Raw genomic sequence first — 57,249 nt, 5'->3', positions numbered from 1 at the left:
CGAGGTAATCAGGCGGTAACTTTCTCATCGCTCCATGCAAACAACCGCCGTTGTTCATCATATAGACTTTGCATAGAGCTCATCGTCAATCTTCCCATCATGATCATGATCATGCCCCTCCCTTCACAAATTATGACATTCCGACTGGTTATGACCATTATAACCGATGTTAGGCGAAAAATCGAAGCCTCCGTCTCATCGGCAGGAGATCCTAAACCGCTAAGCTTGCAAACGACCGGAGCATCTCCTCCACCGTTTTGAAGAAATAGGTCGGCCGGCATGCCGTCAGCTCTTCCTCCGAACCATAGCCGTAACCTGCAGCCATGCTGTGTATCCCGCAATTCCGTGCTCCTATTAAATCATGCATCCGATCTCCGATCATGACGGCTTCCGAAGCATCAATACGGCAGGTATCCAGAACATGCTGAATGATTTCGGTCTTGGCGGACCGGGTGCCGTCCAGTTCGCTTCCGCACACCATGGTAAAATAAGCGGACAGCTGGAAATGCTCAAGTATCGTTTCCGCAAAAACCGCAGGCTTGGAGGTAGCGACATACAAATGTCGCCCTTGCGATAACAGTAGATCCAATACATCGCGAATTCCGACATATACTTCATTTTCATACAGGCCGGTGTCCTTGAAATATTCACGATAGCTGAGAATTGCTTCCCAAGCCTCGGCCTCGTTGAAATGGTACTTTTCGGTGAAGGTCTCCTGGAGCGGGGGACCGATAAAACATTCCAGCTCGGAAAGATCGTTGACGATAATCCCTTGCTGACCGAGTGCGTGCCTCACAGCTTTCGTGATGCCTTCGCGCGGATCGGTCAGGGTTCCGTCCAAATCAAATAGAATATGCTTGTATTTCAATTCGATCATTCTCCTTCTTTCATGATTCCTAAGTCAGATCCTTAAGCTCCATAAGATCCTTGATCGTATAAGCAGGCCGATGACGGTCGCTTAAAGGGGCGCCCCGGCGATTATAATAACAAAAGTCAATTCCTGCATTCGCTGCTCCTTCATAATCATCCGTAAGCGAATCCCCTATGTACAGAACCTCGCTTGAGTCAACCGCTAATTCCTGCAAAGCAAGCTCAAAGATATGCGGATCCGGCTTCCAGTACTTTACTTCATCCGAAATGATGAAGGAATCAAAATAATGAAACAAGCCTCCTGCCGCAAGACGTTTGCGCTGTGCTTCACCAATGCCGTTGGAGATCACGCCAAGCGCAAAATTGCCGTGCAGGTGCTCCAGTATAAGATCGCCATGCGGCTCCAAATGGGGAGAACTGCAAAATAACCCCCAGTATGTTTCCGAGATCTCCCGGCACTGGTTAAATTCCCGCTTCAATCCAAGGAACGTGTCCGTGAAGGAGTGCTCCAACACCTGCCTAATGTCGTGATTATGCTGAATTCGGCTCATCCAGTAATTAATATTGATCGGTCCGAATGTCCCCCAGAACTCATCCCACGTCAAATCCTCATGCAGACGGTATAACTCCAGCGCCTGCTGCATGCATTTCTTTTCGCTCTGGCTGTAGTCTAGCAACGTGTTGTCCAGATCAAAAATAATGGCCTTGTATCTCATCTCCATCTCCCCCTCCGGCCGATGCTGCAACTATATGCATTCGCTAATCCGGAAAGGTTCTCCTGCTAATCAGGACCTGAAACGGCCGCTGGACCAGGCTGCATAAAGAAAGTCCCAAGGGCTTAGGTTTCACAAAACCTTTGGGACATGTACATGTCGTTAGTTAATAAAGCGCTCTGCGATTTCTATCATGTTCTCTTTTGTTAGCTTCCCTTTGCTGTTCAATGCGATATGGTAATAAAGATCTTGGGCCTCATCCACCCATGCTAGGCCTTCCCCTCTCATCAGCAAAACATCACTGAAGGTGCCTTCATGATTTATAACACATGACAAGGGGAAAAAAGGGACAGCTAGTTTCTGCATTTTGCAAAATTGTTACTAGTATAAGACCGCATTTTCCATCATGAGTCAAAACGCTTGGAAACGGAATATTTCCATCGCATACAAAAAAAGCACGTCCTTCATGGACGTGCTTCTGAGCTATCTTCCGATATTTCTGAATTTCTGCGTATAGGCTTTGGCATCCTGTGCGGTACGCACCCGGTTGCGGCTCCATTCGAGCAGGATCCGGTCAATGTAGCGGAAATGCAATTTGCCCGCAAATACCGCCTCTTTTAGCGCTAACAGGATCAACTCGTCCGGGTAGCGGTCCGCGTCGACCCAGCCGGAGATTGTCTCCAGCTCCATCGGCGATAGCGGACGTCCGAATTCCTTTTCGAAAATGGTGAACAGATTCCGCTCTTCCTTCTCCGGAGCGGGTTTCTCCGATGCAGCTGTTTTGCCGGAAGCTGGACGGGCATTCAACAGAGGTGAAGCAAACTTGGCTGCTTCAGGGCTTTTGTCCCTGCCCTCTTGGGCCAGGCACGCAGCAAGCTTCTCATACAATCCGTTCAGATTGTATCGCTCATAATGAATTCCCTGGCCCTCGTCGACATATTCATCAATGCCGATCAGTCCTACCTTCATCAGGCGCTGCAGGCTTGCAGCGATGAAGGCGGCAGGAGAGCCCGTTACCTCCGCAAGCTCCTCCAGCGAAGGAAACGTCTTAAACTCCACCTGCTGATACCCGATCAAATGGATGACCAGCATCGCTTCGCGATCGCTTAAACCAAGTGACCGGTAATGCCGGAGCAGGGCATAAGGAATGATCGCCATCCCTTGGCTCATGCCGGCAGCGGCGCCGGCCGTCCAACCGTTCATGCCGGTATCCGCGTTGCCGTGGTCCATGGACTCTCCTCTCACGGCTTACGGGTACATCCGGTACAGGGTCCGTGGGAACGGAATCGTTTCACGAACATGATCCAAGCCGCAAATCCACGCAACGGTACGCTCAAGGCCTAAGCCGAATCCGGAATGAGGCACGGTGCCGTATTTACGCAAATCCATATACCATTGATAAGTTTCCATCGATAGGTCATGCTCCTTGAAGCGCTCTTCGAGCAGCTGTGGATCGTCAATCCGCTGCGATCCTCCGATAATCTCGCCGTAACCTTCCGGCGCGATCATATCTGCGCACAGCACGACCTCCGGACGATTCGGATCCGGCTTCATGTAGAAAGCCTTGATGCCCGCCGGATAATGGGTAATAAAGACCGGCTTGTCATACTTCTCGGCAATGGCCGTTTCGTGCGGCGCGCCGAAATCCTCGCCCCAAGGAATATCAAAATCCTGCGTGTGCAGGAATTCAATCGCCTCATCGTACGTAATCCGCGGGAACGGCGCCTGGATCGCCTCCAGCTTCGAAATGTCGCGACCGATCGTTTCAAGCTCCTGACGGCAGTTTTTAACGACGGATTGCACCACATGGCTGATGAACTGCTCCTGCACCTGAAGGCTCTCCTCATGGTCCGTGAAGGCCATCTCAGGCTCAATCATCCAGAACTCGATGAGGTGACGGCGGGTTTTGGACTTCTCGGCGCGGAATGTCGGCCCGAAGGAGTATACCTTGCCGAGTGCCATGGCAGCAGCTTCCATGTACAACTGTCCGCTCTGGGTCAAATAGGCATCCTCATCAAAATATTTCGTGTGGAACAGATTGGTTGTGCCTTCCGCAGAAGTCGGAGTCAAAATCGGCGGATCCACAAGCGTAAAGCCGTTGGTATCAAAGTACTCTTGAACGGCGCGGATAATTTCTGCACGGATCACCATAATCGCACGTTGTTTCTGCGTACGAAGCCACAGATGACGATGGTCCATCAAATAATCGACACCGTGCTCTTTAGGCGTAATCGGATAGTTTTCCGTAAGATGTATAATTTCAATGCCGGTAACCGTCATCTCATAACCCGATTGGCTCCGCGGCTCTTCACGTATAACACCCGTCACATACAAAGAGCTTTCTTGTGTCAGGCTTTTCGCGTCTTCCCATACCTGTTCGGATACTTCGCTCTTCACTACAACGCCCTGGATATAGCCGGAGCCGTCGCGAAGCTGCAGGAATTGAATCTTCCCGCTGGAACGCTTGTTGTTGATCCAGGCGCCGATCGTGACGGTCTCGCCGACATGCTGGTTGACGTTACGAATCACACTTTTGGTGGCCATGCATAAATCTCTCCCTTATATCACTACTATTTAACGGTTGGAAGCTTGAACGATACGATGCGTATCCCGCGCGATAACCAATTCTTCATTGGTAGGGATCACGAGTACCTCAACCTTCGAGTTCGCCGCGGAAATACGGCGCGGCTCGCCGGATCGAATGCTGTTCAGCTCCTCATCCAATTCTACTCCGAGATAGGTAAGCTGCTCAAGCACTCTTTGACGAAGAACGATCGAATTCTCGCCGACGCCCGCCGTAAATACGATGACATCCACGCCATTCATGGCGGCAGCATAAGAACCGATGTATTTACGGACACGATACTCGTACATTTCAAAAGCTAATGTGGAGTTCGGATCGCCTTTTTCCATGCCTTCCGTGATCTCGCGCATATCGCTGCTGATTCCGGAAATCGCCAGCAAGCCGCTGTGCTTGTTCAGCATGGAGTTCACTTCATTTACGGTAAGCTCTTCCTTATTCATGACAAACGGCACGATCGCAGGATCCAAATCACCGCTGCGCGTACCCATCATGAGTCCTTCCAGCGGCGTCATGCCCATGGAAGTATCGATGGACTTGCCGCCTTTTACCGCTGTGAGGGAAGCCCCGTTCCCGATATGGCAGGTAATGATCTTCAGATCCTCCAGCGGACGGTTCAGGAATTCTGCCGCCGCCTGGCTGACATAGGCATGGGAAGTACCGTGCGCACCGTAACGACGTACTTTATACTTATTATAAAGTACTCTCGGAATAGCGTACAGGTACGATTTCTCCGGCATGGTCTGATGGAACGCCGTATCAAACACAACGACCTGCGGAACGCCAGGCATATTGGTTTCTGCGGCTTTGATCCCCATCATCGAGGCCGGATTGTGCAGCGGAGCCAGATCGAACAAGCGGCGGATTTCCGCTTTGGCGTCACTGTCTACGAGAGCGGACTCTTTAAAAGATTCCCCGCCATGCACCACGCGATGCCCTACGGCCTGAATGCTTTCGATGGAATCGATCACGCCGTGCTCCTCGTTTGTCAGCATGCCAAGCACTTTGCGGATCGCGGTAGTATGCTCCAGAATCTCGCTGACTTCGGTTACGTCCTGTTTTCCTGTCGGCTTATGCGTCAGAATCGAGGAATCCATGCCGATCCGTTCAACCAATCCTTTGGCCAGCACGGATTCATCCGTCATATCGTACAGTTGATACTTCAGCGAAGAACTGCCTGCATTAATTACGAGAATATTCATACCCGGTCACCATCCTTGTCGTACTTGAAAAAGCCTTCTCCGGTTTTAACGCCCAGTTGTCCTGCGCGAACCAATTTCTTCAAGACAATCGATGGACGGTATTTCAGTTCGCCGTACTCGCGGAACATGCGCTCCAGCGCGGCGAGAATGGAATCCAGGCCGAAACGGTCGGCCATTTCCAGCGGTCCGTGCTGGAAGTTATATCCGATTCTCATGGCGTCGTCGATATCTTCCGCGGAGGCTACGCCTTCTTGCAAGAGATGCATCGCTTCGTTGATCATGAGCGTGATCATGCGGGTGGTGACGAAACCTGGAGATTCATAGACCATGATGCCCTTTTTATCCGAAACTTCCTCAACAAAGCGTTTGGTTTCGTTAAACGTATGATCTGAAGTCTTCAAGCCGCGAATGATTTCAACGAGGTCGACCTTGGAAACGGGATGTATGAAGTGCATGCCAATAACACGCTCAGGATATTTGGTGGAGCTGGCGAGCTCCGTCAAACTAAGCGTGGATGTATTACTTGCTAATATTACGTGGCTTGGACAAACCTGATCCAGCTGTGTAAATACTTCTTTCTTTGCATCCAAGTCCTCTATGATCGTCTCAATTACCATATCGCAGGTGCTAAGCTCCGCAAAATGAGTTACTTTTTGAATCCGGTTCAGGATCAGTTTCTTCTCTGCCTGGGTAATTCCCCATTTCTCCAGTTGTTTATCTAGACTGGTCTCGATCATTCGGTATGAATAGTCCAGTTTCTCTGGAGTTTTCTCTACGAGCAGTACGTCAAGGCCCTTGGCTGCCAGCATCTCCGCAATGCCCTGCCCCATGGTCCCGCCGCCTACAACGCCGATTTTTTTGAAGTACATGGTTTCTACTCCACCCTTTCCTTATCTCTATACTTTAATTGTACCCCATTTGTCGAAAAATACATTTTAGAGCACAAAGTATAATAATATCTTAGCACGACAAAAAAGTAAAAAAAAATAACCAGCATAACAATTTATGCTGGTAAAAGCGCGTTTTCACGAAATTGACAACGAAATTGTTCTCCCGAGAGAATTTCTTCCTTCAACAGGATGTCAAGAGAATTGTCGAATATCGGCCGTTTCTGCTCCAAAAGAGTTTTGGTGCGATTCATCAGCTCTTCCAATATCACATTGTTCTCTTTCATCAGCTCTTCGGTAGTAACCATGTTCATGTTAACGATACCCAGCGACGTCAGACCCGACTTCATCATCGTCTCCACGATGTTCAGCGACTGCTCGAAGTCATTGCTGGAGCCCGTGCTTCGGCCCCCGTAATAGATCTCTTCGGCGGCCGCGCCGCCAAGAGCGATCATAATCTGCTCTTCCAGGAAGGTTTTTGTGTACAAATACTGTTCCTGCTGCGGATTATGGCGAACATAACCAAGCGCCTTGCCGCGCGGGCTGAGCGCGACTTGCTTCACGCTGCCTGGGCGCACCAGCTCTGCCATGATAGCATGTCCCAATTCGTGGATGGCAACACGCTTTTTCTCCTCCAAATTCGATTCACGGTCGGAACGCTCGCCCATCATGACCTTGTCAATCGCCATGGACAGATGACGCTGATGGATAAATTGTTCGTTCTCGCGCATCGTATAGATGGCGGCTTCGTTCATGACGCTCTCCAGCTGTGCACCCGAGAAGCCATAGGCTTCCTCTGCTATTTTTTCCAGGTCGACATCTTGATGCAGCGGCTTATTGCCCGCATGCAGGTTTAAGATATGCGTCCGGCCCTTCTTATCAGGCAGATCCACTTGAATATGGCGGTCGAATCGTCCTGGACGCAGCAGCGCGCTGTCCAGCATTTCTTTACGGTTCGTTGCGGCGATCACCAGAATGCGAGGCGTGTCCTGCGAATAGATGCCGTCCATTTCGGTCAGCAGCTGATTCAGCGTTTGATCGTACTCTCGCTGTTGGCCGCCTTCGCGTTTACCGCCGATGACGTCGATCTCATCGATGAAGATGATGGCATTTTGCTTGTTTTCTTTGGCCGCGCGGTTGCGGGCATCCTTGAACAAATCCCGGATACGCCCTGCACCGACGCCGACATACATCTCCACGAATTCACTGCCGGAAGCAGCGACAAATATAGAATCGGTATAATGGGCAGCGGCCTTGGCCATCAAGGTCTTCCCTGTTCCCGGAGGCCCTGTTAGAAGAATCCCCTTCAATGGACGTATGCCGAATTTCTTGATATCCTCGTGACGAATCAGAAAATCCAATGCTTCCCGCAGCTCCTGCTTAGCGTTATCCTGCCCGCCGATTTCCTCGAACGTCAGCTTGGCCGGGCCGCTCTTCTTCCGCTTTCGCTCATTTCCGGCACCAACCGCGATGCCGCCCTTCATCTTGGCTATAAACAGCAAGCCGCCTACGAGTCCTGCCGCTATTAAGAGAGGCACGATGTTCACGCCGACAAACACAAGGAATACCAACAAAACCGGAATGAAGCCTAACATGATTTCTTTTGCTAATTTAGGCATGGTTCCACACCTCCATTTTGCCAGGTTGACGCGGCAAGATTATAAATTTACCAGACTTGCCGTCCGACAAGCTGACATAGACATTGGTGTCATCGATCGTTGCTTTTGCTTTCAAATTCGGCGACTGGGCAGCCAGCTGCTCGAGCGATGATTGAATATCGGTATACTGTTTATTGTCCATCGCTTCGGCAACCGACAGCATCGCTTGCTCCCACCATTGATCCAATGCTTCCGAGGAATGGTCCTCCACCTGGATTCTCAATTCCCGCTTCCCGATCACGGACTTGCCTTCCTGCTTAATATGCTGAACCAAACCTTGTAAATTCGCATCCGGAGCCAAATCAAGATTCAAAGTCACGGTATCCTGTTTAATATCTATATGAGAACTTTTCACGCCATCGTATTGTGACACAACAGTTGCGAGCGGATTCTGCAAAGCCATCTGCCGATACAGAAACCAACCGCCAAAGAGGACCGATGCTGAGATCACGACAGTCAGCATGATAGGTACAATGCGCAGTTTCATGAAGTTCCTCCTTCAATTTCGATATGAAATTTTGTATAGCAATTGCAGCACAATAATACATATAACAACGATATATGGTGAGGCATGTAATTGATCTGCTCAATTCGTACAAGTACGAGTATATCATATCTTATATACTTTTTCATGCTTGTCTGTGAAAATATTTAGAACAGTTTTACCAATTTATTTCTGTATGCGCTTACATATTTATGTGCCAAAGAGGCATCCCTATGAGGGGACGCCTTTTCATTTGTTTTCTTATTGATTAGGAAGAATAATATCATTTCCGATGGCGTTTCCGTCTTGAAAACGATAGAATCGGTAACCGCGCTGACCGTTGTTTTCATATTGCAGCTGCCAGGCATACTCGCCTTCATACATTCCCGGCAGCAATCGCTTGATGACCGCACCCGGCATTTCGTTACGGATCTGGTCCCGCATCACGGCCTCTGACATGCCCGTATTCAATAACACCGACTGAACGGCATCTGTCCCTTCAACAGGAACGTTATCGTCCGTAAACTTCACCCAGACCATGCGGTCTTGATTGTCTTTATCTTTCCCGCTGACCACCCAATAGTTATTGTCCTCGCCCCATACCGATTTATAGGTCTTGTCGGACGAGACCAATTGGCCATGCTGTTTCGCTGCAAGGATCGCCATTCTTTCTTCATTCCACGTATCTTTCATAACATAGGAATAATAGAGCTGTAGGCCAAGCAATAATAGCAGGACGCCGGACACGCTCAGCAATATCCACTTCGTTTTTTTCTTCAAATCCGTCTTCCTCGCTCCCCTTGATTATTCCCTAGAGGGTTGTAAGACGCTCAAATGCACGCTGCGCTTCCCGGCGGATGCGTTCCTCGTCGAGAGTAAGGCTCGCGCCATTCTTCACCACCTGCTTGCCGTCAACCCATACATGCTCTACATCCTTCGCGCTGGCAGAGTAGATCGCGTGAGAAATATAGTCGGTCCGTGGAAGGAAATGCGCCTGATCCGTATTCAATGCGATCATATCGGCCTTCATCCCAACCGCGAGCATACCGATATCCTCAAGGAAAGCGGACTTGGCTCCGTATACCGTGCCCATTCGGAGCGCTTCGGAGGCCGGAATGGCCGTCGGATCCCCGCTTACTCCTTTATGGATCAGGGCAGCCAGCCGCATCTCTTCGAACATATCCAGGTTATTGTTGCTAGCAGGTCCGTCGGTACCGAGCGACACCGTTACGCCGGCTTTCAGCAGCGCTGGTACGCGGGCGACTCCGCTGGCAAGCTTCAAATTGCTTCCGGGATTATGCGATACGGCTACTTGATGCTTGGCCAAGACTTCGATTTCCTCATCGGTCAGATGAACGGCATGCGCAAGGAGCGTAGGACGGGAGAACATGCCCAGCTTCTCCAAATGGGCAACGGGGCGAAGCCCGTAATCCTTAACATTCTGAGCCACTTCAGTTTCCGTTTCGGACATATGGGTATGCAAAGGCAGGTTCAAGTCATGGGATGCTTGAACGAATTTTTCGATGAAATCCGGCGGGCAGGTATAAGGCGCGTGCGGCGAGATCATCGTCGTAATTCTGCCGTCAGCCTTGCCATGCCAATCCTTCGCGAATGCCACCGCCTCATCCAGCTTCTGCTGCTGTACCTCGGGCGGGCATAAACCGATTACGCCGCGCGTCAGGACGCCGCGCATTCCCGAGTCCTGGACAACCTTCGCGACCTGATCCATATGGTCATACATATCCACAAACGTCGTGGTTCCGCCCTTGATCATCTCCAGCACGGAGAGCGATGTGCCCCAATATACGTCGTCTGACGTGAATTTGGCTTCCATCGGCCACATTTTTTCCTGAAGCCATACCTGCAGCGCCAGATCGTCCCCATAGCCGCGAAGAAGCGACATGGCGGCATGTCCATGCGTGTTCACCAATCCGGGCAGGAAGAACAGATGGGTTCCGTCGATAATCTCTGTCCCCTCTTCCACGACGGGCTCCTCTTCGCCCAGGTACGTGATCCGGTCGTTCTCAACCACCAGGTATCCGCGAAGCACGGATTGGCCTTCCTCCAGTACTGCAAACGTTCCGTTCTTAACCATCCACTTCGTTGTTGTCATGTGCTGCATCCTCCTTGCCGTTATCCAAATAATAGGCCAAACTTTGCAAATCCGTTGTAAAATCAGCCGTATGAATCCGGATATGGGCTGGGGCTTTCAGGATGGTTGGCGCAAAGTTCAGAATCGCCTCGATCCCTGAGGCGATAAGCTGATTCGCGACGTTCTGCGCTTCGAAATCCGGAACGGTAATAATCCCGATTCGAATGCCGTGCTCATGAACCGTCTTCTCCAGCTCTTCCATCGGCTGTACGACCAAATTGTTAATTTTCATACCAACTTTGGGAGAATACGAATCGAAAATCGCCACAATCTTCATATTATCCTTCAGGAATGCATTGTAATTCGATAATGCATGTCCAAGATTACCGGCCCCGACCAATGCGACATTGATCTTCTGGTCCAGCTTCAGAATCTGGCGAATCTTCTCGATCAGATAAGAAACATCATATCCGATCCCTTTCCGTCCAAAATCACCGAAATACGCCAGGTCCTTACGAATTTGAGCAGGATTGAGGTCCAGCTTCTGTCCCAGCTCCTGGGAGGAAACCGTGGAAACCTCCCTCTTCTGAAGCTCATTCAAATAGCGCAAGTATACAGGTAATCTGCGGACCACGGCTTCCGAAATTTTTTCCGATTTCATGCATGCTCCCCCTAATAATAGGTTAATAACTACATCTTTTTTTGTTGATCGTGCTTGGTTTCACTTTATTCCGCTTGGTTTCCCGCGCTTGCCTCTTCCTGCAGCCATTCCGAAATTCGGGGAACGATCCCCTCTGTCGGCATATGCTCCATCTTCGGCCCCGGCAAGGAATATAAGAAATACTTCCCGTAATAGGATTCAATGACCCGGGTATCGTACACGATCACGATCCCTTTATCTTGTGCTGTTCGCACCAGACGCCCAAACCCCTGTTTGAAACGAATGACCGCTTGCGGAACCGAAAGCTTCATGAAGGGATTCTTCTTCTGCTGCTGCAGCAGTTCGCTCTTGGCCTCGACCAAGGGGTGATTCGGCGGCTGGAACGGCAGCCGGACGATGGCAAGACAAGTCAGCGCCTCGCCCGGGATGTCTACCCCTTCCCAGAAGGAGCTGGTGCCCAGCAGCACGGAAGCGCTGCTGTCCTGAAATCTTCGGATTAACTTGGTACGGCTGGTTCCGTCCATACCTTGTCCCAATACCGTGATGTCGCTTGATGCCAGCGCTTCTTTCAGCGGCTCGTGCACCTGGCGCAGCATCCGGTACGAAGTGAACAGGACGAGCATGCGGCCATGCGTAGCAACGGCCGTATCGGCCAAAGACTTCACGAGCGTATTCACAAAGAGTGCATCCCCGACCGATCCCTTCACGCTCGGAAAATCGCGCGGCACGACAAGAAGGGCCTGTTCCCTGTAATTAAACGGGGACGGGAGCTGAACCGTGTTCAGGTTCCCCGCTTCAGCCGCTTCCTGAAGACCCAGGTTTTCGATCATGAACTGAAACGATTTGTCCACCGACAAGGTTGCCGATGTCAGAATCACGCTTTGTTTCTTGTCAAAAAACAATTCCTTCAGATGAGCGCTCACGTCGACGGGCACGGCATACAACTGCAGCGATTTGCTGCGGAAATTGCCGTTCGCCTCCATCCAGTATACCGTGCCCTCATCGTTCAGGGCCATGAAGGAGCGCAGGTCTTCACGATGCGCGGCCAGGTCCTTAAATAGGCCCGATAGGTCGGTTAACAGGCTGTCCGCGCTGTAGTCATCCAAATCTTCCTTCATTTCGGCGATCAGCTTATCGCCCTTGCGCACGACATCGCCCAGCGTCAGATGAATTTGATGCTCCAGTTCGGCCATCGAATCCCAATCCTTCGGCTTCTTAAGCGGGGACAGGCGGAGCGAGAATTGGCCGGCATCTCCCGGAGAAGCGTCTCCGCGTTCCGGAAGCAGTCCGAACAATTGATCGCTGAGCCGATCCCAGTTCTCTTTTACGGTAATGAGGTCCGGATACAAACGGTCGATGACGGAAGACCATTCGACTGCCTTCTCGTGCGGCGAAGCTTGCAGCAGCTGGCGCAGAGCCGGGAGCTGCCCGCTTCGGCTGTCTTTGTACATACGGGTCAAGGTATGGACCACCGAAAAATACTTCATCTGCAAGCCAAGGTGCTTGCCGGCGACATCCTCAAGATGATGCGCTTCGTCGATGACGAGGCGCTCATAGCTTGGCAGCAGCTGATGATTCGCCTTCACGTCGGTGAACAGCTTCGAATGGTTCGTAATGACGACATCCGCGATGCCTGCTTCATGCTTGGCCCTGTGATAGTAGCATTTGCGGAACCAAGGGCAGGCGCGTCCGAGGCAAGAATCCGAATCGCTGGAGATGGTCTCCCAGAAATCCCCTCCGCGTCCGCCAAGGTTTAGCTCTTCATCATCCCCGTTCTCCGTCTGGGTCAGCCAGACCAGCATCTGGGCCGCCGTTATTACGTCTTCCTTCGGGGAATGAAAATCTCTTCTATTTATTTTATGTTCAAATTTTCTCAAACACAAATAATGTCCCCTGCCCTTGAAAATGGCCGCCTTAAAAGGAAAAGGAACAACCTGGGTGAGCAGGGGAATATCCCGGTCACGCAGCTGTTCTTGAAGGTTGATCGTATGCGTGCTCACCATAACCTTCTGTTCCTGCTTCACGCTTTGATAGATCGACGGCAGCAAATATCCAAGGGATTTGCCGGTTCCCGTGCCCGCTTCGATCAATAGATGTTTATTGTCATCCAGCGCCTGCATCACTTCCTGGAACATCATGTCCTGGGCATCCCTGCTCTCGTAATGAGGCAGCGTTTCCTTCAGGCGTTCACGAACATCGTTCATGTATTGCTCGAAGCTTACATCGGCCAAGGGGTTGGGCTCCGTCTCATCTCTGACAGGTGCTATATCGTTCCAATCATCCACCGCCAAGGCAAACTGGCGGTAGTACGTATGGGTGTCTCCCGCTTGTACGGCTCGGTGCTCCCTGTCGGAACGAATGCCGTCAAAGAACCAGGCCAAATCGCTGTCCTCGTCGGCAAACAGGTCGCTTAAACGCTGAATGGTGAGCAGCGGAAGCTCGTCGATCTCCTCCAAACATTTCAGCAGCGCATAGGCTGTGGCAAGCGCATCGCTGTCCGCCTGGTGCGGACGGTCATGCTCCAGGCCGAAATGAGAGGACACCATCCCGAGCTGGTAGGACGGGAGCGAGGGAAAGCATATTTTTAAGAAGTGCATCGTATCTAGAATACGGCCGCTGAACGGTAAATAGCCGCAGCGATCGAGCGCGTTTTGCAAAAAGTTAAAATCAAAAGCGACGTTATGTCCAACCAATACGACATCGTCGAGCATGGGCACAAGCTCCATCATCATTTCTTCCAATGACGGAGCATCCGCTACATCACTGTCGGAAATGCCGGTCAAACCGGTAATAAAAGGAGGGATCGGAATCCCGGGATTGACATAGGTGCCGTATACGCGGGATATGCTTCGATCCTCTTCGATGATGGCCAGTCCAACCTGAATGATTTCATCTGCAGACTGGTTGCCCGTGGTTTCAAAATCCAATACGGCAAATTTCATTTCGATAAAATCCCTTTCCTCCAGACTAATTAACAGCATACCAGAAGTTGCGGGTTTTGAACATTCCGGGTAAAAAATCCCCAGGCTTTCTGTACCGCTCCCGTACGCAAAAAGCGATGCCAAAGTCTCAAGGTGAGCTCTGGCATCGCTTCTTGTTGTGGCTTGATTTCTACAGCAAAGAGATCAATTGGCTGCCGTACTGGAGCTCACCGCGATTCTGCTTGCAGACCTCCAGGTTGATCATGGGGTCGGGAAGCGTCGGATCGCTATGAATTGCCAGTGCAAAATGTTCCTCGGCCTTTGCTTGCTGTCCATTCAACACCTCGATGCATCCAAGCGCATTGTAGATCATCGCCCGAAGCTTTCTGTTGTCAGCCAGGGGCAGGATGGAGATCAGTACGTCGGATGCTTGGGCGGTTTGCCCCAAATACAGATGGGACATGGCAATGTACAACTTGATCAGAAGGCTGTCCGGAAATACCGCAGCGGCTGCCTCAAACTGCTGTATGGCCGGCTGGAACATCAACAGCTTGTAGTAACCTTGACCGCGAACGAACGCATCCAGCTGCAATTCAGGCGCTTCGGTCGGCGGAAAAACCGGAGGTGACGCTGCACTCTCGCGGAAGATGGCCATTTTTTCTTCAAAATGCAGCCACTCCTCGATAATGCCCTCGCTCATGCTTTTGAGCATGTTCCAGTTTTGTACCAGCGCCTGTTTTTGGGGACCTTGAGCAGAAGGGTAATGCTTCACAATTTCATCTAACATGTTGTTCATTTCGGCGAATACATGTTGAAACATAGCTGCATCCCACCCTTAGCGGAAAAATGAGATCAGTGCGTCGACCTGAACTCATTTTCTGTAGAAGACGGTCTTTTCATCCCTTTAAGGTCCCGACACATTTTGGTTCTTCAGAGAATGGCGGCGTGAACTTCGCGATATTCCGTCGTAACCGGCTTATTCGATTCGTCGACGATCACGACCGTCGGGGTGTGATGGTCGTATTCCTCTTTGGACATCATGGCATAAGAAATGATAATGACGTTGTCGCCGGGCTGTACAAGACGTGCGGCTGCTCCGTTCAAGCAAATGACGCCGCTGCCGCGCTCGCCTTTGATTACGTACGTTTCCAGACGGGCGCCGTTGTTATTGTTCACGATTTGAACTTTTTCATTCTCCAGAAGGTCTGCAGCCTCCATTAGATCCTCATCAATGGTAATGCTGCCCACATAGTTCAGATTGGCTTCCGTCACCGTTGCGCGGTGGATTTTGGATTTCATCATCGTTCTAAACATGGGGTCCCCCTACTTTTGGTTGAAGTAATGCATTGTCAATGAGACGGGTGCGGCCAAAACGCACGGCCAGCGCCATGATGACGGTTCTGTCTTCATCCACAATGCGGTATGAATCTTCCACGGGCGCAAGCTCCGGGAAGGTGAGCAATTCCGCGTAATCGATATCAGCGAGCGGAGAGCGGGATATATAATCCCGAAGATGAGCGCGGATCTCTCCTGCCGTCGTCGCTTGTCCCTGCCGGATTGCCTCCTGAGCCGTCCGCAGCGAGCCCGACAGCACAAGCGCCTGTTCCCGCTCTTCCGGCTTCAGATACACGTTGCGCGAGCTTAGGGCAAGGCCGTCGGATTCGCGAATGATCGGACATGGCACGATGGTCACATCCATATTCAAATCCCGTACCATTTGTTCTATGACGGCCACCTGCTGGGCATCCTTCATCCCGAAGAAGGCATAGTCGGGCTTTACGATATTGAACAATTTATTCACAACCGTGGTGACACCGTCAAAATGTCCGGGGCGGGAGGCCCCGCACAACAATGACGTAATTTCCGCTACGGCAATTTTGGTTTTGGTCGGCTGAGGGTACATTTCCTCTACCGCAGGAATGAATACCACGTCCACCCCTTCGGATTCCGCCAAGGCCAGGTCACGCGCTTCATCCCGAGGATAAGTTTCATAATCCTCGCCCGGTCCGAACTGAATCGGATTGACAAAGATGCTGATGACCACCGTGCCTGACATTTCCCGCGCCTTGCGCATCAGGCTGGCGTGTCCTTCATGCAAATAACCCATCGTAGGCACGAGACCTACCGGTCCTCTGCCGGACTCCAGCCGATTCCGAAGCTCAGATCTTAAATCCGCAATGCTGCGAATCACTTTCATGATGTCGTGCCCACCTTTTCCTTTTGGCTTCCATATAATGCCGTTGTCGTTTCGGAACCGGCATTGTTCTCCGTCTTGAACACATGCTCCTCGGCCGGGAATGCGCGGTCCTTCACTTCCTTCACATACCGCGTGATACCCTCGCGGATAACGGAGCCGACATCGGCGTAGGTTTTCACGAAGCGTTTGTCCCGATAAGGGGACGCGTATTTCAATATATCATGGAATACCAGCACTTGGCCGTCACAATAACGACCGGCGCCGATGCCAATGGTCGGGATGCTCAGCGCTTTGGATATGTCAGCAGCCGCTTCTTCCGTAACCAGCTCCAACACGATAGCAAATGCGCCGGCCGCTTCAAGCGCCTTCGCATCGTTCATGAGCCGCTGCGCGTCTTGGGCATCCTTGCCTTGAATCCGGTATCCGCCGATCTGGTTTACCGACTGAGGCGTCAGCCCGATATGGCCCAGCACCGGGACCCCGGATTGTACGATCCGTTTTACGGTATCGGCGATTTCTTCGCCGCCCTCCATTTTTACGGCATGCGCATGACCTTCCTGCATCAATCGCCGCACGCCGCGCAAGCTTTCATCGATGCCTCCATGATAAGTCATGAACGGCATATCCGCTACGATGAACGTATCCTCGGCTCCGCGAGCGACGGCGCGAGTATGGTACACCATGTCGTCCAGCGTAACGGGAATCGTGGAGTTATAACCCAGCACGACGTTGCCGAGGGAATCGCCCACCAGTATCATATCAATATCCGCTTCTTCCGCCAGCTTGGCGGAAGGATAATCGTACGCGGTCAGCATCGTGATCGGTACGCCTTTCTTCTTCATGTTCTTCAGTTTCACGATGTTCAGTGGTTGTTTGCCTGCCATTGTGACACAGCCTCCCTGTGTGATGTAGTTAGACACAATAAAAAAACCTTTTAGCACGTACTTGCTAAAAAGTCCGAAAGGCAAAAAAGAGTCACTCGCGATCGTCCCTTCTGTCTCGGTCCTTTCGGCTCAGAGCAGAATCCAACGTAACCGGCATAACAGTTATGAAGGTGTTCTAAATCATAATTCTCACTTGCTGCAGAGTGCAATTCGCTCATGGCGATACCGCCTCTATAGTTGTAGTATATCAAATTCCAGCTCCGATTTCACCATGTTTCATTTACCTGGTATTAAAAAGAATATCGCCCGAATACACGGGAACGAGTTCATTATGCTGGTTGCGGACCAGCAGAGCGCCGTCCTGGTTGAGTCCCGTCGCAATCCCGCTAAAACGGTCACGGGCCGTCTGTACTTGAACCTCGCGGCCCACCGTACCGGATAAAGCTTCCCAAAGCGAGGCTACGGGCTCGAAGCCCTGCTCGTTGTACAATTCGTATAAAACCTCCATCTCCGTCATGATGGACTGGATCAGAGATGTCCGGTTGACGGTTTTCCCGCCGGCGATGCGAATCGACGTCGCAACGTTCCGCAATTCCTCCGGAAAATCCGCTTCTTTCAGATTCGCGCTGATTCCGATGCCGGCAATGCAGTAGCGTACTCTTTCATCTTCGGTTGCGGACTCCAGCAGAATGCCGCAAACCTTTTTGCCCTGATACAGAATATCGTTCGGCCATTTGATGTCGGTTTGCACGCCGGCGGATTTAGCGATGGCGCGGCATACCGCCACGCCTGTCAATAATGTAAGCTGCTGGGTTAGATGCAGCGGCTGCTTCGGCCTGAGCACCAGGCTCATCCATATGCCTTTGCCTCTCGGGGAATGAAATTTCCTTCCCATTCTGCCCCGGCCGCCCGTCTGCTCTTCCGAGATGACAAGCGTGCCTTCGGCTGCCCCTTCTTCCGCCAACTGCCGGGCATCCTCCTGAGTTGACGTCGTTTTGTCCAGCAGCTTGATCGATTTGCCGAAGTACCGACTGGTCATGCCCGCTGTCAGTTGATCCCCGCTCAGTCGGTCCGGCTCGTCCAACATGCGGTAGCCAAGCCGCGGAACGGCCTCGAAATCATACCCTGCACTCCGAAGCTTATTGATCTGCTTCCATACGGCCGTCCGGCTGATGGACAATTTTCGGCTAATCTCTTCCCCGGACAGAAACTGACCGGCATTCTCCTGGAACATTTTCAGAAGTGCGTTGTCTTGATCATGATCCTTCATTATGAATTACCACCCGCTTTGCTTCTTCAATCAACGATTCCTTATCGTTGTTAATCAAACCTGCCGCCGCTTTCCCCAGCAGCAGCCCAAGAAGTTCCCCAAGCCATGGGCCTCCGCGTCTGCCCAGCGTCTCAAGCAATTCGCTGCCGGTGATGGCCAAATCCTTCAAGCTGCGGATCCGGAGATCCTGCAGCCACACGTCAAGTTGCCGGATGAAGGTCAGCGGAGCAGAAGACGCTCCCGCGTGATGCAAAGCCGTTTGCATTTCCAGCCATCCTTGGGCTGCCTCGACCCCGTAGGCAAGGACTAGGCTGATCCACTTGAGCCTGCTGCTTTCGGCATCGCCCGCATTCGGTTGCTGCAGATAGGATTCATGCAGCGAGAGCAGTTTCACGATGGATTCACGCTGCTTATTGGAGAAGGTCCATGATCGCAGCAGCTCCTCTGCTTGCTGAGCTGTAATGCCGCATGCGAGCAGGAGCAAGGACCAACGGATCGTCGCATGGTCCGGTTCAATCCGCTCCATGGCTTCGATCGTCTTCCTATCATGCGTGGTATAGGGAAAGGGCGCTTTCATCCGGGAATGCAGTCCGCTCCGGACAAACATCTCCAATCCGCGCAGCGGGGACGGCCCAGCCAGAATTTTCTCGAATTCGCTGCGGATGCGTTCCATCGCAATCCATCCTAAGGTGTCTCTCTCCGAGAGGATCCCTCTCCATGTACGGAGTGCGATGGAGAAACCGAACACGGAGGCAAAACGGATGCAGCGCACCATGCGCAGGGCGTCTTCGCGAAAACGAACACGGGCATCGCCCACGCAGCGAATCACCTTCCGGTCAATATCCTCTCGTCCGCCGAAGGGGTCAACCCAGGAACCGTCAATTCCTCTGGCCATTGCGTTCATGGTGAAGTCGCGACGCCTCAAATCTTCCTTCACTTCCCCGACGAAAGCGACCTCCGTCGGATGACGATGGTCCTCATAACCGCTCTCCACCCGATATGTCGTCACTTCAAAAGACTGGCCTTCCATCAGCACCGTCACGGTTCCGTGCTTGATTCCTGTTGGAATTACTTTGGGGAAGACGGAACAGGTGACTTCCGGCAAGGCGGAGGTGGTAATATCCATGTCGCTGACCCTGCGCCCCATGTATTCATCACGGACACAGCCTCCGACCCAATACGCTTCATGTCCATGCCGAAGCAGAGTGCGGATCACATCCGCACTCCGCTCGGCCATGTCGGGGTCCGCGTTGCGCCATCGAATCGAATTATACATATCTGCCATAGTTTCCCGTTCCTTTTATCCGAAAAACAACGAGAGGGTCGAGCTTAGCCGCAAACCGGCTTCAGCTCGCTAACCTCCCGTCCCAATACTCGGTAATAGATTTCCTCGTACTTGCCCCGTATCAATTCATTGCAGAACATCGTTTTGGAGCGCTGCAGGCATGCCTTGCGCAGCCGTTCGCTAAGGGCTTCATCCTTACATATTTCAAGCACGTGCTGAGCCATCGAATGCGTGTCTCCGATTGGAGCCAGATACCCGGTTTCCCCATGGGTAACCAGCTCGGGAATGCCGCCTGCCGTGGATCCGACCGTTGGCACTCCGCACGCCATTGCTTCCAGGGCGACCAGGCCAAAGCTTTCTTTCTCGGATGGGAGCAGAAGCACGTCCGCCATCGAGATCACATGGGCAATCTCGTCTTGTTTGCCGAGAAAATGCACCTTGCTGCCAAGCCCCAGCTCATTGATCCGGCATTGGATCTTCGGAAGCTCTGGCCCTTCCCCGACTAACAGCAGTTTAGCGGGTATCTGCTCCTGCACCTGGGCGAATATTTCCAATACGTCGCCTACCCGTTTCACGGGACGGAAGTTGGAAATATGCATCATGATTTTTTCGTTCGGATCGGCATAATCATTACGCAGCGATCTCGAATCACGCGGATAATACACCCGCGGATCCACGAAATTATAGGTAAGGTCGATGTCACGGCTTATATCCAGCAGCTCCCGCGTCTCACGAATAAGATCCTGAGAAACGGCGGTAACGGCATCACTTTCATTAATGGCAAGCCGGATCAAATCCTTCAGCGACTCGTCCTGCGCCAGCACCGTAATATCGGTTCCGTGGAGCGTCGTAACGACTTTCAGCTGATCTCCGACCATCTGCTTGGCCAAGAAGGCACATACGGCATGCGGCACGGCATAGTGCACATGAAGCACGTCAAGCTGCTGCATTTTTGCCACCTGAGCCATTTTGGTCGCCAGCGAGAGGTCATATGGGGGATAACGAAACACATAATAGTCGTTTACTTCAACTTCATGATAAAAAATATTTTTATGGAAAGTTCCTAATCGGAACGGAATGCTGTGAGCGATAAAATGAACCTGGTGGCCTTGCTCCGCAAGGAGTTTGCCCAGCTCGGTCGCCACGACTCCTGACCCGCCGAGCGATGGGTAACAGGTAATGCCGATTTTTAATGGTTGCTGATTCATGTCAGGCCTCCTTTATGTACGCCTCTATATATTATGCCTGCTTGGGGCCGAATAGATGAACAACATACGGACTTTTACAAGCAAAGCCCTCTGCATAAGGAATAAGCCTGCGCGCTCCAAGCAGTGAATCCCTGGCCCGCACACGCTCGATGTACCCCTCGGTCAACGGGGTTGAGACTGCATCTTCTTCAGCCTTCTCGAACTGGGAACGGTAACAAGACAAGGCCTGCTCCTTAACGCCGTAATGCTCCGTAACGTCAACGACCAAATCCGTTCTTCCGATATCGTTTATGAAATAAAAATAAAGCTCGTCCACCTTAACCTGCGGCTGCTCGGGCATGTATCGGCGAAGCTTGGCATTGAATACCGCTTCCTCAACCAACCGGCTGCACGCGACATGGTCCGGATGGCGATCCTCCCAGTAGGGAGCAAATACAATAGAAGGAGAAAACTTGCGAATCTCGGCCGTGACCCTTTCAATATGCTCCGGCGTCACGAACAAACCGCGATCCGGCAGCCCCAGATTCGTTCGGACCTTGAGATCCAAAATACCGGCAGCTCGCTCTGCCTCCTGCTTGCGAAGATCGACGGTGCCGTTCGACGACATTTCCGCCTGCGTGAGATCGCAGATCCCGACCGACAGCCCAGCTGCCGTATGCTTTGCAATCGTTCCTGCCATTCCGATCTCGGCATCGTCTGCATGTGCTCCGAAGATTAATATGTCCAGTTTGGTGTTCATCAGCTATCCACACCCGGTTTATATTTATGAACGAGTTCGCGCCATGCAAAATCGCCGCGGTCCAGCGCCTTGACGAGAATCTCAGCCGTCGCCACATTGGTAGCAAGCGGTATTCCCTGCACGTCGCACAAACGGAGGAGTGCATTGATGTCCGGTTCATGAGGCTGTGCCATCAACGGATCCCGTAGAAAAATAATCAGGTCCATCTCATTGTCCGCCACAAGAGCTCCGATCTGCTGATCGCCGCCCAGCGGTCCCGAGGCAAAACGGTGAATGCTGAGTTTGGTTTGCTCCATAATCCGGGTTCCCGTCGTTCCAGTCGAGTATAATTTATGATCTTCGAATACATTTTCATAAGCGATAACGAAATTGACCATTTCCTCTTTTTTGCGGTCATGCGCGATAAATGCAATATTCATAGTAATTTCTCCCCTATGTTAGTCAATAAAATGATCAAATCCATAGACCAATCCGGTGTAGCCCATTACCTTCTCTATAGCCATTTTCACGCCCGGCATATAAGCTGCACGTTCATACGAATCATGTCGGATCTTCAGGCTTTGACCGTAACCGCCAAAAATGACCTCCTGCTGGGCAAAAACGCCCGGCAGACGAACGCTGTGAATTCGGAAGCCGTTGTAATACCCGCCCCTTGCACCTTCAATGACTTCCTCTTCCTTCGTATTGCCTTGACGAATCTCCTCGCGGTTCGCCGCAATCATTTCCGCTGTTTTGATCGATGTTCCGGACGGAGCATCCAGCTTCTGGTCGCCATGGGTTTCGATAATTTCAACGTGAGGCAAATATTTGGCCGCCTGGGCTGCAAATTTCATCATCAGAATGGCTCCGATGGAAAAGTTCGGCGCGATCAAACCGCCAATGTTCTGTTCCGTGCATTGCTTGTCCAGCTCTTCGATTTGCTCCGGCGTGAAGCCGGTCGTGCCCATGATCGGGCGAACGCCGTGCTTGATGGCCAACGCCGTATTGCTGTATGCAAATTGAGGCGCCGTAAAATCAACCATGACGTCCGGTTTGGATTCGACAAGCGCCATCTCCAGATCCGATGTCACCGTAATGCCGCAAGCAGGCAGACCTACAAGCGTTCCTGCATCGGCACCCGCATCCGACAAGCCGACGGCAGCAACCAGTTCCAGTTCCTCGTCGCCCAATACAAGCTTCACTACTTCTTTACCCATACGGCCGCCGGCACCGACGACCGCAACTGTCCATTTGTTTGCCATGTTACATATCCTCACTTTCCATCCGATGCTGTATCCTGCATATATGATTTCAAGCGCTGTTTGAGTTCCTCCATAATATGCTGCAGCCCGCTCTCCTGCGGGTACAACGAAATTACCTCTTTAAGCGTGGTAATGGCGAGCGCATGCTCATCGAGTTCACTGTAAACAAGAGCAAGCCATACATAAGCCTGAGCATACAAAGGGTCCATGGCTACGGCGGATTTCAGATGTCCAACGGCTTGATACAATTCAGCCTTGGTCACATCCTTGCGGTTTTCCACCATTTTTCTTGCTCGCTGCACCAGCTCCGCAGCCTTGATATGCTGTAAATGAAGAGCATATTCCGGTTTGTCCGGCTGCAGCCTGACGGCTTCCTCCGCATGCGTAATCGCCATCTCCAGCTTGTTGCTTCTGCCGTAGGTAATGGAGCACCGATAATGCACTTCGGCATCTCCCGGATTCGCGATGATCGCTTGCTCAAACCAACGCAACGCTTCTTCGAAATCATTTTGAAGTATGCATCGATATGCTTTTTGTATATAACTTTCAGGTTTCACGGGCTGTCCCTCCCCACAGCGGGTTTGGTACAGCATATGTAGCAGCTGCCTAATCGGTGTTTATTTTCGTCCAACGATCGGCATCGCGCGTAGAAAATTTATGCATCACTTTATCATGCGCTTCCGCGAGATCGATGCCGAGGGAATTGGCAAAACAGATCGTAATAAACAATATATCTCCAAGCTCCATTTCGATGGAATTTTCCGCTTCATCCGCTTTTTTCGGCTTCTCGCCGAACTGATGATTAACCTCTCGGGCGAGTTCCCCCACCTCTTCAGACATTCGGGCCATCATGGATAAGGGACTGAAATAACCTTCCTTGAATTGTGATATGTATCGATCGACTTCCTGCTGCATTTCAGCCATTGATTTTCCCAAGACTCTTAACTCCCTTCACTGCACAGTCAGCCTCAGCTTGTAACCTTCAAGCTGGGGCAGTCTTCTCTCATACGAGCGATTGGTTTTAAACCTATGTTATCGTAAAGCGGATTTGAAAACAAATAATTTTTTATTGCTGAAACCATATCGGCGCATACTAGACAGGTGCGAAGCAATCTGCAGACAATCGGAAATATCCACTATTGGAAATGCGAGGGGTCTTATGAAAACGTCCAAGTTGCTCCATCAGCTGCAAACGATCATTCCGATCATCGCCGGTTCCGCCATATACGCATTCGGACTGCTGTATTTCATCATTCCGAATGAACTCATGGAGGGTGGGGTCACCGGCATTACCGTACTGCTAAATTACGCCTTTAACATATCGCCGTCCATTTCAACCATGGCATTGAATATCCCGCTGTTCCTGGTCGGAATGAAAATACTCGGCAAACGCCAGTCTGTCTATACAGGTCTAGGCATCGCCTCCTTAACCCTGTTTCTGTGGCTGTTCGAATTACTGATCGACCGCGGGTATGTCGTGCCTTTTCAAACCGAGCATGATTATATTCTGGCTGCGCTTTATGCGGGGGTGACATTGGGGGCCGGGCTCGGCATCGTTTTCCGGTTCGGCGGGACGACTGGCGGCTCCGACATCATTGCCAGAATCATCAACCGGAAATTCGGCTTCAGCATGGGCCAGATCATTTTATCCCTCGATATTTTGATTATCGGTCTATCCTTATTCTTTATCCCGCTCGAGCGCATATTGTATACCCTGGTCGCCGTGTTCATCGCTTCCAAGGTGATCGATTTCATACAGGAAGGGGCTTATGCTGCCAAAGCCTTCACCATCATCAGTGACCGTGCGCCTGATATCGCAAATCGCATATCCACGGAAATGGATCGTGGGGTCACGTTGATCCCGGCTATCGGCGCCTACTCCATGCAAGCCAAGCATATGGTATACTGCGTCGTATCGAGGCAGGAAATACGCCGCCTTACGGGAATCGCCAAATCCTTGGACCCTCGGGCGTTTATTATCATTAATGATGTCAATGACGTGCACGGGGAAGGTTTTAAAGAGGAATAGCCCGGTTTGCACCGGGCTATTCGGACCATGATGGATATTCGACTACTTTCGGGGGAACATCGGCTTTGCGCTGTACAGCTGGCCGCGGTATTTGCGGTACCCTGCAAACGTTAATGCCGCCAAAATAAAAGCGGCAATGACCAGCTGCCAAGTCCATGGCTCTTTAACCTCTCCCAGCGGAGCAAGCGCAGGCTCGTCTTTTTTCTTGCCGAATAACATATTCATCATTTCCTCGCCCTGCGGGACCACTTTCTCCACTTGCGCCGCGTCTCCGGATGCCACCAGCCCCCCTGCATAGGAAATCCAGGATTCCATCATGTTGACATCCTCGGGCTTGCGCTGAATGACAACGGAAGGACGGATGAGCTCATAATGCTCGCTCAGGCTGTCGTAGGCTCGTCTCATGCCAGCCTGATCGTGCTGCTGCGCATACTGTCCCATGACTCTCAGGTCTTCGCGTATGACCTTGTAATATTGATGCCATAACGCATCCCTGGCATGGATCAGGCTATCCGCTGCCATTCGGAGCTTGCCGGCGGACACCATCCAGTGGTGGGGCTCCTGCGTCGCCCGTGCCGTAGCTTCTTTCATCTCCAGAATGCTCTCAGCCAACGCGTGGATCCCCTCGACGCCGGTCAATCCTTGAAATGAGGAGGCCTCAAACAGCCCGGATACCCGGCGAATATCCTCTAACACGGCTTGTACATTGCCTTCCTCCACATGGCGGTATAACTGCTCCACTTCCTTGTTCAGCGCTTTGGCCTGAATGGATGCAGCGGGCGAAGACTCCGACTGTCCGTTTGCCGCCGGGCTAGCCCATATGGGATTACCCCAGCCTGCGGTAACCTGCAGAAGCAGTGCGGACAGGCACAGAAGGAGCTTCGGAAAGATTCGTAACATGGGACATCCCTCCTACCGTATATGTATGGCAGAAGGGATGCTCATAGAACCGTGCCGGCGAAACGGCTAGCGTTGCTTGGGATTCCCGTATTTCATGAAGATCCAGCCGGCGAAACCGCTGAAGAGCGTCAATAGATAAGTGAACAGCTGGACGGCTGGCAGGTCATCATATAACGGACCGGGCAGCCACGGAAACACGCCATATGTATAATCGACGGTGTCGTTCAGCAGCGTCCAGGCAATGGCCCCGGTTAGGGCTGTCCAGCGGTAATGAAACAATCGGACGAACAGCAAGGCTTCTACTGCCATCGCCGTGTGCGAAGCGACAAGCATCCAATCCTGCCATGCCAGCACATCTCCTTGGGCTTGTCCGGCAAATATCATAACAACGGCCCATATGCCATACTTCACCGATGTGACGACTGCCAGTGCCTCTATGAATTGCTGAAACAACGCGACGCCGAGGCTCCGAGGCGGGTAGAGAAGCAGCAAAAGCGCCAAACTGAAAAACAAACTGGCCGTCGGGCTGTCCGGCACGAATACGACCTGCCATATGTAGCCATGTTCCACCGTATCGGCCATTTGAGCGCCGTACCATATGTATCCATAGATCGTTCCAAGTACGTTGCATACGAGCAGCAGCCAGAGAATCGATCGCTTGCTTAGAAATTCCCGGCTCCATAAAAACGAAATTGACAAACTCGGTCCTCCAATCCTGTTCCTGTATTCTTTAGACTAATGCCGATTATACCTAAACCAGGTACATATTTCATCTATGTACGCATTTAAAAAAGAACCTGACCGTAATACGGTCAGGTTCTTTAATGCATGCTACTCTGCAGCCGCTTCTGCTTTTTGGCTTGCGAGCCAATCCGCCAGCTGGTCGAGTTGTTCTTCAGTAACTCCAGCAGAAAGTGCCGTTTCTTTCATAGCCGGCATGCTGCCTTGGCCATTTTCGATGATCGCCACAATCTCTTCTTTTGTATGGGTGTCACCGACGCCGCGCAGCGACGGTCCGGATGCCCCTTTCAAATCTGCAGCATGACAGGAGATACAAGTAGCCGTTTTGAAGGTCTCCATTGCAGGATTATCCTTATCCACAATCGCTACGATGCTGTCTTCAGGCTGCTTGCCGCTGGTTGTTGGCAGACCAGCGGCACGCTTCTCGTGAGCTTCTTCTTCCCGCTGAATATGCTCCGGCTTCTGGCCTGTAGCTTCCAGTTCATGCTGATAATGCGTCCATGCAGCATTGGTCAGATAGATGACGGCAAACAACGACAGAATCATAAGCGCCGAAGTGATAGGTCTCTTGTAGAACCTCCGCTCTTTCCCTGTATCCAGGAACGGAACCAGGAGCAATGAGCCAAAGGCCACGCCGGAAACGCCAATCGTGCCGAGTACCACATAATCACCGGATGCGTACGGAAGCTTCAAATATTCATACAGGAACAGGAAGTACCAGTCCGGCATCGGAATGACCGAAGCCCCCGGATCCGCCGGATAACCAAGCGGCGCCGGTTCCGAGATGGTCAGTACAAGGAAACCGACCAATACAACTACACCAACCATCCATTCCTTCAACAAGAAGTTAGGAATGAACGCTTCTGATTTGCCGGGATATGCGGTGTAATCCGGCGGCGTAACCCAACCGCTGCCTTTTTTCACACGCGAATCGCCGACATAAACTACTTTTTCATCAGATTTATGACCATGTGCCATAAATATGCGCCTCCCTTCTTCTTATAGTGGACCGGAAATACCTTGTCTGCGGATCATGATAAAGTGTCCTACCAATAAGGCAAGAAGGACAGCCGGAAGGAAGAATACGTGAATAGCGAAGAAACGCGTCAGCGTTTCGGCACCTACGATCGTACCGCCTTGCAGCAATTCTTTAATGATAGGTCCAAGCCAAGGTACGGAGTTCGCAATCTCCAGTGTAACTTTTGTAGCGAAGTAAGCTTTGTTATCCCATGGCAGCAGGTAGCCTGTCAAACCAAGGCCGAGCATAACAAAGAAAATGAGCATACCAACGACCCAGTTCATTTCACGCGGCGCTTTGTAAGAGCCGGTGAAGAACACGCGCATCGTATGCAGGAACATCATAACGATTACCAAGCTTGCGCCCCAGTGGTGCATGCCGCGGACAATCTGTCCGAAGGCAACCTGTGTTTGCAAGTACTCGACACTGTTGTAAGCGTTTATGATATCCGGTACGTAATACATCGTCAGGAACATTCCCGACAGAATCTGGATGACTGTGATAAAAAACGTCAAGCCGCCGAAACAGTACACAAACGCGGAGAAATGATGCGCCGGGTTTACGTGTTCCGGTACCTCGTGGTCTGCAACGTCTCTCCAAATCGGCGTGATATCGAGACGTTCATCAATCCAGTTGTAGACATTCTTCAACATCTGAATCTACGCCTCCTATTTTACTACGGTATTTGGCACGATGGCGCCGAGGTAAATCCAGCCGTTCTCGATTTTCGTCTCGTACTGGTCAAGCGGCTTCGGCGCGACTGCCAGGTTCTTACCGTCCGGTGTATAACGCGCACCGTGGCAAGGGCAGTGGTATTCATCCGGGAAATTCTTGTTGTTATTCCATCCAACAAGGCATCCCAAATGCTTACAAATCGGTGAAAGCGCTACAATTTCACCTTGATCGTTCTTACGAATCCACGCCGTCAAAGTAGCTGTACTGTTGTACCAGCCGTCCTGCTGTTTGAGCTCGAAATGGAATTCCTGTGGATCGTTGGTAATTTTGCTCTCTTCCGCGACTTTTACAAAAGACCCTTCTTCCTTATTTTGAAGAATCGGATCAACGGCAAAGCGGAGCATTGGCAAAACTACTCCAGCAGCCATATAAGCTGTGGCACCGCCCAACGTGTATGTAAGAAATTGTCTGCGGGACATCTCTTTCTGTCGGGGTGGATTGTGCGATTCTTCATGCTCGTCATTGTGGTTGCTGCTCATTCTGTGTTCAACCCCCTTTGTCAACCGTTCTTAAGTGTCATCAATGATTAAAATCACACGACTTACTAGGACATACTAATAATATCTTAGGCACCCAAGACCGTCAAGAATTTGAATCCCAAATTTGGGTTCGCTTCCAATAGCCCTTTCATAAATTGTTGGTTTTTTGTCACAATTCAACACGGCTTTCCTGCTGCCACATTTCGCTGATCTGTCCTGATACGATGGCAGGCATAGGGATCGAGTCACTGCCTTCCAGCCTGCGCCGCGACAGGACAAGCGTACTTTCGGGCACATCCTCTATAGAGAGCTCGGAATCGGCTGTCATGACCACCACGAACTTAAAGCCGATGGATTTGACATTGTGACAAACTTCATTTAGAAGCTTCATATCTTCAGTATTTCCATATTGTACGGCAGGATATGTAACCAATCTTCCCTTAAACGGAATTTCTGCCATATCCATAAAATCCCGGAGCCGTTCCAGCGCGGCTGTCGCCTCCCATGGCGTTTCCGTACCCGAAAGTCCGGTAAACGGAATCAGGCAGGTATCAAAATAAGGTTTCAGCTCCGGCCACGTCTGCTCGTCCACTTCACTAAATTTCATGCAAGATACATTCCTTTCTGCTCACTCATCATGATTTTGTCTTCATTATACGAGTGAAAGGGCAGGTTAGGCAAAAAAAAGAAGAAATGCGATAAAGCATTTCTTCAATTCAAAGTCCTCAGTTCATCCGTCAGGGTTCGGAAAGCCACTTCGTCGCCGGAAGCCAGCGCTTCGTCGATTTCCTTGTACAGCTCTTCGCTCCGATGCTTGCGCAATGCCTCGTCCCACACCATTTCGGCCGCCAGACCTAACATAACCTCGTAAGTAACCTTCATCTTATCCATTAGGATGCACCTCCAAACTAAATTTGCGTATAGCTTATATTCTTTCCCTTTAATTGCTTAACTTCCAACATATTTACGGCTGCTGCGAACTTGTCCAAACAACCATGCTAGAGGATCAGATCATCATTCGAATCGCTGATATGTATGCCGGCTTCCGCTGCCTTCAATCCAAGCGCGGTCATTTTGTATGATGTTCCCATGCTCTGGCTCTCCCCTATTCTGAGCATCCCCAAATGCATCAGCATGCGGATAATCCGCTGCTCCAAGATGTTTTGCGGACTATCATAATAGAAAGGACGGATTAGCCAGCCCAGCGATTCGTAAAGCGAGGCTGCCGTGACCCAATCTCTTGCGCACTGACTTATCCAGTAAACAAGAGAAGATATATTGGGAATTGCGCCTTTATACAGTCTTAACCAAAAGCGGAATATCTGTATCACGCTAACTTGATTTCCTTCCTCAAGAAACGAGGCTCCGGTTTCACTCAGGATCAACCGGGCGTGGTTTTCCCTGATCCATTTTTTGGCGTAGGCATAATCGTACAGCAGCGCAAATCGGTCGGGATATTCAATGCAGGAACGACCATACCCGAACCGCCACGCTCCTTTGGTAATCAACGGCTCCGAAATATGCAGCGTACTCATGAGCTGCTGCTGATTTCGCCTGTACATGAATCCTTCCTGGTTCAGCTCGATATCGTGCCCGCCTACATATTTAAGAATCAGCTTGAGATCTTCCGCGGCTAGTCCCTGCTCATCCCGGTATGCTTCCGGATCATGCGGCAATCGCTGCAGATTTTGATGAAGCCGCTCCCGCAGCACATCGCGGAACCGCTCCTTCAAATCCGAGGGCACTTGAAACAAATACTTGGTGGAATGGGTAAAACCGTTAAACAGCCAGCCGCTCCGGCGATAACGCGCGACCGCCTCCCGCGGACTTTCCGTTTTGGCGGCAGCTGCCTTCTTGTTTGAAGAGGCTTTATCTTCTTTCTCCTCCAAATCCGCCGTATGACGGATGGCGGCCGTCAGTTCTTCCAGGCTGTAGCCTGTTCGAGTGTCAAAGACCAGATTGTTCAGAAAACGCAAATCGCTCGGTGACAAGCTGCTGACCTGCTCCTCGAAAAACTCTCTTCGCCCGAGCTTGGACAGGATGCTCTGGATCAATTCGTGCTTCGAATTCCGCTTAGCGTCACAATCATAGTGATTCGCTATATTGCTAAGCTGTCCAATATCGGCATATGTGAGCATATCCGCTAGATTCATCTTCCATCGCCTCGCCGTTTTACAACCATTATGGGAAGGTTTCGGACTTTTGATACCTGATGCTCGTCGGTTTGATGAAATATTTTTTGATTATTTCTATATAGAAATGACTATGCTCTCTTATTAAATGATAGAATACATACAAACGGTTACAGGAAACCGCACTTGATGTTTTTATAACGAATACAAAATGAAGCCCAGCATTTTTAAGACGGGCTGATTCCATCCATACAGGAGGATCATCATGATAAGAACGCCGGAACACGAAATATAACTTGGTGCGAATCGAATCCGCGGACCTCCCTTAAGAGCGTTTTATATGAAGAAACTTATTCATGATAAATGACTTGGAGGTTATGCAGAGATGATAAAAGATGCTGAATTTTTAAACTTCATTCAAAACATGGATCACCATTTTTCGGGATGGGATTTTTCGCGTATTACCGCTTCCGGCCGCATGCAGTCCCACGCTCTCCCCTGGTCTTTGGGCAGCGTGGTGCTTCCTTTGATGCGAAATGCCGCTACGATGCTGGACATGGGTACGGGAGGAGGAGAATTCTTATCCTCCCTGCAGCCGCTCCCGAAATCCGTTTATGCCACCGAAGGGTACAAACCGAACGTTCAGATTGCAAAGCAAACACTCGAGCCGCTGGGCGTAAACGTTGTCTACTTTGAAGATGATTCCTCGCTTCCTTTAAAGGATCGTTATTTTGACCTGATCATCAATCAGCATGAATCCTATTCGGCAGCGGAAGTAAGAAGAATATTGAACGATCGCGGGGTGTTTGTAACCCAGCAATCCGGCGGAACCGATTGTTATGGGATTAACGAATCGCTTGGCGTTCCGCTGAATAAAGAGTTCGCTCATTGGAACCTGGCCATAGCGGCCCAAGAGCTGCAGGATCACGGGTTCAAGATTACCTTCAGCCGCGAGGACTTTTTACCGCAGCGATTTTACGACATCGGCGCACTGGTTTATTATTTGATAGCGATTCCCTGGCAGATTCCTGATTTTAAGGTGGAGCGCTATATCGAGCCTTTACATCATATTCACCGGATGATCCGGACCAATGGCTACTTCGAGGTCCAGCAGCACCGGTTTATTTTAATCGCCGAAGTGTAAACGTCAACCTATCCAACATAAAGAAGGAGCCTTCCCGTCGGAAGGCTCCTTCTACTAATACACGCTCATATTTACGATTGGTTCGTCAACAGATGCTTGGTACAGTTAAACAGCAAGGGAGACCAGTCATCCTCTTTTCTCTCCAGGACGGTGAGCGACAGATTGCCGATCCGTTCGCTCAGGGCACCACGGCACACCAGCTTGTATAACTGCGCTAAAAAACCGCCATGACTGACAACAAGAATATTGGCTTCCGGATGTTTATGCCACATATCATCGAGAAAGACAAGCCCTCTGGACTGAAGCTCCAGATCCGTTTCCTGGCCCAGATCCAACATGTGCCAATCGGCACCGAACCGGGTTTCACGCTCTTCCGCTGTCAAGCCTTCCACCTGACCGTACTTGCGCTCACGCAAGCGGTTATCCGGCGGCGCCAAGGGAATGTTCAGCATGGACGAAATGATTTTCGCGGTTTCTTCAGCGCGGGAGAGCCCGCTGCTGATCGCGAAGTCCCATCGGTAATCCTCCTGCAGAAGCCTTTCCCCAAGCAAACGCGCTTGACGACGGCCTTCCTCATTCAGTGGTATGTCCGTTTGGCCTTGGATTTTGCCTAGAGCATTCCAATCCGTTAATCCATGGCGAACCAAGCCGATCTGCATGCCGCCTCTCCTCCATCCTATCCATATTTTATCTTCTGACCCGATTTAGTCTTTTTAGGAAAAACAAAGCGCATCCGATTCCCAAAAGGGAAAGTATCATCCAGTATTCTGGCTGAGTGGGACTCATATCAACCACAAAAGGATCAATAATGCCGCTGTTGGTTTTTGGGATGTTGTAATCGTCCTTGGTATTCAAGCCTTGGGCCGTATCCGCTACGCCTGTAGGGATAATCCCTGTCGTTACGGCTTCCGGAACCGGATCCGGTTGATTGCCCGTCGCTGCAAAATAAACAAAGCTGCAAACGAACAAGGCCAGAAAACCGGCAATCATCAGCGTCAGCCGCTTCCGGAACACCCGGCTTACCGCCCGGCTCTTGGACGTTTCCTCCACCAGCCAGGGAAAATCGCGATAAATGCGGTCCATCACGTTGCGGTTGATCTGTTCAGCGTCCATGTCGGGAATCTCATGCTCCAGGGCATGAACCATGTTCTGGCTTTCCACCCACATTTCGTACTCCGCTGCACATGAACTGCAGGTTTGAACATGTGCAATCAGCCGTTGTCGCCGCAGATCGTTGTCCGGTAAATCCCAGACCGTTTCCATCAGCTCTTGGGCTTCATTGCAAGTCATCTGTTCTTCATCCCTCTCAGATCCTCAAAAACCGGCTCATAAAAATAGGGTTCGAGCTGAATTTTGACGCTGCCGCGGGCCCGGAACAACAGTGACTTAACCGAACTGACGCTTTGACCTAAAATATCTGCGATTTCCTGGTAATCCAGTTGATCATACTCCCGAAGAATCAGCGCAGATCTCTGTTTCTCCGGTAAATTGTTAATCGCTTCCCTTACCATATGTACTCGTTCACTGCGCAGGATCGCCTGCTCCGGGGCGACCTCCAGCGGCGCCACTGGCACGACCCCGCTCTCCTCCAAGGGCAATGTGCCGCTGCGATGCTTGCGAAGTTCGCTCAGCACGGTGTTGCGCGCAATGGTGTAGAGCCAAGTCGAGAAGGATGCATCCACTTCCCGGAAGGAATGCAGGCTCCGGAAAGCCTTGTAGAACGTTTCCGAGCATAAATCTTCAGCCATAAGCTCCATGTGCGAGCTTTTTAACATATGATAGACAAATGCCAATATTTTTCTCTGATAACGCCTCATCAATTCGGAATAAAGTTCGGTATTGCCTTGCTTAATTTCTTGGATTAGTTGGGAATCCGTCATATGATTTTTCGTTCCTCCTTCACCCACCGGTGCCCATTCCTTGTCATTTCCACCTTCATGAGGAAAATCAAGGATTTGTGCAAAAGTACCGTCAAACCATATATAGTTACGCCTCATGTTGTCTGACTATTCTATGTATTTGGCAATTTCCCCAAATCTTCTACACTAGCACTCTAGCATTATAGCACATATTGGAGAAAAGTTCAGGTTTGTGGCAGAAGGTTTTCCACGGATAGGAAAATCGGCAAAAAAAATCCGCCTTCATCATTGAAGGCGGTTGCACAAAGTGCAATATTTTGGATAGGAGTGGAGAGAAACCATACTGTACTTTTATTATATGTATACGTTTTCATTTTGTCAACACTGAAAACGCATTTATTTCCGGTTGTTTAAAAACAACCGGAAAATTACTGATACACCGAGTGTCCTTGCGATAACAACAGCTCTTTAGCCCGCTCCTGTTCGATTTCATTGCGGAAGGAAAGCCTCATCACGCCCGGCACATCTTCCCGACTCTCGATAATCTGCATGTTGCTGAGGTTGATGCTGTTCGTCCCGAGCTCCGTCGCAATGCGGCCGATGATGCCCGGATGGTCAGGCACGTCCAAATACAGATCAAATTGGGAAACGATCATGCCCTTGCGCCGTTCTGGCAGTACGCTGCGGAATTCCCCTGCCATGCGGAAAGCCTCTTCGATCGCAGCACCGTCCTTCGACTCCAGCATATCCATGAATCGCCGGATCCCTTCATTCCAGTCTTGCAGCAGCGTCAGCATGACCCTGCGATTGTTTAATAGAATGTCCCGCCATACGACCGGGTCGCTGGAAGCGATGCGGGTTATATCCCGAAAGCCCCCTGCGGCCAAGGTGCGGTACAACGGATTATCGTCATTATAGGAGCTGATCTGATTGACTAACGCCACTGCGATCACATGGGGCAGATGGCTGATCGCTCCAACGATCTCATCGTGAAGTCTCGGCTCTACCTTCACAATATGGGCACGCGTGTGAGACAAAAGCTCTACAAGCACGTTCAGCTTCTCCTGAGGGACATCATCCGGCGGAGTAAGCACGTAATAGGCATTCTCGAACAATACGGTGGAGGCAGCTCCAACACCGGACCGCTCCGAGCCCGCCATCGGATGACCGCCGATGAAATACGCATCCTTAAGGGCAAGCTGGGACGCGCATTCGGCAATGCTTGCTTTGGTGCTGCCAACATCCGTAATAATGCATCCCGGCTTCAGCCGCATTTCGCTCAAACGTTTCATGTACATCTCAAGACTGCCTACGGGAACGCATAAAAAAATGACGTCCGCGTCTAGGGCAGCTTCTTCTACCGAAAGCGTAACCTTATCAACGACGCCTTTAGCAATGACCTGGTCGGCATATTCTTGGGTGTGGGCATAACCGGTAACGGTTATGCCAGGTTTTCCTTTGAAGTTTAAAGCTAACGAACCGCCGATCAAGCCGACGCCGAATATGGAAATTTGCATTGTCATGTTCTCTCTCACTCGTTTCAAGCTGCGATTATTGTTATGTCATTCGATCAGGCTGGCGCATTCACTTCGCTCAGCACTTGTTCCAAAGCGCCGATAAAAGCCTTATTCTGTTCTTCGGAGCCTACGGTTACGCGAATATAGTTCGGATACAGTTCAAATCCAGGCCGTACGATAATGCCTTTGCTAAGCAGCGACTTAAACACTTCGGTGCCTGGCTTCTTCACGTCCACCATAATGAAGTTACCGTTCGCAGGAAAATAAGATAGTCCAAGACGATCAAATTCACCTTGTACGTAATGGATCCCGTCGGCATTCAATTGACGGCATTTCGCTACGAACTCCTGATCTTTCAGGGCTGCCTTCGCCGCTACTTGAGCCAGGCGTCCCGTATTAAACGGCTCACGTACCCGATTGATCAAGGAAATGACTTCCTGCTGCCCGATGCCGTAGCCGATCCGGAGGGCGGCCAAGCCGTATATTTTGGAGAAGGTACGCAGGATGACCAGATTCGGATAACGCTCCATTAACTTGATGCTGTCCGGGTACGAAGCGTCCGTTACATATTCATAATAAGCTTCATCAAGCACAACCATTACATGGGCCGGGACTTCATCCAGGAAGGAAACCAGCTCGCTTTCGGAAACGATGGTTCCGGTCGGATTATTCGGATTGCACACCCACACGATTTTGGTTTTGTCCGAAACGGCTTTGGCCATGCCCGGCAAATCGTGCTTACCGTCCACCAGCGGCACCTCGATGCATGTCGCACCTTCGATATCCGCGTTCGTTTTATACACCGAGAAGGTCTGATCCGCCATGATGGTTTCATCCCCCGGTTGCAGGAATGCCCGGATAATGAGGGCAATGATTTCATCGGATCCGCAGCCGAAAATAATCTGATTGCGTTCAATTCCCAGCTGGCCAGCAAGCTCAGCCGTTAAATCGGCCGCACTTCCGTCCGGATACAGGCTGAGCGTTCCCAGTTCGGCGGTAATCGCTTCGGTTGCGCGCGGCGAGCAGCCGTACGGATTCTCGTTGGAGGCCAGTTTAATGACAACATCAAGCCCTAATTCCTTTTTGACTTCTTCGATCGGTTTCCCGGGCTGATATACGGGAAGATTAACAATTTGCGCTTTCGGTTTCATACGATATTCGCCTCACCTTTCATAACTGCTATGGACAACACTATCCTTTTAATTGTGCCACAAACTCCCTGATTTGCAAAAGTCCCTGCTGTCTTGTCTCTTCCTTCTCCAGCAGAGGAATGGTCGATTCAATCTGACGCACAATCGCGCTGCCGACAACGACGCCGTCGCAGATTTTTGAGAATCTGGCCACCTGCTCACTGGATGAAATGCCAAAGCCGATCGCGATCGGCACGCTGCTGTACTGCCTTACCGTCTCAAGAAAAGACTCCACCCCCGCGTAAAAATCGGTGCGCTCGCCCGTCACGCCAAGGGAGGATACGCAGTACACAAAGCCGGTCGCTTCCGAAGCGATGCTCGCGATCCGCTCATGGGAGGTAGGAGCCACCAGCGGAATCAGATGAACGCCCGCCGCGTGGGCGCGTTTCCGAACCTCCTCGGATTCCTCCACCGGAAGATCGGGAATGATCAAGCCGCTGATGTCGTGCCTTACCACTTCCTCGAAGAAAACGTCCAGTCCGGTTTGCAGTACCGGATTGTAATACGTGAACAGGATGAACGGCAGCTTGCTGCCCCGCTCTCTTGCCAGGCGCGCGGTTTCCATGCAAGTGCGAATGGTCACATTGCCCTTCAGCGCGCGCTCGGAAGCTCGCTGGATGACCGGTCCGTCAGCAAGGGGATCCGAGTAAGGAACGCCGAGTTCAATAATGTCGGCTCCCGCGATTTCAAGCTCATGGATGATATCCAGCGTCGACTTCACATCCGGATCCCCGACGGTGAGATAAGGGATCATGGCAGTCTTGTTTTGTTGCTTCAACGACGCAAAGGTCTGATCGATTCGGTTCATTCGGTTTTCCCTCCCGTGTAAGCCATGATGGACTCCACGTCCTTGTCGCCGCGACCGGATAAATTAATCACGACGATATCGTTCTCGGTCCACGTAGATGCCATCTTTACGGCTTGCGCTACGGCGTGCGCGGATTCCAGGGCAGGAATAATGCCTTCCGTGCGGCATAGCAGCTGCAGGGCATCGAGCGCCTCTTGGTCGGTTATCGGTACGTACTGCACGCGTTCAATGTCTTTTAAATAGGAATGCTCCGGACCAACCCCGGGATAATCAAGGCCGGCTGAAATGGAATGCGCCTCCTGTACTTGTCCGTACTCGTCCTGCAGCAAATAACTCATCGAGCCTTGGAATACGCCTTGTGTCCCCTTGGACATCGTAGCCGCATGAAAATCGGTATCCACTCCCTTGCCTGCCGCTTCGACGCCGATCAAACCGACTTCCTTGTCTTCAAGGAACGGATAGAACATGCCGATCGCATTGCTACCGCCCCCGATCGGCGCAAGAATGACGTTTGGAAGCCTTCCTTCCGTCTCCAGTATCTGCCTCCGGGTCTCGTCACCGATAATGCGCTGGAAGTTCCGCACCATCATCGGATAAGGATGCGGCCCTACAGCGGAGCCCAGCACATAAAAGGTATCCTCGACGTTGCTGACCCAGTAGCGAAGCGCCTCGTTGCCGGCATCTTTCAGCGTTCGGCTTCCCGACGTGACCGGAATCACTTCGGCACCGAGCATTTTCATGCGGAATACGTTCAACTGCTGCCGTTTGGTATCTTCTTCGCCCATAAATACCTTGCATTCAAGACCCAGCAGAGCGGCTACCGTCGCGGTCGCTACGCCATGCTGTCCGGCGCCCGTTTCGGCAATGACCTTGCCTTTGCCCATGCGCTTGGCTAACACGCCTTGTGCAATGGCGTTGTTGATTTTGTGCGCGCCGGTATGGTTCAAATCCTCGCGCTTCAGGTAAATTTTAGCCTTGCCGAGATGTTGGCTGAGCCGCTCCGCGTAATAAAGCGGCGTTTCCCTTCCGGAATACTGTTTCAGCAAATAGGCGATCTCCTCTTTAAAAGCAGGATCCTCCGAAAAACGATTATATTCTTGCTCAAGCTCTATTAAAGCGTTCATCAGTGTTTCCGGCACGAACCGGCCTCCAAACACCCCGAAACGTCCATTACGGTCAGGAAGCTGTGTCATTTCCCCTTCACCCTTTCTACAAATGCAGTCACTTTGTTTATATCCTTCACGCCAGGCTCGCTCTCTACGCCGCTGGATACATCCACCCCGTACGGAGCGTACTGGCCGATCAAATGAGCAACATTATCCGGATCGAGCCCGCCGGCTACAAACAAGGGAATCCCTTGCCGTTCAGCCCATTGCTGGTACGCCGGGATCAGATCCCAGGCAAAGGTCTTGCCCGACCCTCCGCCGTACACCGGATCATAGGTGTCGATCAGCAGTCCGTCGATGCAGCCCGCATACGAATCCAGTGCCGACAGACGTTCCGCTTCCGGACGGTCACTTCCGATCGATACCGCCTTAAAAACGGAAACCGGGAAGCGCTCCTTCACTTCCCGGCAAAATTGCGGCGATTCCTGACCATGCAGCTGCACGACGTCAAGCGCCGTTTCTTGAAGAAGCTCTGCGAGCTCGCTCAACTCAGGGTTAACCAAGACGCCGACAGCAGCGGGAATCTTGTCATGCTCCCATTCCCGCAATACTTGCACCAGCTGCGCAGCCTGCTGCGGCGTTACCCGCCGCCGGCTCTTGGCAAATACGAATCCGATATAATCCACAGGTAAGTTTATCATAGATTTTAGCACTTCAACGCTTTGAAGTCCACATATTTTTAGAGCCGTACTCATCATCGAATGTCCCCTTTATTCCATATCTGCAGCTATCGGCAGCGGTCCCATCAGATCGTTCACAGCGCGGAACACGTCCTGCTGGCGCATGAAATGTTCCCCGACCAGAACCCCGTGTGCTCCCACATAATGCAAGTAGGAAATGTCGGCCGGGCTCGATATTCCGCTTTCGCTGATCAGCGTCACTTCCTGCGGAACCTGCGCCGCGATATCTGCCGTTGTCTGCAATGAGGTTTCAAAGGTCCGCAGATTACGGTTGTTAATCCCGATCAGACGGGCCGTTCCCAGTCCGAGTACCGATTCCAGCTCCTGCCCGTCGTGAACCTCAATCAGGCAATCCAATCCGATCGAGCCTGCAACGTCAATGAACTCCGCGATACGCTGCGGCGCAAGGATGCTCGCAATCAAGAGAACGGCGTCCGCACCCAGCAGGCGCGCTTCGTAAATCTGAGTCTCGTCGATAATGAAATCCTTGCGCAGCAGCGGGATGTTGACGGCCGCCCTTACCGCTTGCAGATATTCTCCGCTTCCCTGAAAGTAGTCCTTATCCGTCAGCACGGACAGACAATCGGCATCGGCTGCTTCGTAAGCCTTGGCGATCATAACCGGGTCAAAGTCGGGACGAATCAACCCTTTGGAGGGCGAAGCCTTTTTGACCTCGGCGATTAACCCCATGCTGCGTTTGCGTCCCATGGACAACGCCTTCTCAAACCCGAGAGTCGGAGGCAAATCCGCTATTTGCCTCTCTGCTTCCGAGATGCTGAACGTTTCTCGCAGCTGTGCAACCTCATTGCGTTTCGTTTCTACGATTCGATCAAGATACATAACTCATTTCCCCCGTTCTTGAGATCAGCTGCTCCAACTTGGACTGCGCCAGCCCGGAATCAATCGCTCCCGCTGCACGCTGCACGCCTTCGGCCAAACTATCCGCAAGTCCCGACACATAGATGCAGGCACCGGCATTGGCAAGCACGATGTCCCGATAAGCACTGCGTTCTCCGCGCAGTACCGAGCCGATGATGGCCGCATTCTCTTGAGCATCCCCGCCCAGGATATCGTTCATCGAATGAAGCGACAGACCCAAATCATGGGGGTGGATATCATAAGTGCGGACTTCTCCGCCCCGGAGCTCCGATACCCGGGTAGGCGCCGAGACGCTGATTTCATCCAGCCCATCGTGGCTGGTCACCACCATGGCCCGCTTCAAACCGAGCTCTTTGAGGACCTGCGCAATGGTTTCCGTTTTGTTCATATCGTATATCCCGAGCATCTGCCGGTCCGCGCCCGCCGGGTTCGTCAGTGGCCCCAGCATGTTAAATACGGTCCGGACCCCGAGCTCTTTGCGAGGGGCGGCCGCATATTTCATCGACGGATGATAAATTTGGGCGAACAGGAAGCAGATTCCGATATCGTTCAGGCAGGCTGTGGCTTGTTCTGCGGTCAAGTGGATATTGACGCCAAGCGCTTCCAGCACATCGGCGCTGCCCGCCCGGCCCGATGCCGAACGGTTGCCGTGTTTGGCCACTCTGACCGAAACCGAGGAGGAGATAATGGCGGATACGGTAGAAATGTTAAACTTGTGAATGCCGGATCCTCCGGTGCCGCACGTATCAAGCAGCTGGTTCCGCTCAGTAACGACACGTCCGCCGGCGCCTCTCATCGCTTCGGCAAAACCGGTTATCTCTTCTACGGTTTCTCCCTTCATTCTTAAGGCCGTCAGCAGCGCGCCGATTTGAGAATGGGTCGCATGGCCTTCCATTATCGTCTGCATCACCCCGCGGGCCTCATCCCGGCTCAGATCCTGACCGCCGATCAGCTTTGAAAGGCTGGATTGCATCGTCTCCATCACGTTCATTACGATCTCCTCCTTCATGTTAAGGTGTATATTGATACAGATAATCCTGATTGATTAAGTCGTTGGCCCCCGTGCTGGACGGAAACATCGCTTCCGCGACGCGGATCGCCTTCAGCATCCCTTTGGCTTTATTCATGGTTTCCTCATACTCCTTCTCGGGAACCGAGTCCCATACGATTCCGGCCCCTGCCTGAACATAAGCTTTGCCCTGGCGAAAAATGATCGTGCGGATCGTAATGCAGGAATCCATATTGCCTCCAAAGCCCAGATAACCGATAGCCCCGGCATATGCGCCTCTCGCTTCCCGCTCCAACTCGGCAATGATCTCCATTGCCCGCAGTTTCGGAGCTCCGGATACCGTTCCTGCCGGCAAACAGGACAGAAAAGCATCAAAGAAATCCTTATTCTCGCTCAGCTGGCCGGATACGCTGGATACCATATGCATCACGTGGGAGTATTTTTCAATCTCCATGAACGTATCGCATTTCACCGTGCCGAACTCCGATACGCGGCCCAGATCGTTGCGGCCGAGATCCACCAGCATCAAATGCTCCGCGCGTTCCTTCTCGTCCTGCAGCAGATCATCCGCCAGCGCCTGGTCCTCGGCTTCGTTGCTGCCCCTCGGCCTTGTGCCCGCGATCGGTCTTGTTTCCAGCCTTCGTCCATCCACCTTCACCAATGCTTCAGGAGACGTTCCCACGATAATGTCGTCGTCCATTTTGAGATAATACATGTACGGCGAAGGATTCAGCGTTCTCAGCACCCGGTAGACGTGAAGCGGCGATACTTCGGTCTCGATATGGAAGCGCTGGGACAACACAACTTGAAAAATGTCGCCTGCACGAATATATTCCTTCGCTTGCTCCACATTGGAGAGATACTTCTCTTTGGTCATGTTGGATTTAATATCGCCCATGTCGACATCGGCCGGGATGCCTCTGGAGTTCACGTTCTCCCGCGGCCCCTGATCCTGCAGCTGTTCGGCCGCCGCTTCCAGGGTACGGCATACATCCATATAGGTCTGACGGATGGTGTCGTCCGAATCTCCAGGTTTCACGTGCACGTTGCCGACCAGCATGATCTGCTGCTTCACGTGGTCGAAGACAATGACTTGATCGCAAAACATGAACCGGATATCATCCATCCCGAGATCATCCATCGCGTGTGCAGGCAGCTTCTCGTAATATTGAAGCAGATCATATCCAAAAAATCCGATGGCCCCTCCGGTAAAAGGAGGCATCTCCTTCAGCTGCGGGCTGCGGTACGTACGCAGCAGCGCTTTGAGCTCCTCGACGGGCTTGCCTTCCAGCAAGGAACGTTCCCCGTTCTTTTCAATCTCGATCTTTCCTTTTTTACCCGTTATCATTAAGAAGGGGTCTGTTCCGATGAACGAATACCGTGCCCACTGTACGCCGCCCTCAACGCTCTCTAGTAAAAATGCCCGTTTCCGCTCCGCATAGCGCTGAAAAATGCGAATCGGGGTTTCCATATCGGCTAACAGTCTGATCGCTACCGGAATCAGGTTGTATTCACCTGCCATTGCCACCACTTGCTCCATTGATGGATTCGCCATGTCAATCCCTCCTTAATGAATGTATACAACAAAAAAACCTCTACCGAAGTAGAGGTTAACGTTCAGAATAAGTCTATGAAAAAAGAGCGCGGTCAAAGGACATTCAACCCGTTCATCGACAACCTACAGCGCTGACGTTTCATGGAACGGATACAAGAAATAGACCTGTAACCGGCCGTCCGAACATGCCGTAAGATTCATCATGAAATCAAGTGTATCCTAAAACCCGATGATGTTACTCCCTAAAATGCCTCAGCTCTTCTCAACTCAACTCATCTGTAAAACCTAACTCTACTCAGCTATTCTGATATCACTATACAGGATAATGCCGTGTTACCGCAACCCTAATTTTCAATATCAAGCGTTGGAGCCCGATAAATCCGGACGCAGCCGCTTGGCTTCGTTCAAATACACATGCTTGATCTCGCTCTGGCTTTTGTCCGTATTGACCTGCACCATAAACCGGATGCAGCGCGGCAAACTGCCCTGAACGGGGATTTCAACCGAACACATCAAAGGGACGAGATCCCAGCCCTCCAGCTGGCGTATCGCCTTGGCCGGGAACGTTGCATCCAAATCCTGCGTCATCGTAATCCATATGTTGCTGATATATTCAGGCTGTAGCTCGTTGCGTCTCACCATCTCTTCCAGCAGACGCAGCGTCTCCTGTACGATCTCCTGCTCATCGTTGCGGGTGACGGTTGTCGCCCCCCGGATTCCCCGATTCATCATGAACTATCCCTCTCCCTTCAACTGTTCGACCACGGATCGAACAGCTTCTACCGGTACATCCTTAACGATGCTGACGGAACCGATGGATTCCGGAACGATAAATACCATTTGCCCCTCGGCGAACTTCTTATCATGCTGCATGGCATCCATGATGCGATCGACCGAGACGTCATCCGGCAAGATTACCGGCAGATTCACCGCCTTCAGCATGCTCACCGTCTCTTCGTGCAGATCCGCAGGTCTGCCAAGCTTCTCAGCAAGTCGGGCCGATCCCGCCATGCCGATTGCAATCGCCTCGCCGTGCAAGAATCGGCCGTAACCGCCAACGGCTTCGATGGCATGGCCAATGGTATGCCCCAGATTAAGAATGGCGCGCAAGCCGCCTTCCCGCTCATCCTGGGATACCACTTCCGCCTTGATCGCGCAGCCGCGCTCCAGGCCGTAGATCAAAGCTTCCGGTTCCAGGCTCAGCAGCTTGGAGCCGTTCTCCCGGCACCAATAGGCAAAATCCCGGTCCAGGATCAAGCCATGCTTCACCATTTCCGCAAGGCCTGAAGACACCTCGCGCGCTGGGAGCGACATCAGCGTATTCACGTCATAAACCACCATGACGGGCTGATGAAAAGCGCCGATCATATTTTTGGCCAGAGGATGGTTCACCGCCACTTTGCCGCCTACGCTGCTGTCATGGGCAAGGATCGTGGTCGGGATCTGAACAAACGTCACGCCGCGCATGTATGTCGCCGCGACGAATCCGGCCAAATCGCCCACAACGCCTCCGCCCAGCGCGAAGATAGCCGAGCTGCGGTCCAGCTTGCCGTTGATGGCCGTGGTCATAACCTCTTCATAGACCTGTAGCGATTTGGAGGACTCGCCGGAAGGGACGATATGGGATATGACCGTGTACCCTTCCGATTTCAGCTGCTCCTCCACCTGCGCCAAATAGTGAGGCGCCACTTGATCATCCGTTACGATCAGATGCGGGCTCTTGCGGGTTATGCCATGCTTCGCGCTCAGCTCGCCGAGGGTATTCAGAATCCCCGCACCGATATAAATCGGATAGGAACGTTCTCCCAGTTCCACATGTAATGTCCTCATATCAGTAGTTCTCCAGCTGTTTCAGGTAGTTTTGGTAATTCGCATGGATTTCCTCCATCGAATCGCCGCCGAACTTCTCAAGGAACGCCTTAGCTACCTCCCAGGTCACAACGTGCTCCATCACGACGCTGGCTGCCGGAACCGCACAGGCATCCGAGCGTTCAACCTGAGCCGTGAAGGCTTCCTTCGTGTCGATATCCACGCTTTGAAGCGGCTTGTACAGCGTCGGAATCGGCTTCATGACGCCACGCACGACGATCGGCATGCCGTTTGTCATCCCGCCCTCGAATCCGCCCAGGCGGTTGGTCGCACGGTGGTATCCGCGCTCCTCGCTGTACATAATCTCGTCATGCACCTGGGAGCCGCGCAGCTCGCCTGCTTCGAATCCGATGCCTACCTCAACGCCCTTAAAAGCGTTAATCGACATCACGCCCTGCGCGATGCGTCCATCCAGCTTGCGGTCATATTGGACATGGCTGCCCAATCCGACCGGCAATCCTTCGATGATGCATTCCACGATGCCGCCGATGGAGTCGCCTTCTTTTTTGATCTCGTCTATGTAGGCTTCCATCTTCTTCTCGGTCTCTTCGTCCACCACGCGAACCGAAGAAGCTTCCGTACGCTCGATCAGCTCATCGATCGAAAGATTGTGCGGGGGAGCCTCGATTTCGCCGATTCGGATGACCTGGCCAGCCACTTTGACGCCAAACTGAGCCAGGAATTGTCTGGCGATAGCGCCAACGGCAACGCGGACCGTGGTTTCACGGGCGCTGGAGCGTTCCAGCACGTTACGCAGATCCTTCAGGTTGTACTTCAATCCGCCGTTCAGGTCGGCATGACCCGGTCTTGGACGATGAACCCGTCTCTTCGCCTCGTCGTTGCCCTCAATCGGCTCCACGTTCATAATGTTCTGCCAATGCTTCCAATCGTTATTCTGGACGACCAGCGCGAGCGGCGCACCGGTTGTATAGCCGTGGCGCACACCGCCAAGGATTTGCGCGGTATCCTTCTCGATCTGCATGCGGCGTCCCCGGCCGTACCCCTTCTGTCTACGATGGAGCTGAAAGTTCAGTGCGTCGAAATCAAGCTCCAAGTTGCTTGGAAGCCCTTCGATTATAGTTGTCAGCTGAGGTCCGTGCGTCTCCCCAGCGGTTAAAAACCGTAAGCTCATGATGCTTTTCCCCCTTTAGGCTTTTAAGCGTTAAACCGCTAAACTCCGTGAACATCTTCTGCTCATTATAGTATAGGTCTAACGCTTTGACAAGAATGTCGACAAACGAGCAAAAGCGCCTCTCATCCTGCGGATTGAAAAGCGCTTTATGCGTTAAGACTGCCGTCTCTATTGAATTTTACGGTAGAAAAAGGTCTCGTTGCTTTCCAGGCCGTACTGCCCCGGATTAAAGATCTGTTCGGTGCTGCCCACAAACAGAAACCCGCCCGGCTTCAGGCTCGCGGCAAATTTCTGATACAGCTTGTGCTTGGCCCCTTCCGTGAAATAAATCATCACGTTCCGGCAGACAATCAGATCATGCCCGGCTTCGAACCGGTCCGTGAGCAGATTCTGCTTGTGGAAGGAGACCTCCTTCTTCAAGTTCTCGCTGAATCGATACAGCGAGCCCTCTTCCTTAAAATAGCGGGCGGCTACTCCGGAAGGGACGTCCTTGAGTGACCTCTCGACATACAGGCCTTCCTTCGCTTTATGTAACGCACCGTCGTCGATATCGGTCGCCATGATGCGCGCCCGGCCCAGCATGTTTTGTTCCGCCAGGATCATGGCAAGCGTATAGGGCTCTTCGCCGGTCGAGCAGGCAGCGCTCCAAACCTTCAACACCCCGGGATTCTGCTTGGCCAGCTCCGGCAATATTTTGTCCCGGAGCACTTCCCACCGGTTCGGGTTGCGCCAAAACTCCGAGACGTTAATTGTCATCCGGTCCAAAAACTCATGAAAGAGCGGCTTGTCCTTCATCATCGCATCGTAAAAGGCCGAAAAGGTTTCAAACCCCTTCTTCATGCGCAGCGTCGTCAGCCTTCGCTTCATCTGCGCTTCCTTGTAATCGGCCAGGTTGATCCCCGTGCTTCGCTCGATGCTGCGAACAAAGCCGATATAATCGGGATCCTCCAGTACTGGTTCATGTTCCGTCATCGTATCATCCTGTTAATCAGATTATTCCGCTTCCCGCTTCGCTTACAGCCAAGGGGACAGCGTCTTGTTGTACTCAACCAATTCCCGATCATCAAAAAAATTGGCGATCTCGCGCTGCGCGCTTTCAGGCGAATCCGATCCGTGAATCAGATTATGCGGCGTATGGGCCGAAAAATCCCCGCGTATCGTACCTGGCAGCGCATCCTTCACATTCGTTTTGCCGATGACCTGGCGAGACAAAGCGATGATGTCGTCACCTTCCCAAACCATCGCAAACACCGGTCCGGACGTGATGAACCCTACCAGGTTATCGAAAAAATCCTTGCCTTCATGTTCCGCATAATGGCGCTTGGCCAGCTCGTCCGAAATCTGCATAAACTTGCCCGCAACCAGCTTGAATCCTTTATCCTCCAAACGGCCGACGATTCGGCCGATCAGCCCACGCTGCACACCATCGGGTTTAATCATTAAAAAAGTACGTTCCATAGGCCTCATCACGCTTCCCCTCATCCTAGGTAATTGAACAATTGAACCTTCATTCCATGCTCAGGTGATGTTACATGTTTGTACCCGTATTTTAACAGAAAGCAACCTCATGGGTAAGGCTAATATGACCGCTTTGTAATAAAATTTGCGATATCTCTAAGCTGTTTTTTGGTCTTGATGTCAGGCAGCGTATCCAATGCAGCCAATGCTTTACCTATATACCGATCAGCCAGCGCCTCGGATCTCGATATGCCTTCGCTTGAGGTTACAAGCTTTACGGCGCCCGATACATCGCACTGGCCATTTAGTGCATGAATCCGTTCCAGCTCCTGCAGCAGCGGCTCTCTCCGCTGGCTGTCCTCGAGAGCGAAAATGACGGGCAGCGTAATGTTTCCCTGTCTCATATCGCTCCCCGGGGGCTTGCCAATCTGCTTCTCCGTCCCGCACAGATCCAGGAGATCGTCCTGAATCTGAAATGCCATGCCGACATTATATCCGAATCGATACAGGCTGTTGGCCACCTTGCGGTCCGCATCCGCAGCCAACGCGCCGAGCTGGCAGCTGACGGCAATCAGGAGCGACGTCTTGCGGCGAATGCGGAGAAGATATCTTCTGACGTCCTGTTCGGTATTAAAGAAATCACGTATCTGCTCCATTTCGCCAATGGACATCTCAACCATGGCCTTGGCCAGAATCTGATGAATTTCAGGCTGTTTCAGGTGAGTCGTCAACTGGAGCGCCTTGCCATAAATATAATCGCCGGTATACATGGCGATCCGGTTGTCCCACTTGGCCTTCACCGTGGGTTTGCCGCGCCGCGTGTCCGCATCGTCAATCACGTCGTCATGAACGAGGGAAGCGCTGTGGATCAGCTCCAGCGGCACGGCCACATGCTTCAGCTTATCAATGTCATAGTCGCCGAATTTGCCGCCCATCAGGACAAAAACGGGACGGAGGCGCTTACCGCCCGCTCTAAGCAGATGCAGGGAAGTCTCTGTCAGCTCGGGACTGTCGCCTTCGACGCTGAGGTAGAGCTCCCTCTCGATAACGTCCATATCTTTTTTTAATGTTCCGAATATGTCAAATCGTTTCATCTCTTCACCCGTATGCTTAGATTCTCATTCCATAACTCCGGCGCTACCTTGCGATTTCAGCAGGCCAAGCTCTGATGCGAACTTGAAATTTAAGCGTAACCCTTCCTGTTGTCGTTCATCAAATCGCAGCACAGGTTAATGCCTGAACCATTGTTGTTGCTAGACACCCCATCTGGTGTACAATTCATGTTCGATGCGTAAGCTGTCCAATACCTTGCCGACCAGAAAATGGACGATATCATCAATCGTTTTCGGTCCGTGATAGAAGGCTGGCATCGCCGGAATGATTTTGACCCCAAGCTTGGCCAGCGTCAGCATGTTCTCCAGGTGAATGGCATGCAGCGGCGTTTCTCTCGGGACAAGCACCAGGGGACGGCCCTCCTTCATCATGACGTCGGCGGCGCGGCCCATCAGGTTATCGGAAGATCCGTGCGCCACTGAGGATAACGTGCCCATCGAGCATGGCATGATAATCATGCCTTCCACCAGGTAAGAGCCGCTGGCAATCGTAGCTCCGATGTCGGAGATCGGATGGTATATCACGTTCCCCTCGAAACCGCCGAATTTCTCGGCCAGCACTTCCTCGCGGTTGCCCGCCTGAAAGCCCATTTCCTCCTTCAGCACGCGCCAGCCCGCATTAGAGATAATCAATTGCACATCGTAGCCCAGCGAGAGCAGGGTCTCCGTTAGACGAACCCCGTATATGCTGCCGCTGGCCCCCGTAATGCCGACAACCCAGCTCTTTCTGCGCATGGATTTCATCAGATATAACGCACCACCAAATCAATGAGAGTGAATACGAACAGAATGATGCTCAGCGTACTGTTCATGGTAAAGAACGCGGTTTGCAGGCGGCTCATATCATTTGGCGACAAGATGTAGTGCTGATAGAACAAAATTCCGCAAGCGATCACCATGCCCGCCAAATACCACCAGCCCACCGGCGTTACAAAGAAAAGAACGATAAAACCGACAGCCGTAACGACGTGGAACCCGCGAGCGAACCAGAGCGCTTTGTGCAGGCCGAACCGGGAAGGAATCGAGTACAGCCTTTCTTTTGCATCAAACTTCTCGTCTTGGCATGCATAAACGATATCAAATCCGCCCGTCCAAAACGCAAGCGCGATATAAAACACCATCGCCTTCCAGTCGATTTGACCGGTTACCGCAACCCATCCGCCCAGCGGTGCAAGTGCCGTTGTAAGCCCGAGCACCAGATGGCAAAGCCATGTGAACCGTTTGGTAAAGGAATAAATGATAAGCATGAAAATAGCGATAGGCAGCAAACGGAAAGCAAACGGGTCCAGCATGTAAGTAGCCCAGAAAAACACGGCGAAAGACAGAATAATAAATATGATGACCTCCAGCGGCTTCAGCAGGCCTGCCGGAATGGCGCGATTAGCCGTGCGGGGGTTCTTGGCATCGATATGTTGGTCGGTGAGCCGGTTGAGTCCGAAAGCTGCGCTTCGCGCACCGAACATGGCAAGAAAGATCCAGCCGATATCTCCCCAGGACGGTAATCGGTCAAACACGACGGCCGATCCTAGAATCGCCCCCATAAAAGCGAAAGGCAGAGCAAACAGCGTATGCTCCACTTTAATCATTTCAAGATAAGTTCCTATTTTCTTAAACATCCAGATTCTCCTTGATCCCAATATGTAAGGCTGCTATGCCACCAGTCAAGGGAAAGGCCTGAACCTGTTGAAGTCCGGTCTGACGGAAAGCTTCGGCTAACTCCTCTCGTCCCGGGAACAAAGCCAGCGATTCGGGCAGCCATTTATACTGCTCATAACGCTTGGCTACCAGTTTCCCCATCCGAGGCAGCACTTGTTGGAAATAAAAATAATAAATGCCTTTGAACGGCTGCCAAGTCGGCTTGGACAGTTCGAGACATACCACCATCCCACCGGGCTTAACCACGCGTTTCATCTCATGCAGAACCTGCATGTAATCCGGCACATTGCGAAGACCGAAACCGATCGTCGCGTAATCGAATTGATTATCTTCGAACGGCAGGCTCATGGCGTTTCCCTGAACCAGCTCGATCTGTGGTTCGAGTCCATGCTTGGCAACCTTCTCCCGGCCGACGTTCAGCATCCCCTCACTGAAGTCGAGTCCGACTATGTGTCCGGATTCACTTGCCTGGGCCATGCTAATCGTCCAGTCGCAAGTTCCGCAGCATAGGTCGATGGCCGTATCGCCATGGCGCATGTTCATCTTTTTCATCGTATACTTGCGCCAGGCTTTATGTCTTCGAAAGCTGAGAATGTCGTTCATCAGGTCGTATTTGCCCGATATGCTTTCGAAGACGGAATGGACGTACTGCTCTTTCGGATTTTTGCCGTCATGCTTGATTGCGTCTAACTTGGTTGTTTGATTATCCACTGCATCCCCCTACCCTTCACTTACGACGGACCGATATGTGCTGAGCCGTTTCAGAAACGGGTCCAGCACACCGGCGTACGGGCTCTCGCCCACGCGGCCTCCCAGCAGCTGCTGTACGGCGCTGACGGATTCCCGGAGCTTGTCCAGCAGCTTCTCCGAAGCCTTATGCTTCAGAATCAGCTTCCGCCAATCCTTCATATCCGTTTTTCTGCCCACCAGCATTTTCCGTTCCTCGTCGCTTCCCGACTCGATCAGATGCCAGTACGCGTAGCCGCATCTGCCGATGTCAGGCGTCGCACAGCGTTCCATCTCCTGAACAAGCGTTTCACATTCCGTAATTTCCTTGAGCAGCTTCTCCCATGTTTCTTGCACGGACACCTCAAGTAGCGGAGTAAAAGAAAGAAACAGCTGCATATTCAGCTGTACCGTTAGCTGTAGATATTCTTCAGAAGGCAGCAGGTTTTTTTTCATTTTGCCGTATAATCTCATCTTCATCACGTTCACTTCGCTAACCGCTTTGCTCAGAAGCGAGATGACGGCAATTTCGCCCTTCAGGGCCAGGAGCTGATAAAAACGGCTGCTGAAGTAATCCCCTGCGAGCACTTTCAGCTGCCGGGATCGCATCATTGCCTCTCCTTGATTGCCTTCCGTAACGTCGATGCTTTCATGCGTATCGAGTCCCACCTGAACCAGTGAGGTAACCAGCGCGTACAATTCTTCGTGTCCGGCAATATTCCGTCCCGAATCCATTAAAAATATGTATAACAAATGAACACGGGCATCCGGAAAACCCGGAAGTTCCGTGTGGTTCTGAATCATATCATAGTTTATATATTTCTCTGCCAGTTCTGGTACGCGATACGGTTTCATTCTCAGCCTCCGTGCACTTGATGTTCTTTTGTCCAATTGAGCCCACAATCCAATCTATTATAACACATGTTCAGGGCACGTACATGCCCTGTCATCTACTATTTTACCCCTTTCCAGGGCCGCTGAACTGCTTTGGCCAAAGATTCGTAAAGGTCAGGTTCAGCGCAGAAGCGACGGAAGGCGGCACATCCTCGTTCTCCAACTGGGTTAGGACTTCCGCATAGCGTGAATCCCATGCTTCCCTGTTCATATTCGAGGCCAGCAGCATATACCGTTTTCCTCCCCAGCGATCGATGGCAACCACCCTGAGATACAGCTGCCTCACATTATCCGTGCCATCGAACGAATAGGACATAATGCTGGCGATGTCCTCGTAAACCTCGGAGGCCGTCTCCGTGGCATCGCTCAATTTGATATCCAGCGTCAAAGCGCCTTCTTCATAGTCCGCCCGGCTTATCTGCAGATTCAGAGGTAGACTCATCAGGGAATCCACTAAGCTGGCATCGCTTAATTCGCGGCTGTGATAAGGCACCGCCGCGGGTACAGCGCCGACCTTATAACGAGCTTGCGATTGGAGCCCCATCAACAGGCCAAGCAGGATGAATGCAATCGCCGCAGGCAAGAATACCGCTTGTACGGATTGCCAATGCTTCATGACCGAAACCTCCTCTGTTCCTAGTTTCTTCCGCTCCTCTGAAGTCCATACCTCATTGTATAAAGAAAAAAAGCAGGCTATGCCTGCTTCTGGTAAAACGAACGGGATTCGGTTAGAAAAGCGAAAGCGAGGTCAATGTCACGGCCACAGCCAGCGCCGCGATCCTGGCCAAATTCATGACCACGAAATTTTGCACCGCGATCACGAAGGTTTTCTCTTTGGATGGATGTGCGGTGAATGCGGCTCCTTTTTTATATACCGGGACAATGGTGACGAACACCAGCAGAACCAGCACAGGGTGCACCTTCATCAGAAGAAGAGCCGCCAAGTCCAGATAAGCAAGGCAGTACAGAACCCGGAACAGTCTCAGCGAATGCTTGAAGCCGATATATACCGGCAGCGTATACCGTCTGTTCTCCAAATCCTCATCCATGTCGCAGATGTTATTGGCCAGCATGATGTTGGCAATCCCGAGAATGGCCGGCAATGACACGACCAGCAGCAACAGCACTTCAGGAAGGTTCACCTGAAGGGAGAGGACGCTCCCTTGAATATCCATAACCGCCAGATGGCTGCCCTCAGCATGGATCCAAGCCGAGATGAAGATGATGACAAACCCCATGAACAATCCGGAGAACAGCTCGCCTAGCGGCATCCGCGAAATCGGAATCGGTCCGAACGAATATAATATCCCAACGGCGAAGGACATTCCGCCAAGCAGCAGAATTAACCAGCCCGTGGACAGGAACAGCGCTATGCCGGATCCGACGGCCGTCAGCAGCAGCAGAGCGATGACGGACACAACCGCCGGCTCTTTCAGGTTATAACGTACGATGGCATTATGCTGCTCGTAACCGAAGCCGTTCTTTTTAATCGCTTTTTTGTAATCGTAATAATTATTGATCGCCGTTGTTGCCATATCAAACGACAGCAATGATGCGAGCATCAGGGCAAAATGATACCCATTGAACTGCTGAAAACGAAACAGCGCATACAAGGTTCCGAACAGGAACGGGATCATGCTGGCAACCTTCGTCTGAATTTCCACCAGTTTAAAAAAAGCACGGATTCCCATGACCATCATCCTTTATCCATATTGATCTGATTTCAGATTAAAGGATTTCATGGCCGCGGTCTGTTCGAATTGTACTTGACAAACGCGTGATGAAAGTGACGAATGTTACTTTTGGGCAGGATCAAACTTGTTCCGGAATATCCTTATCCTTGCGCTTGCGGCTCCAAGGCGTACCCAGCAGCGGCAGGGCCCAGCGGTCCAAGCCGTACCAGCCCGCGACTTTCCAGGCCAGCACCAGCCATGTCGCCAAAATAAACAACAACGGATTGGAGCTTACCGTGCCCGCGAATAAAAAGCTGGCATTCATTAATCCGCCGAAAAACGCGGCAATACCGGTCAGCAGGCCCAAAATCAGCCCGAGTCCTACCAGTACCTCGCCGAAGGCCACCATATAGGCAAACAGCTTGGCATTGGGAAGCACAAACCCCTCTAGGAAAGAAGCATACCATCCGGTTACGTCCTTTCCTTCTTCCGCTTTTGCCAGCGCGCCGCCGACAAAGCCCTTAATGGCCGCTCCGGCTTCGCTTCCCGTCCAGGCTTCGGCCGTCAGTTTTTTCAAGCCCGACGTTAACCACGCGTAACCGAGATACAGCCTAACCAGCAGCCATATCCACGCCGAGCGCGTACTGTTGAACAAAAACATGGATACCGGATTTTCAGGGACCACAATATACTGTCCGTCTCTGTATTGTTTCGCCATGATTTCTGCAATCATCCTTTCGCATTTTTATTCATTCCATTCCCGTTAGTATATCCATTGTTCGACAAAGCGGCAAGTGCCTTTAACAATTTGTTAACACACATTCCGCGCGAATAAACTCGAAATACAAAAAAGCCCCACCGAAATGGCGGGGCTTTTTCTATATGATGATTTTCCTCAGATGCCGGATTCGATCTTCCCGTGCTTGGTCATGATCTCGGCTTTGCCGCGTATTTTCACCGCGGACGTATGATCCGTGAACTGGGCGATGATGACTTCGCCTTTGTCCAGCTTCTCGGTATGATGAAAGCGGGTATCCTGACCGCGGGTAAGACCGATTACCTGCACGCCATGGTCCAGTGCTTTGACAATAAAATAATCGCCGTTCTGAACGTTCTCCATTTTCCAGGCCTCCTCGCCGTAAGCCTAAAAGAAAAGGCCGTGAACGAATTCACGACCTGTGCTCTTAGGTAATATGTAGAAATCTTTATTTGATTCCGTCTTTGAGCGCTTTACCAGGTTTAAATGCAGGAATTTTGCTCGCAGGGATTTCGATTTCTTCACCTGTTTGCGGGTTGCGGCCTTTCCGTGCGGAACGCTCGCGAACCTCGAAGTTGCCAAAACCGACCAGTTGTACCTTGTCTCCACTTTGCAATGCTTCGGAGATTGCATCGAAAACGGCATCAACCGCTTTAGTTGCATCTTTCTTGGAAAGCTCAGTAGATTCAGCTACTTGTGTAATCAGATCCGATTTATTCATTCTTTCACCTCCCTAACAAGGAATGTGCTCCACTTGCTATTCACTGTTTCCGTTTTACCGCAAATTATACGTGCAATCGGGTATTTTACCCCTATCTCGCGTTTAGAATGCATGACGCGGAACAAATTTATAGTAATACAGCCATCTCATAATTTCAAGCGTTTTGCTTTGCTGGGCCAAAGAAAACATGAAAAACAGCCGCTAATCGGGACTTTTGACCCGTTAGCGACTGCATTTTCAACACCTTTTCGGCGCCCACTTAAAGAATGATTGCGATCAAACCGCCGGAGCCTTCGTTAATGATGCGACCCAAGGTTTCCTGCAATTTGTATCTGGCATTATCCGGCATCATCGCGATTTTTCCTTGGATTCCTTCACGGACGATCGAGTGCAGCGAGCGTCCGAATATGTCGGATTCCCAAATTTTGATCGGATCGTTCTCGAAGTCCTGCATCAGGTAGCGCACAAGCTCCTCGCTCTGCTTCTCCGTGCCGATGATCGGCGAGAACTCGGATTCCACGTCCACCCGAATCATATGAATGGATGGCGCGGTCGCTTTCAATCTTACCCCGAAGCGGGTGCCTTGACGGATGAGCTCAGGCTCATCAAGCGCCATCTCGGCCAGGGAAGGAGCGGCGATGCCGTACCCCGTCGTTTTGACCATCTCAAGCGCTTCGGCGAAGCGGTCGTATTCCCGTTTGGCATGGGAGAACTCCTGCATCAGCTGCAGCAGATGATCCTTGCCTCGGATCTCGACACCCACGACCTCCATCAAGATCCGGTCATACAGTTCGTCAGGCGCGAAGAGGTCGATCTCGGCAACGCCCTGACCCATATTCATGCCGCTGAGTCCGGCGTGGTTGATGAAATCATATTCCATGAACTGGCTAACCACACGATCCACGTCACGCAGACGGCGGATATCTTTCACGGTATCTCTCACCGAGTTTTCATAGTTGCTGCGGAGCCAGTGGTTCTCGTTAAGCACCATAACCCAGCTAGGCAGATTGACATTCACTTCATGCACCGGGAACTCATACAATACCTCACGAAGCACACCGGTCACGTCATCATCGGTCATGGTAGCAGCACTCAGCGTCATGACCGGAATGTCGTATTTCTCTGCCAGCTCATTGCGCAGCTGAAGGGCTTCTTCGCTGCGGGGACGCGTCGAGTTAATGACAACAACAAACGGCTTGCCGACTTCCTTCAGTTCCTCGATGACGCGCTCCTCGGCCTCAACATAAGAGCTTCGCGGGATCTCCGCAATGCTTCCGTCCGTCGTGACAACGACGCCAAGCGTGGAGTGCTCCTGAATGACTTTGCGGGTTCCGATTTCGGCCGCTTCCTGGAACGGTATCGGCTCTTCGAACCATGGCGTCGAGATCATTCTCGGGCCATTCTCGTCCTCGTAACCCTTGGCGCCTTCAACGGCATAACCAACACAATCGACCAATCTTACGTTGACCTCAAGGCCATCCGTAACCTTGATTTGTACCGCGTTGTTCGGCACGAATTTCGGCTCGGTCGTCATGATCGTTTTCCCTGCAGCACTTTGAGGCAGCTCATCGACAGCTCTTACTCGATCCGCCTCGTTCGTAATGTTCGGGAGAACAACCGTCTCCATAAACCGCTTGATGAAAGTTGATTTTCCCGTACGGACGGCACCGACAACACCTAAGTAAATGTCCCCTCCGGTCCGTTCGGCAATGTCCTTAAAAATGTCCACTTTTTCCAAAAGAGATCCCCTCCTCAAATTACTCCGAAGGAAAAATGCTTTAAGAGCATCCGCTTCGTGTTCCACTCATAGCCAAAGCCATTGCAACAGATGAGCAGCCTTTACAATGTCGCCAGCATCCCGCCGCCGGTATTCCATGAGTTTGGATGGAAACGGCAAAGCGGCGTAACTCGTACATGCATTTGGACTAGTAACATCATATGTACCGGGTTCAAAAATATGACGGTTGCCCCTTAAAGTCCGTCCAGTTTTTTTTAAGATATCGAATATGCCTGCAACTGCCAGACACGCAATCGAATACCGTAAGAAAAACCACCGCTCGGGGCACGGTCTGTCTTCGCGCTGTCACGCCTTTCAGACGCTTTCTAGTGCCTCATGATGTGGGCAACCGGCTCTTGCCCGCACTACTCTTTCAGATTATGAATATGCGCGGACTTTACTAGATATTCCAAAGAGATTCAGCCCTATTCGAAAAAACGATCGAAGAAGAGACTCGAGGATAAAAAAGTAGACCCGCCTTATGGCTGCCGTACCTCATTCTTCAGGCAGAAACCGGCAACCAGGCGGGACCAAAAAAATACCCGCCGATATCGGCGGGTACGGGTTTTGGATAGGGGGTGAGCCACAGGCTGCCCGCGCTTCCATGCATAAGGTAAGGAGTTTACGTGTACATAAAAAGATTCCTTCTCCAGAAAAACCCCTAAATCCTCTCCTTCTTTTGGCTCGGGGCCCGGTTTTTGGATAACCGTCCTAATATCAAAACAGTGCCTTATATCCAA

At 51.6% G+C, this 57,249-nt stretch carries 61 protein-coding genes; 2 read left to right on the top strand and 59 right to left on the bottom strand.

The genetic code is table 11. From position 1 onward, the window contains the following. Positions 1–211: 211 nt before the first annotated feature. The 24 genes from RB298_RS14780 to RB298_RS14665 all read right to left on the bottom strand — a co-directional run bounded on the left by RB298_RS14780 (position 212) and on the right by RB298_RS14665 (position 23,829). Complete coding sequence (locus RB298_RS14780; RefSeq protein WP_486047453.1) at positions 212–877, bottom strand: HAD family hydrolase; 666 nt, start codon at positions 875–877, stop codon at positions 212–214. 19 nt (positions 878–896) lie between these two features. Beyond that, entirely contained in the window at positions 897–1,586 is a 690-nt protein-coding gene (locus RB298_RS14775; RefSeq protein WP_486047452.1) for an HAD family hydrolase, read from the bottom strand. A gap of 480 nt (positions 1,587–2,066) precedes the next feature. Next, positions 2,067–2,813: a DnaD domain-containing protein gene (locus RB298_RS14770; protein WP_009595106.1), complete on the bottom strand. Its 747-nt coding sequence runs from the start codon at positions 2,811–2,813 to the stop codon at positions 2,067–2,069. 18 nt (positions 2,814–2,831) lie between these two features. Further along, positions 2,832–4,127: an asparagine--tRNA ligase gene (asnS, locus tag RB298_RS14765; RefSeq protein ID WP_009595170.1), complete on the bottom strand. Its 1,296-nt coding sequence runs from the start codon at positions 4,125–4,127 to the stop codon at positions 2,832–2,834. A gap of 30 nt (positions 4,128–4,157) precedes the next feature. After that, positions 4,158–5,366, bottom strand: a complete 1,209-nt coding sequence (locus tag RB298_RS14760; RefSeq protein ID WP_015734567.1) for an acetate/propionate family kinase — start codon at positions 5,364–5,366, stop codon at positions 4,158–4,160. After that, a complete protein-coding gene (locus RB298_RS14755; protein WP_036665598.1) occupies positions 5,363–6,235 on the bottom strand; it encodes a 3-hydroxyacyl-CoA dehydrogenase family protein in 873 nt (290 codons plus the stop codon). Before RB298_RS14755 ends, RB298_RS14760 begins: the two co-directional genes overlap by 4 nt. 134 nt (positions 6,236–6,369) lie before the next feature. Next, positions 6,370–7,872, bottom strand: a complete 1,503-nt coding sequence (locus RB298_RS14750; protein ID WP_015734565.1) for an AAA family ATPase — start codon at positions 7,870–7,872, stop codon at positions 6,370–6,372. Then, a complete protein-coding gene (locus RB298_RS14745; protein WP_009595224.1) occupies positions 7,865–8,398 on the bottom strand; it encodes a hypothetical protein in 534 nt (177 codons plus the stop codon). Before RB298_RS14745 ends, RB298_RS14750 begins: the two co-directional genes overlap by 8 nt. 258 nt (positions 8,399–8,656) lie before the next feature. Next, a complete protein-coding gene (locus RB298_RS14740) occupies positions 8,657–9,175 on the bottom strand; it encodes a cell wall elongation regulator TseB-like domain-containing protein (protein ID WP_192572459.1) in 519 nt (172 codons plus the stop codon). A gap of 31 nt (positions 9,176–9,206) precedes the next feature. Beyond that, positions 9,207–10,508: an amidohydrolase gene (locus RB298_RS14735; RefSeq protein WP_096773303.1), complete on the bottom strand. Its 1,302-nt coding sequence runs from the start codon at positions 10,506–10,508 to the stop codon at positions 9,207–9,209. Next, the gene (locus RB298_RS14730) at positions 10,483–11,148 is read right to left on the bottom strand and encodes a redox-sensing transcriptional repressor Rex (RefSeq protein WP_009595150.1); all 666 of its coding nucleotides are present in this window, start codon (positions 11,146–11,148) and stop codon (positions 10,483–10,485) included. The genes RB298_RS14735 and RB298_RS14730 overlap by 26 nt, the downstream gene beginning before the upstream one ends. Positions 11,149–11,213: 65 nt before the next feature. Further along, positions 11,214–14,090 carry an ATP-dependent DNA helicase DinG gene (gene dinG / locus RB298_RS14725; protein ID WP_486047451.1) on the bottom strand — a complete coding sequence of 959 codons (2,877 nt, stop codon included), beginning with the start codon at positions 14,088–14,090 and terminating at the stop codon, positions 11,214–11,216. Positions 14,091–14,259: 169 nt separating this feature from the next. Continuing rightward, positions 14,260–14,889 (bottom strand): hypothetical protein, encoded by a 630-nt coding sequence (locus RB298_RS14720; protein WP_009595155.1) that lies wholly within the window; start codon positions 14,887–14,889, stop codon positions 14,260–14,262. 110 nt (positions 14,890–14,999) lie between these two features. Beyond that, on the bottom strand, positions 15,000–15,383 hold the full coding sequence (gene panD / locus RB298_RS14715) for an aspartate 1-decarboxylase (protein ID WP_015734561.1): 384 nt from the start codon (positions 15,381–15,383) through the stop codon (positions 15,000–15,002). Further along, complete coding sequence (gene panC / locus RB298_RS14710; RefSeq protein WP_486047450.1) at positions 15,376–16,266, bottom strand: pantoate--beta-alanine ligase; 891 nt, start codon at positions 16,264–16,266, stop codon at positions 15,376–15,378. The genes panD and panC overlap by 8 nt, the downstream gene beginning before the upstream one ends. Next, positions 16,263–17,150: a 3-methyl-2-oxobutanoate hydroxymethyltransferase gene (gene panB, locus RB298_RS14705; RefSeq protein WP_277748571.1), complete on the bottom strand. Its 888-nt coding sequence runs from the start codon at positions 17,148–17,150 to the stop codon at positions 16,263–16,265. The genes panC and panB overlap by 4 nt, the downstream gene beginning before the upstream one ends. 280 nt (positions 17,151–17,430) lie before the next feature. Further along, positions 17,431–18,420 (bottom strand): biotin--[acetyl-CoA-carboxylase] ligase, encoded by a 990-nt coding sequence (locus tag RB298_RS14700; RefSeq protein WP_486047449.1) that lies wholly within the window; start codon positions 18,418–18,420, stop codon positions 17,431–17,433. Continuing rightward, the gene (locus RB298_RS14695) at positions 18,407–19,705 is read right to left on the bottom strand and encodes a CCA tRNA nucleotidyltransferase (RefSeq protein ID WP_277748570.1); all 1,299 of its coding nucleotides are present in this window, start codon (positions 19,703–19,705) and stop codon (positions 18,407–18,409) included. The genes RB298_RS14700 and RB298_RS14695 overlap by 14 nt, the downstream gene beginning before the upstream one ends. A gap of 44 nt (positions 19,706–19,749) precedes the next feature. Further along, positions 19,750–20,913 carry an N-acetyl-alpha-D-glucosaminyl L-malate synthase BshA gene (gene bshA / locus RB298_RS14690; RefSeq protein ID WP_192572465.1) on the bottom strand — a complete coding sequence of 388 codons (1,164 nt, stop codon included), beginning with the start codon at positions 20,911–20,913 and terminating at the stop codon, positions 19,750–19,752. 31 nt (positions 20,914–20,944) lie between these two features. Then, positions 20,945–21,652: a bacillithiol biosynthesis deacetylase BshB1 gene (bshB1, locus tag RB298_RS14685; RefSeq protein WP_486047448.1), complete on the bottom strand. Its 708-nt coding sequence runs from the start codon at positions 21,650–21,652 to the stop codon at positions 20,945–20,947. Further along, on the bottom strand, positions 21,652–22,071 hold the full coding sequence (gene mgsA, locus RB298_RS14680) for a methylglyoxal synthase (protein ID WP_015734554.1): 420 nt from the start codon (positions 22,069–22,071) through the stop codon (positions 21,652–21,654). The genes bshB1 and mgsA overlap by 1 nt, the downstream gene beginning before the upstream one ends. 18 nt (positions 22,072–22,089) lie before the next feature. After that, positions 22,090–22,893, bottom strand: a complete 804-nt coding sequence (gene dapB, locus RB298_RS14675) for a 4-hydroxy-tetrahydrodipicolinate reductase (protein WP_486047447.1) — start codon at positions 22,891–22,893, stop codon at positions 22,090–22,092. An 11-nt stretch (positions 22,894–22,904) separates the two neighbouring features. Next, positions 22,905–23,450, bottom strand: a complete 546-nt coding sequence (locus tag RB298_RS14670) for a tetratricopeptide repeat protein (RefSeq protein WP_009595137.1) — start codon at positions 23,448–23,450, stop codon at positions 22,905–22,907. A gap of 49 nt (positions 23,451–23,499) precedes the next feature. Next, on the bottom strand, positions 23,500–23,829 hold the full coding sequence (locus RB298_RS14665; RefSeq protein WP_015734553.1) for a nucleotide pyrophosphohydrolase: 330 nt from the start codon (positions 23,827–23,829) through the stop codon (positions 23,500–23,502). A gap of 223 nt (positions 23,830–24,052) precedes the next feature. Here RB298_RS14665 and RB298_RS14660 point away from each other — a divergent pair, with 223 nt between their 5' ends. Beyond that, positions 24,053–24,922, top strand: a complete 870-nt coding sequence (locus RB298_RS14660) for a YitT family protein (protein WP_452519552.1) — start codon at positions 24,053–24,055, stop codon at positions 24,920–24,922. A gap of 42 nt (positions 24,923–24,964) precedes the next feature. On the opposite strand, the gene RB298_RS14655 is transcribed toward RB298_RS14660, so the two are convergent. The 8 genes from RB298_RS14655 to RB298_RS14620 all read right to left on the bottom strand — a co-directional run bounded on the left by RB298_RS14655 (position 24,965) and on the right by RB298_RS14620 (position 30,948). After that, positions 24,965–25,822, bottom strand: coding sequence for a sporulation protein YpjB (locus tag RB298_RS14655; RefSeq protein WP_096773294.1), 858 nt, complete (start codon positions 25,820–25,822; stop codon positions 24,965–24,967). Positions 25,823–25,888: 66 nt separating this feature from the next. After that, positions 25,889–26,521, bottom strand: a complete 633-nt coding sequence (locus RB298_RS14650) for a DUF1405 domain-containing protein (RefSeq protein ID WP_375119406.1) — start codon at positions 26,519–26,521, stop codon at positions 25,889–25,891. A 132-nt stretch (positions 26,522–26,653) separates the two neighbouring features. Next, entirely contained in the window at positions 26,654–27,541 is an 888-nt protein-coding gene (locus RB298_RS14645) for a menaquinol-cytochrome c reductase cytochrome b/c subunit (RefSeq protein ID WP_009595210.1), read from the bottom strand. Positions 27,542–27,562: 21 nt separating this feature from the next. After that, a complete protein-coding gene (gene qcrB / locus RB298_RS14640) occupies positions 27,563–28,234 on the bottom strand; it encodes a menaquinol-cytochrome c reductase cytochrome b subunit (protein ID WP_006209500.1) in 672 nt (223 codons plus the stop codon). 15 nt (positions 28,235–28,249) lie between these two features. Beyond that, complete coding sequence (locus tag RB298_RS14635; RefSeq protein ID WP_015734548.1) at positions 28,250–28,795, bottom strand: Rieske (2Fe-2S) protein; 546 nt, start codon at positions 28,793–28,795, stop codon at positions 28,250–28,252. Between the two features lie 169 nt (positions 28,796–28,964). Continuing rightward, positions 28,965–29,402, bottom strand: a complete 438-nt coding sequence (locus RB298_RS14630; RefSeq protein ID WP_213577775.1) for a DUF2487 family protein — start codon at positions 29,400–29,402, stop codon at positions 28,965–28,967. A 104-nt stretch (positions 29,403–29,506) separates the two neighbouring features. Further along, a complete protein-coding gene (locus RB298_RS14625; RefSeq protein ID WP_009595190.1) occupies positions 29,507–29,686 on the bottom strand; it encodes an IDEAL domain-containing protein in 180 nt (59 codons plus the stop codon). Positions 29,687–29,793: 107 nt separating this feature from the next. Then, positions 29,794–30,948 carry a hypothetical protein gene (locus RB298_RS14620; RefSeq protein ID WP_192572468.1) on the bottom strand — a complete coding sequence of 385 codons (1,155 nt, stop codon included), beginning with the start codon at positions 30,946–30,948 and terminating at the stop codon, positions 29,794–29,796. A gap of 364 nt (positions 30,949–31,312) precedes the next feature. Here RB298_RS14620 and RB298_RS14615 point away from each other — a divergent pair, with 364 nt between their 5' ends. After that, positions 31,313–32,071: a class I SAM-dependent methyltransferase gene (locus tag RB298_RS14615; RefSeq protein WP_486047446.1), complete on the top strand. Its 759-nt coding sequence runs from the start codon at positions 31,313–31,315 to the stop codon at positions 32,069–32,071. Between the two features lie 71 nt (positions 32,072–32,142). Here the strand turns inward: RB298_RS14615 and RB298_RS14610 are convergent, their stop codons facing one another. The 27 genes from RB298_RS14610 to spoIVA form a co-directional block, all read right to left on the bottom strand. Further along, positions 32,143–32,730, bottom strand: a complete 588-nt coding sequence (locus tag RB298_RS14610; protein WP_486047445.1) for a histidine phosphatase family protein — start codon at positions 32,728–32,730, stop codon at positions 32,143–32,145. Positions 32,731–32,758: 28 nt separating this feature from the next. Beyond that, complete coding sequence (locus RB298_RS14605) at positions 32,759–33,361, bottom strand: anti-sigma factor family protein (RefSeq protein WP_036665620.1); 603 nt, start codon at positions 33,359–33,361, stop codon at positions 32,759–32,761. Next, a complete protein-coding gene (locus RB298_RS14600) occupies positions 33,358–33,951 on the bottom strand; it encodes an RNA polymerase sigma factor (protein WP_015734542.1) in 594 nt (197 codons plus the stop codon). Before RB298_RS14600 ends, RB298_RS14605 begins: the two co-directional genes overlap by 4 nt. A gap of 407 nt (positions 33,952–34,358) precedes the next feature. Beyond that, positions 34,359–35,447 (bottom strand): prephenate dehydrogenase, encoded by a 1,089-nt coding sequence (locus tag RB298_RS14595; RefSeq protein ID WP_375119774.1) that lies wholly within the window; start codon positions 35,445–35,447, stop codon positions 34,359–34,361. Between the two features lie 53 nt (positions 35,448–35,500). After that, positions 35,501–36,598 carry a histidinol-phosphate transaminase gene (gene hisC / locus RB298_RS14590; protein WP_375119404.1) on the bottom strand — a complete coding sequence of 366 codons (1,098 nt, stop codon included), beginning with the start codon at positions 36,596–36,598 and terminating at the stop codon, positions 35,501–35,503. 40 nt (positions 36,599–36,638) lie between these two features. Next, on the bottom strand, positions 36,639–37,445 hold the full coding sequence (gene trpA, locus RB298_RS14585) for a tryptophan synthase subunit alpha (protein WP_486047444.1): 807 nt from the start codon (positions 37,443–37,445) through the stop codon (positions 36,639–36,641). Continuing rightward, positions 37,442–38,638 carry a tryptophan synthase subunit beta gene (gene trpB, locus RB298_RS14580; RefSeq protein ID WP_015734538.1) on the bottom strand — a complete coding sequence of 399 codons (1,197 nt, stop codon included), beginning with the start codon at positions 38,636–38,638 and terminating at the stop codon, positions 37,442–37,444. The genes trpA and trpB overlap by 4 nt, the downstream gene beginning before the upstream one ends. After that, a complete protein-coding gene (locus tag RB298_RS14575) occupies positions 38,635–39,309 on the bottom strand; it encodes a phosphoribosylanthranilate isomerase (protein ID WP_486047443.1) in 675 nt (224 codons plus the stop codon). Before RB298_RS14575 ends, trpB begins: the two co-directional genes overlap by 4 nt. A gap of 12 nt (positions 39,310–39,321) precedes the next feature. Next, complete coding sequence (gene trpC, locus RB298_RS14570; RefSeq protein WP_036665632.1) at positions 39,322–40,131, bottom strand: indole-3-glycerol phosphate synthase TrpC; 810 nt, start codon at positions 40,129–40,131, stop codon at positions 39,322–39,324. Then, positions 40,121–41,161 carry an anthranilate phosphoribosyltransferase gene (gene trpD / locus RB298_RS14565; RefSeq protein ID WP_486047442.1) on the bottom strand — a complete coding sequence of 347 codons (1,041 nt, stop codon included), beginning with the start codon at positions 41,159–41,161 and terminating at the stop codon, positions 40,121–40,123. Before trpD ends, trpC begins: the two co-directional genes overlap by 11 nt. A 19-nt stretch (positions 41,162–41,180) precedes the next feature. Then, positions 41,181–42,734, bottom strand: a complete 1,554-nt coding sequence (trpE, locus tag RB298_RS14560) for an anthranilate synthase component I (protein WP_096773282.1) — start codon at positions 42,732–42,734, stop codon at positions 41,181–41,183. A gap of 357 nt (positions 42,735–43,091) precedes the next feature. Then, positions 43,092–43,466, bottom strand: coding sequence for a chorismate mutase (gene aroH, locus RB298_RS14555; protein ID WP_009595253.1), 375 nt, complete (start codon positions 43,464–43,466; stop codon positions 43,092–43,094). Positions 43,467–43,469: 3 nt separating this feature from the next. Next, positions 43,470–44,564 carry a 3-dehydroquinate synthase gene (gene aroB, locus RB298_RS14550; protein ID WP_486047441.1) on the bottom strand — a complete coding sequence of 365 codons (1,095 nt, stop codon included), beginning with the start codon at positions 44,562–44,564 and terminating at the stop codon, positions 43,470–43,472. 1 nt (position 44,565) lies between these two features. Next, positions 44,566–45,735, bottom strand: a complete 1,170-nt coding sequence (gene aroC / locus RB298_RS14545; protein ID WP_015734532.1) for a chorismate synthase — start codon at positions 45,733–45,735, stop codon at positions 44,566–44,568. A gap of 168 nt (positions 45,736–45,903) precedes the next feature. Beyond that, the gene (locus RB298_RS14540) at positions 45,904–46,707 is read right to left on the bottom strand and encodes a CheR family methyltransferase (RefSeq protein WP_015734531.1); all 804 of its coding nucleotides are present in this window, start codon (positions 46,705–46,707) and stop codon (positions 45,904–45,906) included. A 42-nt stretch (positions 46,708–46,749) separates the two neighbouring features. Continuing rightward, positions 46,750–47,193 (bottom strand): nucleoside-diphosphate kinase, encoded by a 444-nt coding sequence (gene ndk, locus RB298_RS14535; RefSeq protein ID WP_009595207.1) that lies wholly within the window; start codon positions 47,191–47,193, stop codon positions 46,750–46,752. A 119-nt stretch (positions 47,194–47,312) separates the two neighbouring features. Next, positions 47,313–48,287 (bottom strand): polyprenyl synthetase family protein, encoded by a 975-nt coding sequence (locus RB298_RS14530; RefSeq protein ID WP_009595187.1) that lies wholly within the window; start codon positions 48,285–48,287, stop codon positions 47,313–47,315. Positions 48,288–48,446: 159 nt separating this feature from the next. Continuing rightward, positions 48,447–49,049 (bottom strand): UbiX family flavin prenyltransferase, encoded by a 603-nt coding sequence (locus RB298_RS14525; protein ID WP_486047440.1) that lies wholly within the window; start codon positions 49,047–49,049, stop codon positions 48,447–48,449. Continuing rightward, positions 49,049–49,921, bottom strand: a complete 873-nt coding sequence (locus RB298_RS14520) for a UbiA-like polyprenyltransferase (RefSeq protein ID WP_009595147.1) — start codon at positions 49,919–49,921, stop codon at positions 49,049–49,051. Before RB298_RS14520 ends, RB298_RS14525 begins: the two co-directional genes overlap by 1 nt. After that, positions 49,914–50,672, bottom strand: coding sequence for a demethylmenaquinone methyltransferase (locus RB298_RS14515; protein ID WP_096773280.1), 759 nt, complete (start codon positions 50,670–50,672; stop codon positions 49,914–49,916). Before RB298_RS14515 ends, RB298_RS14520 begins: the two co-directional genes overlap by 8 nt. 9 nt (positions 50,673–50,681) lie before the next feature. After that, entirely contained in the window at positions 50,682–51,542 is an 861-nt protein-coding gene (locus RB298_RS14510) for a heptaprenyl diphosphate synthase component 1 (protein ID WP_015734527.1), read from the bottom strand. A 103-nt stretch (positions 51,543–51,645) separates the two neighbouring features. Further along, complete coding sequence (locus RB298_RS14505; RefSeq protein WP_486047439.1) at positions 51,646–52,197, bottom strand: hypothetical protein; 552 nt, start codon at positions 52,195–52,197, stop codon at positions 51,646–51,648. Between the two features lie 112 nt (positions 52,198–52,309). Further along, positions 52,310–53,272: a prenyltransferase gene (locus RB298_RS14500; protein WP_096773278.1), complete on the bottom strand. Its 963-nt coding sequence runs from the start codon at positions 53,270–53,272 to the stop codon at positions 52,310–52,312. Between the two features lie 121 nt (positions 53,273–53,393). Further along, positions 53,394–53,972, bottom strand: coding sequence for a DoxX family membrane protein (locus RB298_RS14495; RefSeq protein WP_096773277.1), 579 nt, complete (start codon positions 53,970–53,972; stop codon positions 53,394–53,396). 177 nt (positions 53,973–54,149) lie between these two features. Then, a complete protein-coding gene (mtrB, locus tag RB298_RS14490) occupies positions 54,150–54,374 on the bottom strand; it encodes a trp RNA-binding attenuation protein MtrB (protein ID WP_009595134.1) in 225 nt (74 codons plus the stop codon). Positions 54,375–54,459: 85 nt separating this feature from the next. Continuing rightward, the gene (locus RB298_RS14485; protein WP_006209463.1) at positions 54,460–54,732 is read right to left on the bottom strand and encodes an HU family DNA-binding protein; all 273 of its coding nucleotides are present in this window, start codon (positions 54,730–54,732) and stop codon (positions 54,460–54,462) included. A gap of 259 nt (positions 54,733–54,991) precedes the next feature. After that, positions 54,992–56,470, bottom strand: coding sequence for a stage IV sporulation protein A (gene spoIVA / locus RB298_RS14480; RefSeq protein WP_009595160.1), 1,479 nt, complete (start codon positions 56,468–56,470; stop codon positions 54,992–54,994). Between the last annotated feature and the right edge of the window lie 779 nt (positions 56,471–57,249).

It is taken from the genome of Priestia sp. BR_2 (assembly GCF_041954005.1).
GTDB lineage: Bacteria > Bacillota > Bacilli > Paenibacillales > Paenibacillaceae > Paenibacillus_AQ > Paenibacillus_AQ lautus_A.
Note: the sequence above shows the minus strand (reverse complement) of the source record. Positions and strands in the feature narration are given on the sequence as shown.

Bases quoted from the DNA above. Each gene is read 5' to 3' on its own strand.
- trpE (WP_096773282.1), bottom strand. From the start codon at position 42,734: ATGGCGAATCCATCAATGGAGCAAGTGGTGGCAATGGCAGGTGAATAC.
- RB298_RS14485 (WP_006209463.1), bottom strand. From the start codon at position 54,732: ATGAATAAATCGGATCTGATTACACAAGTAGCTGAATCTACTGAGCTT.
- asnS (WP_009595170.1), bottom strand. From the start codon at position 4,127: ATGGCCACCAAAAGTGTGATTCGTAACGTCAACCAGCATGTCGGCGAG.
- RB298_RS14700 (WP_486047449.1), bottom strand. From the start codon at position 18,420: ATGAAGGATCATGATCAAGACAACGCACTTCTGAAAATGTTCCAGGAG.
- trpC (WP_036665632.1), bottom strand. From the start codon at position 40,131: ATGTATCTTGATCGAATCGTAGAAACGAAACGCAATGAGGTTGCACAG.
- RB298_RS14735 (WP_096773303.1), bottom strand. From the start codon at position 10,508: ATGACAACAACGAAGTGGATGGTTAAGAACGGAACGTTTGCAGTACTG.
- RB298_RS14595 (WP_375119774.1), bottom strand. From the start codon at position 35,447: ATGCAAATTTCCATATTCGGCGTCGGCTTGATCGGCGGTTCGTTAGCT.
- panC (WP_486047450.1), bottom strand. From the start codon at position 16,266: ATGAAAGTGATTCGCAGCATTGCGGATTTAAGATCTGAGCTTCGGAAT.
- RB298_RS14605 (WP_036665620.1), bottom strand. From the start codon at position 33,361: ATGACTTGCAATGAAGCCCAAGAGCTGATGGAAACGGTCTGGGATTTA.
- RB298_RS14775 (WP_486047452.1), bottom strand. From the start codon at position 1,586: ATGAGATACAAGGCCATTATTTTTGATCTGGACAACACGTTGCTAGAC.
- RB298_RS14630 (WP_213577775.1), bottom strand. From the start codon at position 29,402: ATGAAATTTAGTGAAGTGGACGAGCAGACGTGGCCGGAGCTGAAACCT.
- RB298_RS14610 (WP_486047445.1), bottom strand. From the start codon at position 32,730: ATGCAGATCGGCTTGGTTCGCCATGGATTAACGGATTGGAATGCTCTA.
- aroB (WP_486047441.1), bottom strand. From the start codon at position 44,564: ATGAGGACATTACATGTGGAACTGGGAGAACGTTCCTATCCGATTTAT.
- RB298_RS14530 (WP_009595187.1), bottom strand. From the start codon at position 48,287: ATGAAACGATTTGACATATTCGGAACATTAAAAAAAGATATGGACGTT.
- dapB (WP_486047447.1), bottom strand. From the start codon at position 22,893: ATGGCAAACAAATGGACAGTTGCGGTCGTCGGTGCCGGCGGCCGTATG.
- RB298_RS14660 (WP_452519552.1), top strand. From the start codon at position 24,053: ATGAAAACGTCCAAGTTGCTCCATCAGCTGCAAACGATCATTCCGATC.
- hisC (WP_375119404.1), bottom strand. From the start codon at position 36,598: ATGAAACCGAAAGCGCAAATTGTTAATCTTCCCGTATATCAGCCCGGG.
- qcrB (WP_006209500.1), bottom strand. From the start codon at position 28,234: ATGTTGAAGAATGTCTACAACTGGATTGATGAACGTCTCGATATCACG.
- RB298_RS14655 (WP_096773294.1), bottom strand. From the start codon at position 25,822: ATGTTACGAATCTTTCCGAAGCTCCTTCTGTGCCTGTCCGCACTGCTT.
- RB298_RS14750 (WP_015734565.1), bottom strand. From the start codon at position 7,872: ATGCCTAAATTAGCAAAAGAAATCATGTTAGGCTTCATTCCGGTTTTG.
- RB298_RS14505 (WP_486047439.1), bottom strand. From the start codon at position 52,197: ATGAAGCATTGGCAATCCGTACAAGCGGTATTCTTGCCTGCGGCGATT.
- panB (WP_277748571.1), bottom strand. From the start codon at position 17,150: ATGGCAGGCAAACAACCACTGAACATCGTGAAACTGAAGAACATGAAG.
- panD (WP_015734561.1), bottom strand. From the start codon at position 15,383: ATGTTTAGAACGATGATGAAATCCAAAATCCACCGCGCAACGGTGACG.
- mtrB (WP_009595134.1), bottom strand. From the start codon at position 54,374: ATGGAGAACGTTCAGAACGGCGATTATTTTATTGTCAAAGCACTGGAC.
- RB298_RS14625 (WP_009595190.1), bottom strand. From the start codon at position 29,686: ATGGATAAGATGAAGGTTACTTACGAGGTTATGTTAGGTCTGGCGGCC.
- RB298_RS14645 (WP_009595210.1), bottom strand. From the start codon at position 27,541: ATGGCACATGGTCATAAATCTGATGAAAAAGTAGTTTATGTCGGCGAT.
- RB298_RS14770 (WP_009595106.1), bottom strand. From the start codon at position 2,813: ATGGACCACGGCAACGCGGATACCGGCATGAACGGTTGGACGGCCGGC.
- aroH (WP_009595253.1), bottom strand. From the start codon at position 43,466: ATGATGAATCGGGGAATCCGGGGGGCGACAACCGTCACCCGCAACGAT.
- RB298_RS14495 (WP_096773277.1), bottom strand. From the start codon at position 53,972: ATGGCGAAACAATACAGAGACGGACAGTATATTGTGGTCCCTGAAAAT.
- bshA (WP_192572465.1), bottom strand. From the start codon at position 20,913: ATGAATCAGCAACCATTAAAAATCGGCATTACCTGTTACCCATCGCTC.
- RB298_RS14615 (WP_486047446.1), top strand. From the start codon at position 31,313: ATGATAAAAGATGCTGAATTTTTAAACTTCATTCAAAACATGGATCAC.
- ndk (WP_009595207.1), bottom strand. From the start codon at position 47,193: ATGGAACGTACTTTTTTAATGATTAAACCCGATGGTGTGCAGCGTGGG.
- RB298_RS14500 (WP_096773278.1), bottom strand. From the start codon at position 53,272: ATGGGAATCCGTGCTTTTTTTAAACTGGTGGAAATTCAGACGAAGGTT.
- RB298_RS14780 (WP_486047453.1), bottom strand. From the start codon at position 877: ATGATCGAATTGAAATACAAGCATATTCTATTTGATTTGGACGGAACC.
- RB298_RS14720 (WP_009595155.1), bottom strand. From the start codon at position 14,889: ATGTTTCAACATGTATTCGCCGAAATGAACAACATGTTAGATGAAATT.
- RB298_RS14575 (WP_486047443.1), bottom strand. From the start codon at position 39,309: ATGATGAGTACGGCTCTAAAAATATGTGGACTTCAAAGCGTTGAAGTG.
- RB298_RS14760 (WP_015734567.1), bottom strand. From the start codon at position 5,366: ATGAATATTCTCGTAATTAATGCAGGCAGTTCTTCGCTGAAGTATCAA.
- RB298_RS14600 (WP_015734542.1), bottom strand. From the start codon at position 33,951: ATGACGGATTCCCAACTAATCCAAGAAATTAAGCAAGGCAATACCGAA.
- trpD (WP_486047442.1), bottom strand. From the start codon at position 41,161: ATGAACGTGATGGAGACGATGCAATCCAGCCTTTCAAAGCTGATCGGC.
- trpA (WP_486047444.1), bottom strand. From the start codon at position 37,445: ATGAACCGAATCGATCAGACCTTTGCGTCGTTGAAGCAACAAAACAAG.
- aroC (WP_015734532.1), bottom strand. From the start codon at position 45,735: ATGAGCTTACGGTTTTTAACCGCTGGGGAGACGCACGGACCTCAGCTG.
- RB298_RS14510 (WP_015734527.1), bottom strand. From the start codon at position 51,542: ATGAAACCGTATCGCGTACCAGAACTGGCAGAGAAATATATAAACTAT.
- RB298_RS14635 (WP_015734548.1), bottom strand. From the start codon at position 28,795: ATGAGCAGCAACCACAATGACGAGCATGAAGAATCGCACAATCCACCC.
- RB298_RS14755 (WP_036665598.1), bottom strand. From the start codon at position 6,235: ATGTACTTCAAAAAAATCGGCGTTGTAGGCGGCGGGACCATGGGGCAG.
- RB298_RS14525 (WP_486047440.1), bottom strand. From the start codon at position 49,049: ATGAAATCCATGCGCAGAAAGAGCTGGGTTGTCGGCATTACGGGGGCC.
- mgsA (WP_015734554.1), bottom strand. From the start codon at position 22,071: ATGAATATTGCATTTATCGCGCATGACCGCAAAAAAGAGGAAATGGTC.
- RB298_RS14730 (WP_009595150.1), bottom strand. From the start codon at position 11,148: ATGAAATCGGAAAAAATTTCGGAAGCCGTGGTCCGCAGATTACCTGTA.
- RB298_RS14520 (WP_009595147.1), bottom strand. From the start codon at position 49,921: ATGTTTAAGAAAATAGGAACTTATCTTGAAATGATTAAAGTGGAGCAT.
- RB298_RS14620 (WP_192572468.1), bottom strand. From the start codon at position 30,948: ATGAATCTAGCGGATATGCTCACATATGCCGATATTGGACAGCTTAGC.
- trpB (WP_015734538.1), bottom strand. From the start codon at position 38,638: ATGACACAGCTTCCTGACCGTAATGGACGTTTCGGGGTGTTTGGAGGC.
- RB298_RS14540 (WP_015734531.1), bottom strand. From the start codon at position 46,707: ATGACGGAACATGAACCAGTACTGGAGGATCCCGATTATATCGGCTTT.
- RB298_RS14745 (WP_009595224.1), bottom strand. From the start codon at position 8,398: ATGAAACTGCGCATTGTACCTATCATGCTGACTGTCGTGATCTCAGCA.
- dinG (WP_486047451.1), bottom strand. From the start codon at position 14,090: ATGAAATTTGCCGTATTGGATTTTGAAACCACGGGCAACCAGTCTGCA.
- RB298_RS14695 (WP_277748570.1), bottom strand. From the start codon at position 19,705: ATGGCAGATATGTATAATTCGATTCGATGGCGCAACGCGGACCCCGAC.
- bshB1 (WP_486047448.1), bottom strand. From the start codon at position 21,652: ATGAACACCAAACTGGACATATTAATCTTCGGAGCACATGCAGACGAT.